At 66.6% G+C, this 52,978-nt stretch carries 54 protein-coding genes; 32 read left to right on the top strand and 22 right to left on the bottom strand.

The features are described from left to right. The 9 genes from Q0982_RS01175 to Q0982_RS01135 all read left to right on the top strand — a co-directional run. A partial coding sequence (locus Q0982_RS01175; protein WP_299391019.1) for an ABC transporter permease occupies positions 1 to 766 on the top strand: 766 nt, incomplete at its 5' end. 1 nt (position 767) lies between these two features. Further along, positions 768 to 1,160, top strand: a complete 393-nt coding sequence (locus Q0982_RS01170) for a cytidine deaminase (RefSeq protein ID WP_299391018.1) — start codon at positions 768 to 770, stop codon at positions 1,158 to 1,160. 47 nt (positions 1,161 to 1,207) lie between these two features. Further along, a complete protein-coding gene (locus Q0982_RS01165) occupies positions 1,208 to 2,020 on the top strand; it encodes a purine-nucleoside phosphorylase (RefSeq protein ID WP_299391016.1) in 813 nt (270 codons plus the stop codon). Continuing rightward, entirely contained in the window at positions 2,013 to 2,792 is a 780-nt protein-coding gene (deoC, locus tag Q0982_RS01160) for a deoxyribose-phosphate aldolase (protein WP_299391015.1), read from the top strand. Before Q0982_RS01165 ends, deoC begins: the two co-directional genes overlap by 8 nt. Next, positions 2,792 to 4,126, top strand: coding sequence for a thymidine phosphorylase (deoA, locus tag Q0982_RS01155; protein ID WP_299391013.1), 1,335 nt, complete (start codon positions 2,792 to 2,794; stop codon positions 4,124 to 4,126). Before deoC ends, deoA begins: the two co-directional genes overlap by 1 nt. A gap of 42 nt (positions 4,127 to 4,168) precedes the next feature. Beyond that, entirely contained in the window at positions 4,169 to 5,107 is a 939-nt protein-coding gene (locus Q0982_RS01150) for a phytanoyl-CoA dioxygenase family protein (protein WP_299391011.1), read from the top strand. Positions 5,108 to 5,188: 81 nt separating this feature from the next. Continuing rightward, positions 5,189 to 6,715, top strand: a complete 1,527-nt coding sequence (locus tag Q0982_RS01145; protein ID WP_299391010.1) for a bifunctional UDP-sugar hydrolase/5'-nucleotidase — start codon at positions 5,189 to 5,191, stop codon at positions 6,713 to 6,715. A 40-nt stretch (positions 6,716 to 6,755) separates the two neighbouring features. After that, a complete protein-coding gene (locus Q0982_RS01140) occupies positions 6,756 to 7,466 on the top strand; it encodes an HAD family hydrolase (RefSeq protein WP_299391008.1) in 711 nt (236 codons plus the stop codon). A 79-nt stretch (positions 7,467 to 7,545) separates the two neighbouring features. Next, a complete protein-coding gene (locus Q0982_RS01135) occupies positions 7,546 to 8,250 on the top strand; it encodes a 5'-methylthioadenosine/adenosylhomocysteine nucleosidase (protein WP_299391023.1) in 705 nt (234 codons plus the stop codon). Between the two features lie 4 nt (positions 8,251 to 8,254). Here Q0982_RS01135 and Q0982_RS01130 read toward each other — a convergent pair whose 3' ends face one another. Continuing rightward, entirely contained in the window at positions 8,255 to 9,118 is an 864-nt protein-coding gene (locus Q0982_RS01130; RefSeq protein ID WP_299391006.1) for a protein-L-isoaspartate O-methyltransferase, read from the bottom strand. Between the two features lie 106 nt (positions 9,119 to 9,224). On the opposite strand from Q0982_RS01130, the gene Q0982_RS01125 reads away from it, so the two are divergent. The 4 genes from Q0982_RS01125 (at position 9,225) to Q0982_RS01110 (ending at position 11,861) form a co-directional block, all read left to right on the top strand. Then, complete coding sequence (locus Q0982_RS01125) at positions 9,225 to 9,998, top strand: sulfite exporter TauE/SafE family protein (protein ID WP_299391005.1); 774 nt, start codon at positions 9,225 to 9,227, stop codon at positions 9,996 to 9,998. Between the two features lie 31 nt (positions 9,999 to 10,029). After that, entirely contained in the window at positions 10,030 to 10,452 is a 423-nt protein-coding gene (locus Q0982_RS01120; RefSeq protein WP_299391003.1) for a GFA family protein, read from the top strand. Positions 10,453 to 10,659: 207 nt separating this feature from the next. After that, on the top strand, positions 10,660 to 11,253 hold the full coding sequence (locus Q0982_RS01115) for a TetR/AcrR family transcriptional regulator (RefSeq protein WP_299391001.1): 594 nt from the start codon (positions 10,660 to 10,662) through the stop codon (positions 11,251 to 11,253). 83 nt (positions 11,254 to 11,336) lie between these two features. Then, positions 11,337 to 11,861, top strand: coding sequence for a peroxiredoxin-like family protein (locus Q0982_RS01110; RefSeq protein ID WP_299390999.1), 525 nt, complete (start codon positions 11,337 to 11,339; stop codon positions 11,859 to 11,861). A gap of 193 nt (positions 11,862 to 12,054) precedes the next feature. Here Q0982_RS01110 and Q0982_RS01105 read toward each other — a convergent pair whose 3' ends face one another. Continuing rightward, positions 12,055 to 13,161 carry a TRAP transporter substrate-binding protein gene (locus tag Q0982_RS01105; RefSeq protein ID WP_299390997.1) on the bottom strand — a complete coding sequence of 369 codons (1,107 nt, stop codon included), beginning with the start codon at positions 13,159 to 13,161 and terminating at the stop codon, positions 12,055 to 12,057. Positions 13,162 to 13,449: 288 nt separating this feature from the next. On the opposite strand from Q0982_RS01105, the gene maiA reads away from it, so the two are divergent. Together maiA and bfr are read left to right on the top strand one after the other, a co-directional pair. Then, positions 13,450 to 14,094 carry a maleylacetoacetate isomerase gene (gene maiA / locus Q0982_RS01100; RefSeq protein ID WP_299390996.1) on the top strand — a complete coding sequence of 215 codons (645 nt, stop codon included), beginning with the start codon at positions 13,450 to 13,452 and terminating at the stop codon, positions 14,092 to 14,094. 113 nt (positions 14,095 to 14,207) lie between these two features. Beyond that, a complete protein-coding gene (gene bfr / locus Q0982_RS01095) occupies positions 14,208 to 14,687 on the top strand; it encodes a bacterioferritin (protein ID WP_299390994.1) in 480 nt (159 codons plus the stop codon). A gap of 257 nt (positions 14,688 to 14,944) precedes the next feature. On the opposite strand, the gene Q0982_RS01090 is transcribed toward bfr, so the two are convergent. Continuing rightward, a complete protein-coding gene (locus Q0982_RS01090) occupies positions 14,945 to 15,145 on the bottom strand; it encodes a bacterioferritin-associated ferredoxin (RefSeq protein WP_299390992.1) in 201 nt (66 codons plus the stop codon). Positions 15,146 to 15,351: 206 nt separating this feature from the next. Here Q0982_RS01090 and Q0982_RS01085 point away from each other — a divergent pair, with 206 nt between their 5' ends. The 4 genes from Q0982_RS01085 (at position 15,352) to Q0982_RS01070 (ending at position 20,428) form a co-directional block, all read left to right on the top strand. Further along, positions 15,352 to 16,623, top strand: a complete 1,272-nt coding sequence (locus Q0982_RS01085; RefSeq protein WP_322096922.1) for an imelysin family protein — start codon at positions 15,352 to 15,354, stop codon at positions 16,621 to 16,623. A 71-nt stretch (positions 16,624 to 16,694) separates the two neighbouring features. After that, positions 16,695 to 18,203, top strand: coding sequence for a di-heme oxidoredictase family protein (locus Q0982_RS01080; RefSeq protein WP_299390990.1), 1,509 nt, complete (start codon positions 16,695 to 16,697; stop codon positions 18,201 to 18,203). 9 nt (positions 18,204 to 18,212) lie between these two features. Then, positions 18,213 to 19,313 carry an imelysin family protein gene (locus Q0982_RS01075; RefSeq protein WP_299390988.1) on the top strand — a complete coding sequence of 367 codons (1,101 nt, stop codon included), beginning with the start codon at positions 18,213 to 18,215 and terminating at the stop codon, positions 19,311 to 19,313. A 5-nt stretch (positions 19,314 to 19,318) separates the two neighbouring features. Next, complete coding sequence (locus Q0982_RS01070) at positions 19,319 to 20,428, top strand: DUF1513 domain-containing protein (protein ID WP_299390987.1); 1,110 nt, start codon at positions 19,319 to 19,321, stop codon at positions 20,426 to 20,428. A 73-nt stretch (positions 20,429 to 20,501) separates the two neighbouring features. Here Q0982_RS01070 and Q0982_RS01065 read toward each other — a convergent pair whose 3' ends face one another. Then, complete coding sequence (locus Q0982_RS01065) at positions 20,502 to 21,263, bottom strand: anti-sigma factor (protein WP_299390985.1); 762 nt, start codon at positions 21,261 to 21,263, stop codon at positions 20,502 to 20,504. After that, positions 21,260 to 21,826: a sigma-70 family RNA polymerase sigma factor gene (locus Q0982_RS01060; RefSeq protein WP_299390983.1), complete on the bottom strand. Its 567-nt coding sequence runs from the start codon at positions 21,824 to 21,826 to the stop codon at positions 21,260 to 21,262. Before Q0982_RS01060 ends, Q0982_RS01065 begins: the two co-directional genes overlap by 4 nt. A 587-nt stretch (positions 21,827 to 22,413) precedes the next feature. On the opposite strand from Q0982_RS01060, the gene Q0982_RS01055 reads away from it, so the two are divergent. The 9 genes from Q0982_RS01055 (at position 22,414) to Q0982_RS01015 (ending at position 32,125) form a co-directional block, all read left to right on the top strand. After that, a complete protein-coding gene (locus Q0982_RS01055; RefSeq protein ID WP_299390981.1) occupies positions 22,414 to 24,027 on the top strand; it encodes an ATP-binding protein in 1,614 nt (537 codons plus the stop codon). A 567-nt stretch (positions 24,028 to 24,594) separates the two neighbouring features. Continuing rightward, positions 24,595 to 25,047 carry a helix-turn-helix domain-containing protein gene (locus Q0982_RS01050; RefSeq protein WP_299390980.1) on the top strand — a complete coding sequence of 151 codons (453 nt, stop codon included), beginning with the start codon at positions 24,595 to 24,597 and terminating at the stop codon, positions 25,045 to 25,047. Between the two features lie 218 nt (positions 25,048 to 25,265). Continuing rightward, the gene (locus Q0982_RS01045) at positions 25,266 to 26,039 is read left to right on the top strand and encodes a LuxR family transcriptional regulator (RefSeq protein WP_299390978.1); all 774 of its coding nucleotides are present in this window, start codon (positions 25,266 to 25,268) and stop codon (positions 26,037 to 26,039) included. 188 nt (positions 26,040 to 26,227) lie between these two features. Further along, the gene (locus tag Q0982_RS01040) at positions 26,228 to 26,848 is read left to right on the top strand and encodes an acyl-homoserine-lactone synthase (protein ID WP_299390976.1); all 621 of its coding nucleotides are present in this window, start codon (positions 26,228 to 26,230) and stop codon (positions 26,846 to 26,848) included. A 60-nt stretch (positions 26,849 to 26,908) separates the two neighbouring features. Then, the gene (locus Q0982_RS01035; protein ID WP_299390975.1) at positions 26,909 to 27,169 is read left to right on the top strand and encodes a hypothetical protein; all 261 of its coding nucleotides are present in this window, start codon (positions 26,909 to 26,911) and stop codon (positions 27,167 to 27,169) included. 135 nt (positions 27,170 to 27,304) lie between these two features. Next, entirely contained in the window at positions 27,305 to 28,705 is a 1,401-nt protein-coding gene (locus Q0982_RS01030; RefSeq protein WP_299390973.1) for a cytochrome P450, read from the top strand. A 4-nt stretch (positions 28,706 to 28,709) separates the two neighbouring features. Then, positions 28,710 to 29,912: an MFS transporter gene (locus Q0982_RS01025; RefSeq protein ID WP_299390971.1), complete on the top strand. Its 1,203-nt coding sequence runs from the start codon at positions 28,710 to 28,712 to the stop codon at positions 29,910 to 29,912. 58 nt (positions 29,913 to 29,970) lie between these two features. Beyond that, on the top strand, positions 29,971 to 31,509 hold the full coding sequence (locus tag Q0982_RS01020; protein ID WP_299390969.1) for a class I adenylate-forming enzyme family protein: 1,539 nt from the start codon (positions 29,971 to 29,973) through the stop codon (positions 31,507 to 31,509). A gap of 265 nt (positions 31,510 to 31,774) precedes the next feature. Further along, positions 31,775 to 32,125 (top strand): hypothetical protein, encoded by a 351-nt coding sequence (locus Q0982_RS01015; RefSeq protein ID WP_299390968.1) that lies wholly within the window; start codon positions 31,775 to 31,777, stop codon positions 32,123 to 32,125. Between the two features lie 74 nt (positions 32,126 to 32,199). On the opposite strand, the gene Q0982_RS01010 is transcribed toward Q0982_RS01015, so the two are convergent. The 6 genes from Q0982_RS01010 to cysG all read right to left on the bottom strand — a co-directional run bounded on the left by Q0982_RS01010 (position 32,200) and on the right by cysG (position 38,437). After that, on the bottom strand, positions 32,200 to 32,997 hold the full coding sequence (locus Q0982_RS01010) for a cell wall hydrolase (protein ID WP_299390966.1): 798 nt from the start codon (positions 32,995 to 32,997) through the stop codon (positions 32,200 to 32,202). A gap of 607 nt (positions 32,998 to 33,604) precedes the next feature. After that, positions 33,605 to 34,372: a phosphoadenylyl-sulfate reductase gene (locus tag Q0982_RS01005; protein ID WP_299390964.1), complete on the bottom strand. Its 768-nt coding sequence runs from the start codon at positions 34,370 to 34,372 to the stop codon at positions 33,605 to 33,607. Between the two features lie 79 nt (positions 34,373 to 34,451). Beyond that, on the bottom strand, positions 34,452 to 35,006 hold the full coding sequence (locus Q0982_RS01000) for a DUF934 domain-containing protein (RefSeq protein WP_299390963.1): 555 nt from the start codon (positions 35,004 to 35,006) through the stop codon (positions 34,452 to 34,454). Continuing rightward, complete coding sequence (locus Q0982_RS00995) at positions 34,993 to 36,648, bottom strand: nitrite/sulfite reductase (protein ID WP_299390961.1); 1,656 nt, start codon at positions 36,646 to 36,648, stop codon at positions 34,993 to 34,995. Before Q0982_RS00995 ends, Q0982_RS01000 begins: the two co-directional genes overlap by 14 nt. A gap of 20 nt (positions 36,649 to 36,668) precedes the next feature. Next, on the bottom strand, positions 36,669 to 36,989 hold the full coding sequence (locus Q0982_RS00990; RefSeq protein WP_299390959.1) for a DUF2849 domain-containing protein: 321 nt from the start codon (positions 36,987 to 36,989) through the stop codon (positions 36,669 to 36,671). A gap of 14 nt (positions 36,990 to 37,003) precedes the next feature. Next, the gene (gene cysG, locus Q0982_RS00985) at positions 37,004 to 38,437 is read right to left on the bottom strand and encodes a siroheme synthase CysG (RefSeq protein WP_299390958.1); all 1,434 of its coding nucleotides are present in this window, start codon (positions 38,435 to 38,437) and stop codon (positions 37,004 to 37,006) included. Between the two features lie 358 nt (positions 38,438 to 38,795). On the opposite strand from cysG, the gene Q0982_RS00980 reads away from it, so the two are divergent. After that, complete coding sequence (locus Q0982_RS00980) at positions 38,796 to 39,173, top strand: hypothetical protein (protein ID WP_299390956.1); 378 nt, start codon at positions 38,796 to 38,798, stop codon at positions 39,171 to 39,173. A 39-nt stretch (positions 39,174 to 39,212) separates the two neighbouring features. On the opposite strand, the gene Q0982_RS00975 is transcribed toward Q0982_RS00980, so the two are convergent. From Q0982_RS00975 to Q0982_RS00935, 9 genes are all read right to left on the bottom strand, one after another. Further along, the gene (locus Q0982_RS00975; protein ID WP_299390955.1) at positions 39,213 to 39,767 is read right to left on the bottom strand and encodes an AAA family ATPase; all 555 of its coding nucleotides are present in this window, start codon (positions 39,765 to 39,767) and stop codon (positions 39,213 to 39,215) included. A gap of 15 nt (positions 39,768 to 39,782) precedes the next feature. Beyond that, positions 39,783 to 40,904, bottom strand: a complete 1,122-nt coding sequence (gene queG, locus Q0982_RS00970) for a tRNA epoxyqueuosine(34) reductase QueG (protein ID WP_299390953.1) — start codon at positions 40,902 to 40,904, stop codon at positions 39,783 to 39,785. 16 nt (positions 40,905 to 40,920) lie between these two features. Then, positions 40,921 to 42,078: a tRNA guanosine(34) transglycosylase Tgt gene (tgt, locus tag Q0982_RS00965; protein ID WP_299390951.1), complete on the bottom strand. Its 1,158-nt coding sequence runs from the start codon at positions 42,076 to 42,078 to the stop codon at positions 40,921 to 40,923. Beyond that, on the bottom strand, positions 42,075 to 43,124 hold the full coding sequence (queA, locus tag Q0982_RS00960; protein ID WP_299390950.1) for a tRNA preQ1(34) S-adenosylmethionine ribosyltransferase-isomerase QueA: 1,050 nt from the start codon (positions 43,122 to 43,124) through the stop codon (positions 42,075 to 42,077). The genes tgt and queA overlap by 4 nt, the downstream gene beginning before the upstream one ends. Before the next feature lie 134 nt (positions 43,125 to 43,258). Then, positions 43,259 to 43,891, bottom strand: a complete 633-nt coding sequence (locus tag Q0982_RS00955) for a hypothetical protein (protein ID WP_299390948.1) — start codon at positions 43,889 to 43,891, stop codon at positions 43,259 to 43,261. Next, on the bottom strand, positions 43,888 to 44,427 hold the full coding sequence (locus Q0982_RS00950) for a hypothetical protein (protein WP_299390946.1): 540 nt from the start codon (positions 44,425 to 44,427) through the stop codon (positions 43,888 to 43,890). Before Q0982_RS00950 ends, Q0982_RS00955 begins: the two co-directional genes overlap by 4 nt. A gap of 145 nt (positions 44,428 to 44,572) precedes the next feature. Next, positions 44,573 to 45,037, bottom strand: a complete 465-nt coding sequence (locus Q0982_RS00945) for a thermonuclease family protein (RefSeq protein WP_299390945.1) — start codon at positions 45,035 to 45,037, stop codon at positions 44,573 to 44,575. A 112-nt stretch (positions 45,038 to 45,149) separates the two neighbouring features. Then, a complete protein-coding gene (locus Q0982_RS00940) occupies positions 45,150 to 45,596 on the bottom strand; it encodes a helix-turn-helix transcriptional regulator (protein WP_299390943.1) in 447 nt (148 codons plus the stop codon). Between the two features lie 331 nt (positions 45,597 to 45,927). After that, positions 45,928 to 46,341: a metalloregulator ArsR/SmtB family transcription factor gene (locus tag Q0982_RS00935; RefSeq protein WP_322096921.1), complete on the bottom strand. Its 414-nt coding sequence runs from the start codon at positions 46,339 to 46,341 to the stop codon at positions 45,928 to 45,930. A 185-nt stretch (positions 46,342 to 46,526) separates the two neighbouring features. Between Q0982_RS00935 and Q0982_RS00930 the strand changes: the two genes are divergently transcribed. Continuing rightward, positions 46,527 to 46,763 (top strand): sulfurtransferase TusA family protein, encoded by a 237-nt coding sequence (locus Q0982_RS00930; protein ID WP_299390942.1) that lies wholly within the window; start codon positions 46,527 to 46,529, stop codon positions 46,761 to 46,763. Between the two features lie 26 nt (positions 46,764 to 46,789). Here the strand turns inward: Q0982_RS00930 and Q0982_RS00925 are convergent, their stop codons facing one another. Beyond that, complete coding sequence (locus tag Q0982_RS00925) at positions 46,790 to 50,092, bottom strand: efflux RND transporter permease subunit (protein WP_299390940.1); 3,303 nt, start codon at positions 50,090 to 50,092, stop codon at positions 46,790 to 46,792. Beyond that, the gene (locus Q0982_RS00920) at positions 50,092 to 51,225 is read right to left on the bottom strand and encodes an efflux RND transporter periplasmic adaptor subunit (RefSeq protein WP_299390938.1); all 1,134 of its coding nucleotides are present in this window, start codon (positions 51,223 to 51,225) and stop codon (positions 50,092 to 50,094) included. Before Q0982_RS00920 ends, Q0982_RS00925 begins: the two co-directional genes overlap by 1 nt. Before the next feature lie 270 nt (positions 51,226 to 51,495). Here Q0982_RS00920 and Q0982_RS00915 point away from each other — a divergent pair, with 270 nt between their 5' ends. Further along, the gene (locus Q0982_RS00915) at positions 51,496 to 52,425 is read left to right on the top strand and encodes a histone deacetylase family protein (RefSeq protein ID WP_299390936.1); all 930 of its coding nucleotides are present in this window, start codon (positions 51,496 to 51,498) and stop codon (positions 52,423 to 52,425) included. Between the two features lie 111 nt (positions 52,426 to 52,536). Next, positions 52,537 to 52,788, top strand: a complete 252-nt coding sequence (locus Q0982_RS00910; protein WP_299390934.1) for an exodeoxyribonuclease VII small subunit — start codon at positions 52,537 to 52,539, stop codon at positions 52,786 to 52,788. Positions 52,789 to 52,978 lie beyond the last annotated feature (190 nt).

Below are 52,978 nucleotides of genomic sequence, written 5' to 3'. Positions count from 1 at the left end.
TATCGTCGTCTCCGTGGCGCTGGCCCTGCTGCACGGTTTTGCCTGCATCACCCACCGCGGCAACCAGGTGGTCAGCGGCGTGGCCATCAACATCCTGGTCTCCGGCCTCACCGTGGTCCTCGGCATCGCGTGGTTCGCCCGCGGCGGGCAGACGCCCTCGGTCTCCAACGAAGCCCGCTTCACGCCGATCACCTGGCCCGGCGCCGAGACGCTGGCGGGCGTGCCGGTCCTCGGCCCGATCTACAGCGAGTTGCTCAGCGGCCACAACCTGCTGGTCTACGTCGCTTTCCTGATCGTGCCGCTCACCTGGTGGGTGGTCTACCGCACGCGATTCGGCCTGCGCCTGCGCGCCGTGGGCGAGAACCCCAATGCGGTCGACACGGCGGGGATCTCGGTCAGCGGCCTGCGCTACGCGGCGATGCTCTGCTGCGGCGCACTCTGCGGCATTGCCGGCACCTATCTCTCCATCGCCCAGAACGCCGCCTTCGTGCGCGATATGACGGCCGGGCAGGGCTACATCGCCCTGGCGGCGATGATCTTCGGCAAGTGGCGGCCGGTGCCGGCCATGCTGGCCTGCCTGATGTTCGGTTTCCTCGATGCCGTGGCGATCCGGCTGCAGGGCGTTGAGGTGCCGGTGATCGGGCCGATCCCCGTGCAGCTCATCCAGGCGCTGCCCTATGTGCTGACCGTCGTGCTGCTCGCCGGCTTCATCGGCCGCGCCATCGCCCCCAAGGCCAGCGGCATTCCTTACGTGAAAGAACGCTAGCATGGCCGAGGATCTGGTTACCCTGGCGATCGCTGCCATGCAGCGGGCCTACGCGCCCTATTCGAACTTCCCCGTGGGCGCCGCGCTGCGGGCGCAGAACGGCGCGGTGTTTTCGGGCTGCAATGTTGAGAACGCGGCCTACCCGCAGGGCTGGTGTGCCGAGACCAGTGCCATCGCCGCCATGATCATGGCCGGGGAGACGCGCATTGTGGAGATCGCGGTGGCGGGCGGCGGTGCGGGTCTGTGTACGCCCTGCGGCGGCTGCCGCCAGCGCCTGCGCGAGTTTGCTAGCGACGATCTCCTCATCCACGTCTGCGGGCCCGAGGGTTTGCGCCGCACGGTGACCCTGGGCGAGCTCTTGCCGCTCTCGTTCGGTCCGGACAATCTGCGCTGACCGATAAGCGCCGGTGGGTAAAAACGCGTCTCAGTGAGGTGTCTTTGATGTTCGAGGAAGCGGCTGAAACCGCCGCCATGATCCGCCGCCGGGCCGGCATCGCGCCGAAGGTGGCGCTGGTGCTGGGCTCCGGCCTCGGCGCTGTTGCCGAGGCAGTGGAGGAGCCGCTGAAGCTGTCCTACCAGGACGTGCCGGGCTTTCCCCGCCCCTCGGTCGCCGGGCACGGCGGCAGCCTGATCCTAGGGCACATTGCCGGCCGGCCGGTGGCGGTGCTGCAGGGGCGCGCGCACTACTATGAAAGCGGGCGCGCCGACGGCATGAACCTGGCCCTGGCGACGCTGAAGGAACTCGGCTGCGCGCGCCTCATCCTGACCAATGCCGCCGGCTCTCTGCGGGCCGACGTCGGGCCCGGGCGCCTGATGCTGATCCGCGACCACATCAACTTCGCCGGCGTCTCGCCGCTCTTCGGGCTCGCCGGCAACGAGCGCTTCGTCGATCTGGTCGACGCCTACGACCCGGCGGCCCGCGCCGCCATTGCCGAGATCGCCGGGCGTCTGGACCTGCCGCTGGCGGAAGGCGTCTACGTCTGGTTCTGCGGACCGCACTTCGAGACGCCGGCGGAGATCCACGCGGCGCAGGTCCTCGGCGGCGATGCCGTCGGCATGTCGACGGTGCCGGAGGTTATTGTCGCGCGGCTCCTGGGCCTGAAGGTCTCCGCGCTCTCGATGATCACCAACCTGGCTGCCGGGATGTCCGCGGAACCGCTCTCCCACGATCAGACGATGCGCCATGCGACAGCGGCCGCTGCCGACATGACGCGCCTGCTGACGGCTTACCTTGAGGAACTCGCCGATGACTGAGACTGACAGCGACCTGAAGGCGGTGGCGGCGCGGGCGCTTGGCCTTCTCGACCTCACCAGTCTCAATGACGACGACGACGCGCAGACCGTCACCGCACTCTGCGCCAAGGCCCGCACGGCCGTCGGGCCGGTGGCGGCTGTCTGCATCTGGCCGCGCTTCGTGGCGCAGGCGAAAGACCTGCTGCACGGCAGCGGCATCAAAGTGGCAGCGGTCGCGAACTTTCCTGCTGGCGGCGACGACATCGCAGCGGCGCTGAGCGACACGCGGGAGATCGTGGGGGCGGGCGGCGACGAGGTGGACTTGGTCATGCCCTACACGCAGTGGCTGGCCGGGGAGCGGGACCTGGCCAAGCGGATGATCGCCGACTGTAAGCAGGCCTGTGGCGACAAGGCCCGCCTCAAGGTCATCCTCGAAACCGGCCGGCTGGACAGTGCGGATACCATCTATGAAGCGAGCGGCGATGCCATCACCGCCGGCGCCGATATGATCAAGACCTCGACCGGTAAGGTCGAAGTGTCTGCCACCCTGGAAGCCGCCGAGGCCATGCTGCGGGCGATCAAGGACTCCGGCCGTGATGTCGGCTTCAAGGCTGCCGGCGGCATTCGCGACACCGCGGCGGCCGGCGAATACCTTGCTCTGGCCGACCGCCTCATGGGGCCGGACTGGGTCGATCCCTGGCGCTTCCGCTTCGGTGCCTCCGGCCTGTTGAACGATCTCTTGGCCGTGCTCGGAGACGAGGCGCCGGCGCCGGCCGCGGAAGAGGGCTACTGATGGCCCTGCTGCCCCAGGAGATCATCCGCCGCAAGCGCGACGGCGCGGCGCTTTCGGACGAGGAGATCGCCGCCTTCGTCGCCGGCATCGCCGATGACAGCATTGGCGAAGGCCAGGCCGCGGCCTTTGCGATGGCAGTTTTCCTGCGCGACATGGCGCGGGACGAGGCGGTGGCCCTGACCCGGGCCATGACCGAGTCGGGCCAGCGCCTGGACTGGCAGGGCCTGGACCTGCCGGGCCCTTGCGTCGACAAGCATTCCACCGGCGGTGTCGGCGACAAGGTCAGCCTGATTCTCGGGCCGCTGGTGGCCGCCTGCGGCGGCTACGTGCCGATGATTTCAGGCCGGGGTCTCGGCCACACCGGCGGCACCCTGGATAAGCTGGATTCGATTCCCGGCTACACCACCGCGCCGGATATCGGACGCTTCCGCCAGACCGTGAAAGACGCCGGCTGCGCCATCATCGGCCAGACCGCGGACCTGGCGCCAGCGGACAAGCGGCTCTATGCCATCCGCGACGTGACGGCCACGGTGGAGTCCATCCCGCTGATCACGGCCTCCATTCTTTCCAAGAAGCTGGCCGCGGGGCTTGAGGGTCTGGTGATGGATGTGAAGACCGGCAGCGGCGCCTTTGCCGCGACGGTGGAGGAGGCTCGGGCCCTCGCAGAGAGCATTGTCGCAGTGGCCGGCGGGGCGGGCCTGCCCACCACGGCGCTGATCACGGACATGAATCAGCCGCTCGGCAGCACCGCGGGCAACGCCCTGGAGGTCGCCGAGTCCGTGGCCATGCTGAAGACCGGTCGGGGCGATGCGCGCCTGCGCCAGCTCGTGATCGCGCTGGCCGCCGAGATGCTGGTTCTGGGCGGCCTGGCGCCGGAGGCCGGGGCAGCGACTGAGAGGGCCGAGGCCGCGCTCACCTCCGGCGCGGCGGCGGAGCGTTTCGGCGCCATGGTGGCTGCTCTCGGCGGGCCGGCGGATTTCGTCGAGCGTTCTGACGACTATCTTCCCAAGGCGCCGGTCCGGCGCCCGGTCGCGGCGCAGGCAGCAGGTCGGCTGACCGCCTGCGACACCCGTGCCGTCGGCCTGGCGGTGGTGGAACTGGGCGGCGGGCGCCGCCGGGTCGAAGACACGATTGATTACGCCGTCGGCTTCAGCGGCCTGCTGCCCCTGGGCAGCGCGGTGCAGCCCGGCGATCCCCTGGCCGTCGTCCATGCCGCCGACGAAGAGGCCGCAGAGGCGGCAAGCCGAGGCTTGCAGGAGGCCTTCACCATCGGTCAGACTGAGGAAAGCGGCGGACCCATTGTGCAGCAGCGCATCACCGCCGCGGACGTTTAGAGAAGAATCCGGTTAGAAGACACGAGAGGAAGCCCCCCGCGTATGTTTGAGGCGACGGCAGCCCAGCAGCGCACGGCGCCGCAATCCGAAGCGGCGCGCTTTGCCGCGCCTGTCGGCGGCCGGCTGACGGCAGAGATGGTGCAGGCCTTTGAGCGCGATGGTTTCCTGGTGCTGGAAGGCATGGTGCCTGGGGCCGATTGCGACGCGCTGATCGCCCGCGCGGAGGCCATGGTGGAGGATTTCCAGCCGGCCAGCGTCGCCTCGATCTTTTCGACCCAGGGCCAGGTCCATGGCCGCGACCGCTATTTCCAGGATTCCGGCGACAAGGTGCGCTTCTTCTTCGAGGAAGAGGCCTTCGACGCCGCCGGCGCGCTGCGCCAGGCCAAGCGATTGTCGATCAACAAGATCGGCCATGCCCAGCACGATCTCGATCCGGTTTTCGCCGCCTTCTCCCACCGCCGCGCCTTTGACAACGTGGCCCGGGCGCTCGGCTGCGTCTCTCCCTTGGCGCTGCAGTCGATGTACATCTTCAAGCAGCCGCGCATCGGCGGCGAGGTCGGCTGGCATCAGGATTCGACCTTTCTCTATACCGAGCCTTTGAGCGTGCTCGGCCTGTGGTTCGCCCTTGAGGACGCCACGCTGGAGAACGGCTGCCTCTGGGCGCTGCCCGGTGCCCACAAGGGCCCGCTGCGCCAGCGCTGGCGGCGCGTCGGCGAGGGCCTTGCGATGGAAACGCTCGACGGAACACCCTGGGAGGAGGAGACGGCGGTGCCGCTGGAGGTGCGCCGGGGCACCATGGTGGTGCTGCACGGCAAGCTGCCCCACGGCAGCCTGCCCAACCGCTCCGACCGCTCCCGCCACGCCTATACCCTGCACGTGATCGACGGGGCCTGCGAGTATCCGGCGGACAACTGGCTGCAGCGCGGCCCGGCGCTACCGCTGCGCGGTCTCACCGCCGGTGGTGTGCAGGTGCCGCAGTAGAGCTTAGACGACTGAGTTACGGGGCCGGCGTTTCCGTGCCGCCCTTCCGCGCCGCAGATTGCTTTTGGATTGGAGAAGAAGATGACTCTTTTTCGCAGCCTCCGGCAGTGTGCTTTCGCTGTGGCCCTTCCGGTCGCGGCACTTCTCGTTCCGGCCCTTCCCGTAGCGGCGGAGCCGGTCACGGTCAGCCTTCTGCACATCAACGATCTCGACCGCATCGAGGAGTCCAAGGGCAAGGGCGGTATCGCCCGGGTCATGGCCCTGGTGCAGCAGGAGCGCGCCCGTGCCGACACTGTGATCTTCACCCACGGCGGCGACACCATCTCGCCCTCGCTGCTGTCCAGCTTCGACCAGGGCGCCCACATGATCGACCTCTACAACGAGGCCGAACTGGACCTGCTGGTGCTGGGCAATCACGAGTTCGACTTCGGGGCGGAGGTGGCCAAGCAGCGCGTCGGCGAGGCCCGCTTCACGGTGCTGGCCAGCAACAGCCGCGACAGCGACGGCGAGCCGCTGGACGGCACCGCCGCCACCTGGATGACCGAGGCCGGGCCCTACAAGATCGGCTTCTTCGGCCTGACGACGCCGGAGACCACGGACATCTCCAGCCCCGGGACCGTCACCTTCGAGCCACTGCTGCAGTCGGCCCGCGACTACTCCCAGCAACTGCGCGATGAGGGCGCGGACCTGGTGGTGGCCGTGGCCCACACCGGCGTCGAGGAGGACCTCATGCTGATGCGGGCCGACAGCGGCATCGACATCCTGCTGTCCGGCCACGACCACCTGCTGGTGACCTACTACGACGGCCAGCGTGCCTTCATCGAGTCCGGGTCGCAGGGCGAGCAGCTCGTCGTGGTCGATGTAACCCTGAACACCGTGGAAAGCCGCGGGCAGCAACGTTTCGTCTGGGAGCCGGCCTTCCGCATTGTCGACAGCCGCAGCGTCGAGCCCGATGCGGCGATGGCGGCCAAGGTGCAGGTCTACCTCGACCGCTTGAGCGAGGAATTGGATGTGCCTATCGGCACCGCGCTGACGGCCCTCGACAGCCGTCGCGCTTCCGTGCGCGGCGGTGAGTCGGCCATCGGCAACCTCATCGCAGATGCCATGCGCCAGGGCGTCGAGGCCGACGTCGCCCTCACCAACGGCGGCGGCATCCGCGGCGACAAGACCTACGATGCCGGCATCACGCTGACGCGCCGTGACATCCAGACCGAGCTGCCCTTCGGCAACAAGACGGTGAAACTGGAACTGACCGGCGCGCAGCTGATGCAGGCGCTCGAGCACGGCTTCAGCAAGGTGGAGGAGGGGGCCGGGCGCTTCCCCAGCATCTCCGGCATGACCGTGACCTGGAGCCGTTCGGCCCCGGCCGGCCAGCGCGTGCGCTCCGTCACCGTCGGCGGCAAGCTCCTGGACCTGGAGGCGAGCTATACCCTGGCGACCAACGACTTCGTTGCCCGCGGTGGCGACGGCTATGCCGTCTTCACCGAGGCGGTGCCGCTGATCGACGGCATCTCCGCGCGCCTCATGGCGACCATGGTGATGGATTTCGTCGCCGCCACCGGCGAGGTCTCCCCCAAGGTGGAGGGCCGGGTGACGGCGGTGGATTAGGGAAGGCGGCGGACTGGCAAAGGCCCGCGGAATCCGAACGATGATCGAGACGCTTGCCTTCGATGCCGACGATACGCTCTGGCACAACGAGCACCTGTTTCAGGACACGCAGGAGAAGCTCGCGGAGATCGTCGGCCGCCACCGCCCGGGGGAGGATATCGCCGAAGCCCTCTATGCCGTCGAGATGCGCAACCTCGCGCTCTTCGGCTACGGCATCAAGGGTTTCACCCTCTCCATGGTGGAGGCGGCCATCGAGCTGACGCGCGGGCGCATCGCGGCGGAGGAGATCCACGAGATCGTGCAGCTCGGCAAGACCATGATGACGGCGCCCGTCGACCTGCTGGAGGGTGTGGAGGCCGTGCTGGACGCCGTCTCCGGCCGCTACCGCACGCTGCTCATCACCAAGGGCGACATGGTGGATCAGACCAGCAAGATCGAGCGCTCCGGCTTGGCCGGCCACTTCGATCAGGTGGAGATCGTGCCGCGCAAGGACGCCGCCACCTACCGCCGTGTCTTCGACCGTCATGGAGTCAATGCGGCGCAGACCCTGATGGTCGGCAATTCCATGCCCTCGGACGTGCTGCCGGTGCTGGAGCTCGGCGGCTTCGCCGTCCACGTGCCCTACGCCATCCTCTGGGCCCACGAGGCCCATGACGCCGACCCGGTGAACGAGCGCTTCCACCGCCTGGAACGGCTGGGGGACCTGCCCGTGCTTTTGCGGCGCCTGGGGGCCTCCCCACGCTCTTCATAATCAATTTAGCTAAATCGACTACAACCGGGGATCGGGCCGCCGGAGGGCGGCCGGTTCCAAAGACTGCGGGGATGTGACCATGCTTGCCGTGATGGGGGCCCTGGCCGAGGAGATCGACCTGCTGCGGGCCGGGATGACCGGGGTCAGCGAGGCCTGCCACGCCGACATTCCGGTCGTGACGGGCGATTTCAAGGGCACCGAGATCGCGCTGGCGCGCTGCGGCATCGGCAAGGTCAACGCCGCCATCTGCACCCAGATGCTGGTCAATCTCTACGAGCCCGACGCCCTGGTGTTCAGCGGCGTCGCCGGCGGCCTGCTGCCCAACATGCGGGTCGGCGACCTCGTGATTGCCAGCCACCTCATCCAGTTCGACATCGACCTGACCGCCTTCGGCCGGCGCCACGGCGAGCTGCCCGATGGGGACCGCATGATCCAGTCGGACCCGGATCTGATCGAAAAGACCGCCGATGCCTTCGACGGCGCCTTTAACGGCGCGGAGGCCGAGCCCAATCTGATGATCGGCACCGTCGTCTCCGGCGACCGCTTCGTCGAGGACTCGAAGACCCTGCGCTGGCTGCAGCGGGAGTTCGGCGCCCTGGCGACAGAGATGGAGGGGGCCGCGGTCGGCTACACCTGCCAGCTCAACAAGCTGCCCTTCGTCGTGGTGCGCGGCCTCTCCGACACCGCCAACGAGGCGGCGCCTGACGACTTCAAGGCCAACCTGGAGACCGTCTGCCGCAACTCCTACCAGCTCATGGACCGCCTGATCCCGGCGCTGGGATGAGGCGTCAGTGGAGGACCTCCTCCGCCGACAGCCAGTAATCCTCTCCGGCGAACCAGAGTCCGGCCGCATCTTTGGCAGGCGCCCCCAGGTGCAGGGCCTTTGCCGGCACGGTCTTGCCGTCCAGGGCCTCCAGAGCGTCGTCCAGGCGCCGGGCCTCCTCCGGACGCCGCGCGCCCACGCAGGGGAAGAAGCCGCAGCGGCCGAGGGACCGCGCCGCGAAGCCGCCGGCGGTTTTCGTCGCGAGCAGGAAGAAGCCCCAGCCGTTTCCGCCCGTCAGGGGCAGCAGCAGGCGGCCGCCGGGCGCCAGTCGGTCGAGCCAGGCCCGCGCCGGATGGGTGGCCCCGGCGAAGACAATGACCATATCGGCGGACGGTCCGCCGGTCATCTCGGCGCCGTTGCCCGGAACGACGGAAGCCTGCGGCCAGGGGGCGAGGGCCGCCTTGGCGCGGCCGGCTAGCTCGGGATCCAGCTCGACAGCCTCGACTCCTCCCGTGCCCCCGACGATCTCGGCCAGAACCGCGGTATAGTATCCGGTGCCCGCGCCCACCTGCAGGACCTGCTCGCCGGCCTCGAGGTCGAGCTGATCGAAGATGTAGGCCCAGAGCGAGGGCTGCCCGTTGTTCAGGTCCCGCGCCTCGTCGATGACCACCAGCACGTCGTGATAGAGCGCGCGGGGATCGGCGTCGGGCGTCTCGAAAGCCGGGGCGCCGCGGCGGCGCGGATAAACCTTCCAGGGTGCGGGGCCGCAGAACCTTTCGCGCGGAACCCGCGCAAAGGCCTCGACCACGCGGCCGTTGCGGACAATGGGCGCGGAGGCGCGCAGGTCTTCCGCAAACCACCGCCGCGCGGCTTCGATGTCATCCGTCATCCCTGTCTCCTGGTTGCGATCCGGCTCCGGACCGTGAAGCAGTCTCCCCTTCTGCCAGCCGGACAATAGCATTGGCGGGCATCGGCTGGCGTGCTATGCGGCGGTCATGCTTGCCAGCCTGCCTGATGTCTCCTCCCTTGCAATCCTTCTTCTCGGCGCCCTGACCGCGGGCTTCGTTACCGGCTTTGCCGGCTTCGGCACCGGGCTGGTGGCCTCGGGCTTCTGGTTTCATGTGCTGCCGGCGGCCACCGTGCCGCCTTTGGTGGTGATGGCCTCGGTGGCGGCGCAGCTCGTCAGCCTCATCGGTCTCAGGCCCCGCTTCGACTGGCCCCGGGCGGCGCCCTATCTGATCGGCGGGATCCTCGGTGTGCCGCTGGGCGTCATGGCCCTGGCGGCGGCTTCGCCGACGCTGCTGCGCACGGCGGTGGGTGTCTTTCTGGTGCTCTATGCCCTGGTGCAGTTCTCCGGTGTGCTGCGCCTGCAGATCGGCGGCTGGGGCGGGCGCTCCTCCGATGCCGCTGTCGGCATCGGCGGCGGTATCATGGGCGGTTTCGCCGGCCTCTCCGGGCCGCTGCCGCTGATCTGGCTGCAGCTGCGCGGCGGGCCGGCCACCGGCCAGCGCGCGGTCTACCAGCCTTTCAACCTCATCGTGCTGGCCGCCGCCTCCGCCGGCATGGCCCTCGGCGGCCAGGTCGACACCGCGGTGCTGACGGCGCTCCTGTTCTCGGTGCCGGCCACGGTGGTGGGCGCCTGGACGGGCGCGCGGCTCTATCACAAGGCCAGCGAAAGCCTGTTCCGCCGCGTCGTGCTTTCGCTGCTGCTGCTTTCCGGCGTCATGTTGGTGCTGCAGAGTCTTGGGCGCAACGGCGTCTTTGGCTAGGCTGGTTGGCTAGGCAGTCAGAGGGAGAGCCATGCGGCACAAGGGCGGATGTCACTGCGGGGCCATTGAGGTCACCTTCAAAAGCGCGATCGCGCCGGAGGCGATGGAGGTGCGGGCCTGCCAGTGCAGCTTCTGCCGCAAGCATGCCTCGCTGGCCGTCTCCGACCCTGCCGGCCATGTCCGCATCACGCTGCAGGAGCCCGCCGCCGTGCAGCGCTACCGCTTTGGGTTGTCCACTGCAGATTATTTCCTCTGCGGGCGCTGCGGGGTCTACGTCGCTGCCGTCCTGGAAGAGGCGGGGCAACACTATGCCATCGTCATCGTCAACGCGCTGGAGGAGGCCGGGCGCTTCAGCCAGCCGCCGCTTGCCGCCGACTACTCCCACGAAGACGAAGCGGCCCGCCGCCGGCGCCGGCGGGAGCGCTGGACCCCGGCCGTGATCGAGGCGCCCTGAGGCTCCCGAGCGCCGGCATACCGTTTCCGTCCTGGAGTCGATCCGCGACCTGCGGTGCAGAAACTTCCTGAAAGACGGCGCACAGCCATCGGGGCGCGTGGGGTCGCCAGCGCATCTGGGTGGCCCTCACCGCAACGTGATGGCTGCCGGCGGCCGTCCGGGCTTGACCTTTGCCGCTGTCTCCGATTATAGAACGATCGTTCAAAAATGGAGACTGCCGTGGCCCGGCCGCGCGAGTTCGACAAGGAAGAGGTGGTGGCGGCGGCCCTGGCCGTGTTCTGGCGCCAGGGCTATCAGGCCACCAGCGTACAGGACCTGGTGGAGGCCACCGGCGTCAACCGCGGCTCCCTCTACGATACCTTCGGCGACAAGCACGGCCTTTTCCTGGAAGCGGTGGAGCACTATCGCCGCCGCTTCAGCGGGCGCCGCCTGAAGCGCCTGGAACAACCGGGGCCGCTGCGCCCGAAGCTGGCTGCCTTCTTCGGCGATGTGGTCGAGTTCTCGGTCGGGGAAGGCCGTCTGCTCGGCTGCCTGATGACCAACGCCGCCATCGAGATGGCGCCCCACGACCGCGAGACGGCGCTCGCCGTCGCCGCCAACATGGGCAGCATGGAAAGCGCCTTTCGCCGCGCCCTCGCCGCTGCCCAGAAGAACGGCGAGCTTTCAGCCGACAAGTCGCCGCGCGATCTTGCGCGCTTCCTGACCGCAACCGCCAACGGCCTGCGGGTCATGGCCAAGGTGACGCCGGAACGGGCGGCTCTCAAGAGCGTCGTGCGCATCGCGCTGCAGGCCCTCGACTGATTTTTTGGATCTGTTATTGAACGAACGTTCCAGAATTCCCATAGAGTGAAGTTCACAAACCCCAATCAAGGAGACCCCTGAAGATGCTGAAGCCGCGTGAAACCGCCCCCGAGATGTCCTTTCCCACCGTCGACGGCGAAACCTGGACCCTGTCCGAGCGCCAGCCCGAGAGCCTCTCCATGGTCGTGGCGTACCGCGGCCTGCACTGCCCGGTCTGCCGCGGCTACCTGAAGGACCTGAACGACCGGGTCGGCGAGTTCGCGGAGCGCGGAGTCGAGGTGGTCGCCGTCAGCAGCGACGGCGAAGAGCGGGCCCGCGCCGCCAAGGCCGACTGGGAGTTGCCCAACCTCACCATCGGCTATGACCTCGGTATCGAAGACGCGCGCAAGATGGGGCTCTACATCTCCACCAGCCGCGGCAAGACCTCCATCGGCATCGAGGAGCCGGCCATGTTCAACGAGCCCGGCCTCTATCTGGTGAAGCCTGATGGTACGCTCTACTCGGCCTTCATCCAGACCACGCCCTTCGCCCGCCCGAAGCTGGAAGAGGTCCTGAAGGCCGTCGATTTCATCAACGCCAACGACTATCCGGCCCGCGGCGAAGCCTGAGGGCGCGCCTCCTCGTTTCACAGGCAGTGATCTGGAAGCCCCCCTCACCCCGGCCCTCTCCCGCGGAGGGGAGAGGGGGAACCAAAAAGCCCCGTTGATTCCCTCTCCCCTCCGCGGGAGAGGGAGGGGCCCGCGTCAGCGGGAGGGTGAGGGGGCATTCTTGCAGGCGCGGTCTGTCCCCGTTCCCCTCCGCCTATTCCGCCGCGTACTGGGCGACCAGGGCGCGGGCTTCGGCCAGCAGAGCCTCGCCGTCCTTGCCGGCCTCGGCCATGGATGCGAGCCAGGTGTCGACCACCGGGGCGGTCGCGGCCTGCCAGCGCGCCAGCTCTTCGCCCTCGATCACATGGAAGCTGTCGCCCAGCTTGGCGGCGGCATCGCGCCCCGGCGCCTCGGCCTCGTCCCAGAGACGGCCGATCTTCTTGGCCAGCGGAATGCCGCTGTTGGCGTCGATGACCTGACGCAGATCCTCCGGCAGAGCGTCGTAGCGCGCCTTGTTCATGGCGAAGAGGAAGACCGCGGTGTAGAGCCCGCGCTCGCCGCCCACTTCCGTGTGGCTCTGGGTCAGCTCGTGCACCTTCAGGGGCAGGGTGACCTCGTAGGGCAGCATGGTGCCCTCCACCACGCCCTTCGACAGCGCCTCCGGCACGGCGGGAACCGGCATGCCCACCGGCGTCGCCCCCAGCTCCTTCAGCGCGATGTTGGTCAGTCGCGTAGGTGCGCGCACCTTCAGCCCCTTCAGGTCCTCCAGGCTGCGCACCTCCGTGCCGCGGATGTGCAGGGTGCCCGGCGCATGGACGTGCACCATCAAGGGATGCACGTCGGCGAACTCGGCGCGGGCGTGCTTCTCGTAGAAAGCCTGAGCGGCCTGACTGGTGGCCTCCGCCGAGGCGGCCATGAAGGGCAGCTCGAAGACCTCGATGGTGGGGAAGCGCCCGGCGGTATAGCCCGGCAGTGTCCAGACGATGTCCACCACGCCGTCGCGCACCTGGTCGTAAAGCTGCGGCGGCTTGCCGCCGAGCTGCATGGCCGGATAGATCTCGATCTTGATGCGCCCGCCGGACTCGGCCTCCACTTTCTCCGCCCAGGGCGCGATGAAGTCCTTGTGGGTGGTGGAGGGCGGCGGCAGGAAGTGGTGCAGGCGCAAGGTCACCTCCTGCGCCACCGCCGGACCTGCGGCAAGCCCCAAGCCGGCAATCATCGCCCCGGCAATCATCGCCCCGGCAATCATCGCCCCGGCAATCATTGCCCTGGCAAGCCCTACAGCCAGCGCCCTGCGCCGGCCTCCTGTCGTCGTCAGCATCCCACGTCCTCCCTCTCTGGCCTTCAGGCCGGTTCTCTTCGCGCCACCGGCGCGCCCCGCAATGACTGCTGGCCCACGATAACTTCTGGCCCACGATAACTTCTGGCCCACGATAACTTCTGGCCGACAATGACTTCGGGCCCACAATGACTTCGGGCCCACAATGACTTCGGGCACGAATGACATAGAATGGGGCGCCGGGCAACGACGTCTGCGGCATCTTGAGAGCGGGCGCCGGTGCCACCGCGGGTTCCGGGTGAAGGGCGGATGAGAGGACAGGGAGAGGCGATGAAGCTGCATAACTACTTTCGAAGCTCCACCTCCTACCGGGTACGCATCGCTTTGGCGCTGAAGGGGCTGGCCTACGACTACCTCGCCTACCATCTGCGCAAGGGCGAGCAGCGCGGGGCGGCGTATCTGGCGCTCAACCCCCAGGGGTTGGTGCCGACCCTGGAGACCGACGGCGGCGACCTGCTGCCCCAGTCCCTGGCGATCATCGAGTACCTGGACGAGCTGCAGCCCGACCCTCCGCTGCTGCCGGTGACGCCCCTGGAGCGGGCGCGGGTGCGCAGCCTGGCCTACGCCGTCGCCTGCGATATCCATCCTGTCAACAACCTGCGCGTCCTGCAGTACCTGGTCGACCCGCTGGGGCATGATGCCGCCGTGCAGGGGGAATGGTTCAGGCACTGGGTGGCGGTGGAGTTCGCAGCCCTGGAGAAGCGCCTGACGGAGGAGCCCGAGACCGGGCGCTTCTGCCACGGCGACAGCCCGGGCCTTGCCGATATCTGCCTGGTGCCCCAGGTCGTGAACGGCCGGCGCTTTGACTGCGACATGACGCCCTATCCGACCATCCGGCGCATCCATGAGGCCTGTATGACCATTCCCGCTTTTGCCGAGGCGGCACCCGAGCGCCAGCCGGACGCGGAGACCTGACTCTCTCCTGCGCATGCATTGGGTTCGCGGCACAGAATCCTAGTCATGCCCGGTGCGGGCAGCTTAGAATGTGCGACCAATAACGAGACCCGGATCAATGGAGAGCGCCGCCCATGAAAGGTGACAAGCAGGTCATCGCGCACCTAAACAAGGTGCTGAAGAACGAACTGACTGCAATCAATCAGTACTTCCTGCACTCACGGATGCTGAAGGACTGGGGGGTCACCCGATTGGCCGAGCATGAGTACGAAGAATCCATCGACGAGATGAAGCATGCCGACAAGCTGATCGAGCGCATCCTGTTTCTCGAAGGGCTGCCGAACCTCCAGGATCTCGGCAAGCTGATGATCGGTGAGAATGTCAAAGAGATCCTGGAGTGCGATCTGAAGCTCGAGGAATACGCCATTCCGGATCTGCGCGAGGCGATCGCCCACTGCGAGAGCGTCAGCGACTATGTGTCGCGGGAGATCTTTGTCGATATCCTCGAATCCGAGGAAGAACACGTCGATTGGCTGGAGACCAACCTGGGGCTCATCGAGAAGATGGGACTGGAGAACTTCGTCCAGCACCAGAGCGGCCACGAGAGCTCCTAAGCCACGAAGTCCCGCTTCCTGAAATGCTGCTGGCTGGGATGTGACCTACTTTCGCGGGCCTCGTCCGGCACCGGCTTTGGCACTCTGCAGGGGATACACGCTGTTCACCCTGCGGGCTCTGCGGTCAGTCGGCGTCGGCGCTGCGTTGACGCGCTCTATTTCTTGAGCGCGCGGCCGGGTCCGCTGCCGGCTCGCAACCCACTCCAGGACGGCGGCCAACTGCCCCCTCGGCAGATTGCGCCAGATAAACATCCCGGCTACTCGGCCGCCACGAGGGTAGCGGCGTGCACATCATCGACGATTTCCTGGGCGCAGGGAATACAGGTGCCGCAGCAGGGGCCGTTGCCGAGCGCGGCATAGGCCTCGTGGGCGCAGCGGACGCCGCTTTCCGCGATCTCGCGGATTTCGGCCTCGCGATAGCCATTGCACATGCAGACGTACATAAGCTCCTCCGACACCCAAATATCGTGCGAATGATAATGATTGTCAATCGCGTTGATGAGGGTAAGATGCCTTTGTTAACAGGGGATTGAGGGGGAGCAGAGGCCAGCCGGCACGGCCGTAACACCTTGACTTTCCATCAGTCTTTGAGAATGCGAGTCAGTCGCGACCCTTGGCGGCGCGACGGTCTCTCGGGCAATCAAAGCAGAAAGGGTGAAGACAGATGAGACTCTCCGGAACACTGGCGGCCGCCGGCCTGGCGCTGATGCCGGCCGTGGCTCTGGCGGACGGCCATGGGAAGATGGCGGTCCTGGAGACCTATGCGGACATCGCGCACGCGGGCTACGAGGATTCGCTGATCACCGCGCGTGCCCTTCAGCAAGCGGTGGATGCGCTGGTCGCCGATCCCACCGAGGCCAGCCTGGCGGCGGCGCGGGAGTCCTGGATCGCCGCGCGGGTGCCCTACCAGCAGACCGAGGTTTTCCGCTTTGGCAATGCGGTCGTGGACGACTGGGAGGGCAAGGTGAACGCCTGGCCCCTCGACGAAGGCCTGATCGACTATGTGGACGGCGGTCTTTATGGCGCCGAGTCCGACGAGAACCCGATCTTCACGGCCAACGTGATCGCCAACAAGAGTCTGAAGGTGAACGGCGAGGCCGTCGATGCTTCGGTCATCACCAAGACCTTGATCGCCGATGTGCTGCACGAGGCCGAGGAGGTGGAGGCCAACGTGGCGACCGGCTACCACGCCATCGAGTTTCTGCTCTGGGGTCAGGATCTGAACGGCTCCGGCCCGGGCGCCGGCAACCGCCCGGCCAGCGACTTCAGCACCGCAGACTGCACCAATGGCAACTGCGACCGCCGCGCGGCCTACCTGAAGGTCGCCACCGACCTGCTGATCGACGACCTGGAGGAGATGGTGGCGCTCTGGGACCAGAACGGCCCGGCGCGCAAGGGCCTTTTGACCGGCAATCCGGAGGCGGGGATCACCACCATGCTGACCGGCATGGGCTCGCTCTCCTACGGCGAACTGGCGGGCGAGCGCATCAAGCTGGGCCTCATGCTGCACGACCCGGAAGAGGAGCACGACTGCTTCAGCGACAACACCCACTACTCCCACTTCTACAACCAGGTCGGCATCACCAACGTCTATCTCGGCACCTACAAGCGGATCGACGGCAGCGTGGTGAGCGGCCCCAGCCTGTCCGATCTGGTGGCGGGCAAGGACTCGGCCGTCGACACGGAGATGAAGGAGAAACTGGGCGCCGCCCGCACGGCCATGCAGGCCATGGTCGACCGCGCCAAGACCGTCGAGGCCTATGATCAGATGATTGGCGAGGGCAATGCGGAAGGCAACGCGGTGATCGAAACCGTGGTGCAGTCCCTGACCACCCAGACCAGGTCGATCGAGCGGGCGGTTGCCGCACTCGGCCTGGGGCAGATCGCCTTCGAGGGGTCTGACAGCCTCGACAACCCGCAGGCGGTGTTTCAGTAAGACACAGCCAAGACTCCAAACAAAAGCCGTCACAAGACTGGGACCGGGGCGGCGATCGGATAGCTCACATCATGATCAGACCTGCCCTCTCCCTTGTCGCCCTGGTGGTGACACTCGCCGGGCCGGCAAGCACCCTTGCCGGCCCGACGCCCGAGGAGGCCGCGCGCATCGCGGCGGCCATCCGCCCGACCACGGATTTCACGCGGGCGGAGCCCTTCGAGGCGCTGCCCGCCGGGGCGGCGACCTCAAAAAAGAGAACGCTGGACAGCAACGCTTTCTCGCAGCATTCGGGCAATATGGATTTCGAGCGCCAGCTCGACTTCAAGCTCGGCAACGCGCTCTTCAAGCGGCTCTGGGTTTCTTCGCCGGCATCCACGGACTCAGCCGACGGTCTGGGTCCGCTGTTCAACGCCCGCTCCTGCCAGCGCTGCCACCTGAAGGACGGGCGCGGGCACCCGCCGGTGGCGAACTGGCCGGACGACTCGGCGGTCTCCATGTTCCTGCGTCTCAGCATTCCGCCTGAGACCGATGAGCAGCGCGCGGCGCTGGCGGCGCATCGCCGCAACGTCATTCCCGAGCCGACCTACGGCGGACAGCTTCAGGATCTGGCTATCCAGGGGCATGCCGCCGAAGGCAAGATGCACATCGTCTATGAGGAAGAGACGGTGACCCTGGCCGATGGCGAAGTCGTCAGCCTGCGCAGGCCGACCTACAGCATCACGAATCTGGGTTACGGGCCGCTGCATCCGGAGACCCTGATGTCACCCCGGGTGGCCCCCCCGATGATCGGGCTCGGTCTTCTGGAGTCCCTGGCCGAAGAGGACATCCTCTCCTGGGCCGACCCGGACGACGCCGACGGCGATGGCATCTCGGGCCGCGCCAACCGTGTCTGGGACAAGGAAACCGGCACCGTCGCCCTGGGCCGTTTCGGCTGGAAGGCGGGCGAGCCGACGATGCTGCAGCAGAGCACCCACGCCATCAACGGCGACATCGGGATTTCCGCGCCATTGGCGCCGGCACCGGCCGGCGACTGCACTGCGGCGCAGCGCCTCTGTCTTGAAGCACCGCACGGCGCCTCCGCCCGGCACGAGGGCTTCGAAGCTTCCAGCGAGATGCTGCGCCTCATCACCTTCTACAGCCAGAACCTTGCAGTACCGGCTCGCCGCGATCCCGAAGATCCCCAGGTGCTTGCCGGCAAGAAGGTCTTCTACGAGAGCGGCTGCATCGACTGTCACCGCCCGAAGTACGTCACCCAGCGCGACGCGGTAGGCCCGGAGCAGTCGTTTCAGCTGATCTGGCCCTACACCGATCTGCTGCTGCACGATATGGGCGAGGGCCTGGCGGACAACCGGCCGGAGGGCCTTGCCGACGGGCGGGAGTGGCGCACGCCGCCGCTCTGGGGTATCGGGCTCACCGAAACGGTGAACGGTCATACCCAGTTCCTGCACGACGGCCGGGCACGCAACCTGCTGGAGGCGATTCTCTGGCACGGCGGCGAGGCGCAGGCCGCCCGCGACCGTGTGGTGACGCTCGGCACGGCGGAGCGCGAGGCGCTTCTGGCGTTCCTGAATTCGCTCTGAGGAGACGGAATGAACCTGCCAATGATGCCGTCTGTTCGCGGGCTTTCGGCTGTCGCAACGATGGGGCTTGCGGTCTTGTCTGCAGCCCCGGCGGCCGCCGACGACTTTGCCGTGCTGAACGGGGCGATTGTCGAAGACTATCTGCTGCCGCGGTACGAAACCCTGGCCGACGCGGGCAGTGCTCTGGACGCGGCCCTGCGGCAGGACTGTGGTGCGGGAACCCTTGCGACCGACCCCAGCATCGCCGCGTATCACCGGATGGCGGATGCCTGGATGGCGGTTCAGCATCTGCGCTTCGGGCCCAGCGAGCTGTTCCTGCGCGCCGACCGCATCCAGTTCTGGCCGGACAAGCGCGGGATTACCGGACGCCATCTTGGCAGACTGATAGCCGAGGCCGATCCGGCCGCACTGGAGCCGCAGCGCTTCGCCCAGGGCTCGGTCGCGGTGCAGGGCCTGCCGGCGCTCGAGCGCCTGTTCTTCGCGCCGCCGGAGGGTGCCGATCCTGCCTTCGCCTGTGACGTGGCAGTGGCCATCGGGGCCAACCTCAAGAGCATCGCCGGCGGAATGCTGGCCGACTGGCGTGAGGGACCAGCGCCCTATGCAGCCGTGATCAGGAGCGCGGCTGAGGGCAATGCCTCCTACATGGACGCCAAGGAGGCGAGCTTGCAGTTCGCCAAAGCGCTGCGCGCGGCTCTGGTGGCGACGACGGACCTCAAGCTCGACCGTCCGCTCGGCACAAGCGCCGAGGCCGTAAAGCCGCGGCGCGCCGAGTCCTGGCGCAGTGCGCGCTCGCTGCGCAACATCAGGATCAACATTGAAACTGCCGAAGCTCTTTACGAGGGTGAAGGGCGGGGCGGCTTCGCTGCGCTTCTGCGCCGGCAAGCCGCCGGCGAAACGGTCGACCAAGACATCAGGGCCGCCTTTGCGCAGGCCCGCAGCCGGCTTGACGCCTTGCCGGACTCGCTGCAGGCGGCGCTGGATCAACCCGATGGCTGGCAGCGTCTCGACGACCTGCGCGGCGATCTGCGCGGGCTGCTCGCGCTGCTGAGCGGACCCTTCTCGCAGACCCTGGACCTGCCCTTGGGGTTCAACAGCTTTGACGGCGATTGACCTCGATGACGATTGATCGGCGTAGCCTTCTGACCGGCGCCGTCGCTGCCCCGCTGGCGCTCGGTCTGAGTCCCGCCTGGGGCCTGGGCTCGCCGCGAGCCTTCGTCAGCGCCTGCGGCGACGCGGCCGGCCGCTTTTCGGTGAAGGCCGTTGCCGCCGACGGCCGCTTGCTCTCTGAGCTTACCCTGCCCGGGCGCGGCCACGCCGCGACGCGGCGCCCCGGGCACAATGAGGTTGTTGTCGTGGCGCGGCGCCCCGGCCGCTTCATGCTCGCCGTCGATCCCCTGGCCGGAGATGTGATCCGGCAGGTCGAAGCGGCCCCCGGGCGGCACTTCTACGGCCATGCCGCCTTCAGTCCGGACGGCCGATGGCTGTACGCCACCGAGAATGCTTACGAAGAGGGGCGCGGCGTCGTCGGACTGTACGATGCGGCCGCCGGCTATCTGCGGGTCCGCGAACTGCCGTCGCACGGCGTCGGCCCCCACGAGCTGGCGCTGCTGGCGGATGGGCGGCGCCTGGTGGTGGCTAACGGCGGAATCCGCACCCATCCGGAGAGCGGACGCCGGAAGCTGAACCTGGAGACCATGCGGCCCAATCTGGTCTACGTCGATGCCGACAGCGGCGCGCTGCTCCGGCGCTTGACGCTGCCTGGGGATCTGCAGCGGTTGTCGATCCGCCATATGGCCGTTACCGCCGATGACAACGTGTGCCTGGCGTTGCAGAACGAGGGGCCGCGCGACCGCCTGGTTCCGCTGGTCGGCCGGCAGCGCGGCGAAAAGCCCATCGTCCTGATGCCCGGGCCCGACGACGGGCTGCGCCGCATGCGGCACTACGCCGGTGGTGCGGCGCTGGATGACGGCGGCAGCGTTCTTGCGGTCTCTGCACCGCGTGGCGGCCTCGTCAGCTTCTGGTCGCCGCAGGAGGGCCGATGGCTGGGTAGCCTGGAGGTGCCCGATGGCTGCGGTCTTGCCGCGGCGGGTGGGGCCGGCCGCTTTGCCGTCTCCAGCGGTGCCGGGCGCCTGCTGATCCATGATGCCTTCAGCGGTCGAACCGAAACGTTGCGGGACGACGGTCGCAGCGGACTGGCCTGGGACAATCACTTGCTGGCGGTTTGAGGGCGTTTGCCGCTGAAGGGTGCCTGGCCGAGTGGCGGGCCGGCGCCGGTTTCAACAGCGCCAGCCGTATCCTTTATCCCGCGCTCGGCGCGCTGTCGTCCCAGAGAGCGATGCAGAGGCCGGAGAAGAGGACCGGGCCGCTGGGCGCCGTCGGAGCGGTGCCGCTGCTTTCAAGCGTCACCATCAGCGATTCCGATGTCTTCACCGCGTCCCAGGCGTCCTTGTCCAGGGGCCGGGCGGCCGCATCGTCGCCGGCCAGCTGAAGCAGCGGGCGGACGGTGCCGCTGCCACGCTCCACGGTCCAGATCTGAAAGACTTCGGCATTCTGCCGGTCCAGCGGACGCAGTGTCCTGACCGAAAGCCGCCAGGGTCCCTTGTAGGCGGTCACCACCAGGGCGGGCTGCTCGCCCGCATCCTCCAGCACGGCCACATAGCTCGGCAAAACCGGCTCCGGCGTCGTCGCTGCGATCTGCTGCTGGGGACCGGGTTGCGAGAGGATGAAGCCGGCATAGCCGCCGACCAGCACCACCAGCACGGCAGCCGCCGCGCCAAACGGGCGCCAGAAGGCCAGGCTGTCCCAAAAGCTCGAGCGTCCCGTCTCGGCCTGCGGATTGATCCTCTTGCGCAGGGCGCGGAACACCCGTTCCGGCGGCTGCCGGGACGGGGTTTCCTCGGCCAGGGGCGTCAGCCGGTCCTCCCAAGACTCGACCTTGCGGCGCAACGCCGGGCGTGTGCGCATCAGAGTCTCAAACCGCCGCCGCGCCGGGCCTTGCAGGGCGCCGACCACATACTGGCCGGCCAGCGCCTCCTGCAGCTCCGGGTCGTCGTACCTCATTGATCCAAACACTCCCTGACCTTGATCAGCCCCCGGCGGATCCAGGTTTTCACGGTGCCGACCGGGCGTCCAATCCGGCTCGCCACCTCGGTGGGCGTATAGCCCTGGTGGTACGACAGCAGGATGCAGTCCCGCTGTTCCTCTGTCAGGCCGGAGAGACAGCCCAGTACGCGCTGCATCTCCTGGCTTGTCTCGGCCTGGGCCGCTGGATTCTCGCCGCTCATTCGCTGGTCCTTTTCAGGACTCCATTCCTCTTCAGCGGCGCGGTAGTCAGCCTTGCGCAAGAGATCCAGCGATTGGTTGCGAACTACATTGATCATCCAGGTCATCGGCCGCCCCCGGCCTGGATTGTAGCTGTCGGCATACCGCCAGATCTTCATGTAGGCCTCCTGCAGAGCCTCCTCCGCCCAGGCCTCACGTTTCAATATACGAAAGGCAATGCCGAAGAGTTTCGCAGAAGTGGCATCATAGAGGTCCGCAAAGGCGGACTGGTCGCCCAAGCTGCAACGCGAGAGCAGGAGACCCAGTCGTTCCGAGGACTCGAAGCTCGCCTTCGGCTTCATGCATATACCCTAATTCAACGGTCCACTCTGGGCCGCGGCCTGGCCCCAGTTCGCTAAGTATGGCTGGCCGGACCGAAGAGATCGACCACCATATAGGCCGCATCCCGGGGAACTACAGTATCCCAGCGGATTCCGCGGCGGCGGTCTGCTGCAACCTACGTGTGGGGATCGTGATCGGCCAGAGTGTAACCATGACGCGGCGACGTCGACCGGCATCATACTGCCCGATTCGCTCTGTAAACCAACAACAATGCTGCAAAGCTGGGTTGCAGGGCACTGAGCCATGGCGCCGACACCTGTAGCACCAAGAATCTGCGCGCACTGCTAGAAAGACTTACGGCGTCACAATTCTAATCACATTAAGCAGACACTATGTTGAAACAAACTATCCGTAACGCAAAAGTTCTTATGCTGTTACAATCAGTTAAGGCTCGATCGATATTTTTTGGGTATTTTTTGGCGAATTTCATAGCGGTGGCTATACCCAAAGCCTAGAGACTTTGCCCTATAGTACGCTGCGATTCGTGAGGTTTACCTAAGCAGTCCGGCAGAGTTCGGTTTCGAGCAGTCTTGATCATGGGTGTGAATTGACAGGGCTTTCTTCCATCGCCCCCGAGGGGGCGTCACCGTCACGGCTGACCAGGACCCGCCGCCGCGCCGCGCGCCGCCGCCGCGGGCTGCTGTTGCCGATCCTGCTGCTGGTGGCGCTGACCCTGGTTGCGGTCGCCTTCGCTCTCTATTGGGGCGCGCGCGAGCTCAACGAAAGCCAGGCTCGGGCGCAGGAGTCGCTGGTCTCGGCGAGCCTGGATGCGCGGCGCGAGGCCTTTCGCGACCTGGTGGTGGACTATGCCTGGTGGGACGAGGTGATCTATGTGCTCGATGTCGGCCTGGACGAGCGCTGGGCGCGGGAAGAACTGGGCCATTACCTGCTGGAAGCCTTTGGAGTCACCGGCATCTGGGTGCTGGGCCCTGAAGACCAGACGAAAATCGCCTTTGTCGAGGGGGCACGCTCTGAGGTCGAGCTCTTCGAGCGTCTGCCCGGCACGGTGCGGTCCTTGCTGAATGCAGCGCGCCAGGGCCGAAGCATCGAGGCGGTGCCGCCGGTGGGCTTCGTTGCGGTCGAGGGACGCCTGCACATGGTGGGCGCCAGCATCATTTCACCCTTCGCCGAGGTGGGCGAGCCGCCGAGTGCAGAGTCAGCCTCCCTGCTTGTCTTCATGCGCCCGCTCGATGAGGACTTCTTCCAATCACCAAGCCTGGAGAGTTTCTTGGAGGATGCCGGCTTCGCCGAAGGGCCGGCTGCTGCGGGATACCTGGATCTGGAGATCATGGGGGTCGACGGGCAAGCGATCGGCTGTATCTTTTGGCGCAACCAACGCCCGGGCGATGACCTGCTTTGGAGCGTTGCGCCCTTGCTTTTTGGCGCCCTGCTGATTCTGGCATTCCTTCTGATTCTCGCCGTGCGGCGGGTCGAGGCGGTGGTTTCCCACGAAGGCCGTCTCTCGGTATCGCTGGATCACGAACGCCAGCGCCGTGAAGACAAGTCGCGCTTCGTCTCTATGGTCTCGCATGAACTGCGGACGCCGTTGCAGGCGGTCGGCGCCGCGGCCGATGCCCTGGACCGCTACGGGGAGCACATGGACCGGACCGAGATGCGCGAGGAAATCGAGACCATTCGCCGTGGTGTCGACGCCTTGGCGGGGCTGGTTGATGACGTCCTGCTGATCGGCAAGGTCGACGGCGAGGGCAAGGTTCAGTCCATCGACCTTGCCCACCTCTGTTCGGCGGTCTGGCGCGAGGTTGCGACCGCCCTCAAAGCGAACCAGGAGCTACGACTGTCGGACAGGATCGGGGCGCCGATCGAGAGCGGGGCTCAGGTGATGCTGCATACGGTCCTGTCCAACCTGCTGCAGAACGCCGTCAAGTATGCGCCGGAAGGGACGGCGGTCGAGGTCGACCTCGCCAAGGGCCAGGGTCGCTATGAGATATCGGTCCGCGATTTCGGGCCGGGCATCCGCCACGAGGACCGGGAGGCCGTGTTCGAACCCTATTGGCGGGCGGATTGCGTGCTGGGGACTTCCGGTGCCGGCCTGGGGCTCTCCGTCGCGCGGGCGGCGGCCCGTTCGATGGGCGGCGATCTGACCATCGAACCCGACGGGTTGGATCGCGGAACCCGCTTCGTGCTCCGCTGGCCGTTCTAAGGTTGTGTCGGCCTGCGCGCCGCTGGCGCGCCGGCGGTCCATGACCTTCTGCTCATTGTCCTAACCTTCACCGTTTCCCGCCCTCCAGCTCGTGGCCTGTATCGGTCTGCTGCCGGCAAGTCATGCTGAAGTAACGTCAAGTTAACTCTGATGGTAAATTTATTTTCCCGTATGTTCTACAGATAACACGTTATGGGTGCATGCGCGTTCAAAGTGTGCTGCCTCGTGATCGCGTTTACGAAGCCGCAGCCTACCAAAGCCGCACAATTCAGGCGTTTGTGGTAAAGATTGGTCCTCTGGAGGGAAGAATCTAGTCATTTAGACTAGGAATCTAGCGTCTTTGCTCACGTTTAGGTTGTCACAGCGAAGTGAGTTGACGCGGTAGTACAAATAATCGGAAATACTTAGGCTTTACAGCTGGCCCCTGGATTTGATCGTAGGTTGACGGATTGGCTGCGCGTTGGATCGAATTTTTACCATCTTTACGAGAGATTTTCCTTTGTCGTCTGCGGTGCCTATAGAATATAATCACTTTGGGGTCATGGAATCATCGAAATGTAGGGTGAAATGATGCTTGCTCACGAAACGACAGTCGGGAAGGCTAGGCAGGCGCATCCCGTCGACGTTCATGTCGGCGGCCGCGTGAGGCTTCGCCGGGTCTTCTTGGGGTATTCACAGGAAAAGCTGGCCAATGCGCTCGGCCTGACGTTCCAGCAGATTCAGAAGTACGAGCGCGGCGCCAACCGTATCTCCGCGAGCAAGCTCTATGAGCTGTCTCGCATCCTAAGCGTGCCGGTCACCTATTTCTTCGAGGGTGTGGAGTCGGACGGCGAGGTGGCGGCAAACGGTGCCGACGCCGCTGCCGGCGGCGCTGGTGCTATCCATTCCTCTGATCCGGACTTCACCAATCAGAGAGAAACTCTGCAGCTGATCAGCTCTTACTACCGCATTCCGGACTCCAAGGTGCGTGCCGAAGTGCTATCCTTGCTGAAGACCTTGGGCAGAACGTCCGAAGGCTGAGCGTTTTCGACAGATCCTAGGGAGGGCATGGGGGACCTCGGGCAAGCGGCAACGGATTGCCTCCTGCGACAGCAGGTCGCACGTCACCGCAAGGCGGCGGCCTCCGACCTTCCTTTTGCGCGCGCAACCGGGGGCATCGCTCCGGCCTGCCACGGCGGGCCACCTCCCGATTGCGGCTCACAGGGGCCGCGTCCCGCACCGACCCGGCGGGACCGGTCATGACAGGCTTGCCGATCGATCAGGTCGATGCCCTGAGCAGGGCGAAGACGACTGATGAGATCGGCTGCCTGCTTCAGAGTCTGATCGAGACGCTTGGTTTCGCCGCCTATTCCTACGTGCATGTGCGTCCGCCGCTGGGTAAGCGCATCCGCTCCTTTGTCCCTGCGGAGTCGCCAAACGGTCGTGTGGTCCACGAGTTCCTCGCGACCTTTCCGGATTCCTGGATCGGCCACTACCTGGCACGGGGCTATGGCGACATCGATCCGACCTTCCATGCCGCAACCGGCACCACACTGCCCTTTGACTGGCCGACCCTCAGCGGGCGCGGTGACCTGAGCAGCGGTCAGCGCAGACTGCTGGACGAGGCGGGGGACTTCGGCCTCGGCCCCGGTGCGACAGTGCCGATCCACGGGCCAGAAAGCGGGCTGTCCACCCTCAACATCACGGTGGCGGACCAGGGCGAGAGGGCCTTTGAGGCGACCTTCCGGCACGCCCGGCACGATCTCGTGTGGATTGCCGCCCAGGTCCATGAGGCCTTTCTCCGTCTCTCTCAGGACGGGCCGGAAGAGCAGCGCGTGCGCCTGACCGACCGCGAGCGCGACTGCCTTCTCTGGACGGCGCGGGGCAAAACCGCCTGGGAGGTCGGCCAGATCCTCTCAATCTCCGAAGAGACGGTGCTTTTCCACCTGAAGAACGGCACGCGCAAACTGGGTGTCTTCTCAAAGCACCACGCCGTCGTCAAAGCCGTGATGGGCGGCCATATCCTCCCCTAACTTGCTGATTTAAATCACAAAGTCTGCTTCCGGCGGGACCAATCTGTCCGCTTCGCCGGCATCCTCCCGCGCACCCCCCTCCCATTTCTGGGGGGCTGCGGATTGGCGCATGGCGCGCTGAAATCACGGCGCATTCGGGGCCTTGAGAGCAGGGCCCGCCGGGGACCGAAACTGGGGGGAACCGTGCCGTGATAGACGTTGTGACACCCGATCTCTATAGCGCCTATGCCAACGACCTGAGGGAGATGTTTCAACAGCGCTTCCGCGTGTTCAAGCAGCGGCTGGGCTGGGAAGTCTCCACTGATGACGGAGAGGAGCGCGACGACTTCGATGCGCTCTATCCGACCTATCTGCTGGCCAGAGACCAGAGCGGTGCACTGGTCGGAAGCTGGCGGTTTCTGCCGACCACCGGCCCGTACATGCTGCGCGACGTCTTCGCGCAGCTGCTGGAAGACGAGAGGGCGCCCTACCACCCGCTGGTCTGGGAGGGCAGCCGCTTTGCCGTGGAGGGGCGGAGCACCCGCGGGCGCACCAGCAGCGAACTGCTCTGTGCGGTCACCGAGACCTGCATGGCGATGGGCATCCGCCAACTCATCACCGTTTACGACGCGCGGATGGAGCGCCTTCTGCCGCGGCTCGGTTGCCCGCCGCGCCGGCAGTCGAAGGGCATGCGCATCGGCAAGGAGATCGCCTTCGCCGGCCGCTTCGACATGACCCACGCAACGCTGGCGAGCCTGCGTGCGGTCGCCGGCATTCGCGGCTCGGTCATCCGCAATGCCTTCGCCCTGGAACAGCCAGCTGTCGCCTGATCCCAGGCGGAGCCAACTGCAACGCGAGAAACACTGGTCAGAGACTTTCTGGAGTATGAAATGAAAAAGAGTGAAATGCCAATCGAACTCAGGCTCTGCGATCCTCTTCAGGATGCAGAGGCAATCAAACGCTGTCTGGAATACCTGCGGATCGAAGCCAGGCGCACTGGGCTCTCCTTTGCCGCGCACCTGATTGGGGTCGCTGCGGAAGCGGTTGAGGACTCCATTGCGCTGACCGAGAAGTCGGTCGCGCAGGTGGAGCGCAAGGACGCGCAGGAGGTGCCGGACGTTCCCGACGTGGCGTCCACGCAGCGCCACTAAGCGGCGCAGACCCTCTTTAAGTGCGTCGCGCTTGCGGCGCTTCCGGTCCGGCGTGTTCGACACGTCACGGAAACCCTAACGCTTGCCCAAAGCCGGCCCGATGACGCTGGTGCGGGCCCATCGGAGATCAGCATCATGAGTCTCGCCGTCGATAGTTGCGAAGGGTTTGGAAGCCTCGACCGTCAGACTTCCGTTCCGGCTTTGAAGGGCTTGCCGCTGCTCGGTCTCGCGCCGGCGTTGCGCCGCGACCCCTTGCGCTTCTTCACGCGGGTTGCGGCCGAGCACGGCGGGGCCGTCTGGCTGCACCTGGGGCCCGACCGGGTTTTGATGCTCAACGATCCGGCGATGATCCGCCATGTCCTCCAGGACAATCGGCCGAACTACGTCAAGAGCCGCTTCTACGACATGATGAGGCCGGTCTTGGGCGAAGGCATTTTCCTGGCCGAGGGTGACGATTGGCTGGGGCAGCGCAAGACGGCGCTGCGCAGTTTTCAGGGTTGCCAGCTGCGCCGCATGACGGCGGCCATGCAGGATGCCGTCGACGACATGGTCCGGCGCTGGCAGGTGCCGGCGGCCCGCGGCCGCGCGCTGGACGTGGTGCCCGAGATGATGCGGCTGACTCTGGACATCCTCATGCGCACCTTGTTCTCCGTCCGCCTGGACGGTGAACACGAAGAGGTCTTTCACGCCATGACCCTGGTGCTGCGCGATGCTGAGCGGCGCATCTGGTCGCCCCTCCAGATGCCGCGCTGGCTGCCGACGCGGCGCAACCGGGCGGTGGCGGAAGCGCTGGCCACGCTCGACCGCTTCGTCTACGGCATGATCGCCGAGCGCCGCGCCGCATCCGCCGATGCGAAGGACAGGGAGGATCGCGGCGAAGCCGACCTGCTGGACATGCTTCTGGCTGCGCAGGGCGAGAGCACGGACCGGCGGCTGCGTGACCAGATCCTCTCAATGATTCTTGCCGGCCACGAGACCACGGCCAACGCCCTGGCGTGGTGCTGGTACCTGCTGTCGCTTCACCCCGAATCGCTGCGTCGTGTCCAGGCCGAGGCAGAGAGCCTGCCCGCGGGGCGTCCGCCGGCCTTTGCGGAGCTCTCCGCGCTAACCTACACGCGCTGTGTCTTCGACGAGGCCCTGCGTCTTTATCCGCCGCTTTGGACCTTCTCGCGCACGGCCCTTGCCGGGGACGAGATCGCCGGGCTGCCGGTCGCGGCCGGTACGAATGTCATGCTGAACATGTTCGCTGTGCACCGTCGTCCGGAGCTGTGGGACAATCCGGAAGGCTTCGACCCGGCCCGCTTCGATCCCGAGACTGGCGACCCGCGCCGCCGTTTTGCCTATTTCCCCTTCAGCGATGGGCCGCGAAGCTGTCTCGGAGAGCGCTTTGCCGTTCTCGAATCGCTCATCGCCATCGCCACCGTGGCCCGCCGTTTCGACCTGCATCTCCTGCCGGGGCAGGCGGTCAAGCCGGAGCCGATGATCACTCTCAGGCCGCAAGGCCTCAAGATGCGGCTGGTGGCAAAGGCGGCGTAAGGCCATGCCTGCACCCATCGCGGTCACTCTGGTCTATCTGATCGGGCTTGGCATCGTCTATCCTGCTTTGCCCTTTCAGGCCCTGGCGCTCGGCGCCAGTCCGGTTCAGGTGTCGATGATCCTGGTCACCGACACCGCCATGATCCTGTTGCTGGCGCCTTTGCTCGGTCGCCTGAGCGACCGCTTCGGCCGGCGCGGCGTGATCTGTCTGGCGCTGGCGACCGCGCCCTTCGCCTATCTGATGATGGCCTATGCGGATTCGCTGCTGATGCTCTTTGCGGCGCGCGCGCTGGCCGGCGTCAGCAATGCCGCGGTGCCCGTGATCCAGGCCTTGATGGCGGACAGCACATCTTTGAAGCGGCGGGTAAACGGCATGGCCAACGTGAACTCGGCCTTTGCCGCTGCTTTCATCCTGGGCCCGCTGCTCAGCCGCGGCTGGCTGCTCGGCCCCGACGGTGACGACTATCAGGCCGGCGCCCTGGGTGCTGCCGGCTTTGCCGTTCTGGCCGTCGTTCTGGCCGTCGTCCTGCTGCGCGAGGTGCGTCTGCCGGCGCCTGGCCGGGCCGCTACCGGGGCAGCGGGACCGTCGGCTGGCTACCTCAAGATGCCGGTCCGCCTGTTTCTCGCGCCCCTGCTGCTTGGGCCCATCGTGATCATGGCGGTCCTGGCCTTCGCCTATGCGTCGATGGAAGCCACCCTCGGACTGTGGTCGGAGCGCGTTCTGGACTGGCGTGCATCCGATGTCGCCCTCGGCTTCATGTGCGCCGGCGGGGCGGCGCTGTTCAGCCTATGGGTGCTGATCCCGCTTCTCTGCCGCCGCGTTGGCGAAGAGGCGGTTGCCGCTGCATCCTCTGTCGCCATGGTCGCGGGCATGCTGCTCTTTGTCTTCTGGCCCGGCGACACTGCGGTGGCCGTTGCGATGATGCTGCTGGGCGCCGGCATCGCGACGGGCCTCTCCTGCCTCCAGGCCCTTCTGTCCAAGGCGGCGCCGGCCTCTGTTCAGGGGACGGTGATGGGCGTCAACCACGCGGTCCTGAGCATGGCGCGCATCGTCGGCCCGATCTGGGGCGGCTTCGCCCTCGGCAGTCTTGGAACCCATTGGCCTCACCTCTCCGGCGCCGCGCTTTGTCTCGTTGCGCTGACAGCCCTTGTCCTGCTCTACCGGCCGCGCGTGCGGGCCCGGCAGAGACAGACGTCGCTGTCATAGGAGAACCCCGCCTCGAGAGAACCCCGCCTCAACAGTGATCTGTCTTGGGAGAGAGCCCATGTTGAACGTTGCCGCCTTTCTCGATGCCTCCGCCCGCCGGACACCCTCGGCGTGCGCCGTGGTCCACGACGGCAGGCGCTACAGCTATGCGCAGATCCTCAAGGAGGCCAACCGGGTTGCCAACGGTCTGCGGGCCCAGGGCCTGGGGCGCGGCAGCCGCATTGCCCTTGCCTGCAACAACAGGCCCGGCTTCCTGGCCGCCTATTACGGCATCCTCAAGATCGGCGCGGTCGCCGTCGTCCTCAGCACGACCCTCCGGCAGCGCGACATCCTGTTCCAGCTTGAGGACTCCGGAGCAGAGGCCCTGCTCTGCTTCGACGGCTGCGGCGACCGCGCCTATGCCGACGAAGCTCTCCCGGCCGCCGAAGCGGCACCGCTCTGTACCAAGGTCTGGATCATTCCGGCCCGGACCGATGGGGCCTCGGCGGTGCCAGGCTATCCGACGCTCGCCGATCTGATGGCGGGGCAGCCTGACCGCTGTGCAACGCAGAGCTATGCGGCCGACGAGACGGCCGTGATCCTCTATACCTCCGGCTCGACCGGCCGTCCCAAAGGCGTTGAACTTACGCAGTCCAGTCTCACGGCCATGGTGCGGATCAACCGTGGCCTGGCGGGGCCGTCGGCAACGGCAGTCCGTCTGGTGTCGACGCCATTGTTTCATGTCATGGGCCAGATCTGCGGCCTGAACCTCGCGGTGCTCAACGGCGAGACAATGGTGCTGGTGGAGCGCTTCGACCCCGGTGTCATCTGGCGCCTCATCGTCGAGGAGGCAGTGACCTACTTCGTGCACATGCCGATCTACTACCGTTATCTTCTGGACCGCGCCGATGCGGTAAACACAGCGGCGGTGCGCAGGACACTGCGTCTCTGTGCGACCGGCGGTGCCCCGCTGCAGGACGATCTCCTGGCGGCCTTCCGCGCCCGCTTCGGCCTTGCCCTGGTGCCGGGCTACGGTCTTACCGAGGCAACCTCGATCGTGGCCTGGGGCGGCGACATGGCCCTGCCGCGGGCAACCACCGTCGGCAAGGTCGTGCCCGGCGTCGAAGCCATCGTAGCGGATGCGGCAGGCAGGACGCTTGCACCCGAAGAGCATGGTGAGATCCTGGTGCGCGGCCCCGGCGTGATGAAGGGCTATCTCAACCTGCCGGACACGACCCGCGCGCGGCTGAAAGGCGGCTGGCTGCGCACCGGGGATATCGGCCGCTTCGACGGTTTCGGCCGGCTCGACGTCCTGGGGCGCGTCGACGATAAGATCCTGCGCGGCGAGGAGCACATCTACCCGGCCGAGGTGGAAACGGTGCTGAAGAACCATCCGGCGGTCTGTGAGGCCGCTGTCATCGGAGTTCCCGACGCGGTTCTGGGCCAGGAAGCGAAGACCTTCGTCGTGCTGAAGGAAGGTTGCCACCTGAGTGACGGTGATCTGCTCGGGTGGCTGGCCCGGGCTCTGCCCGACGGCAAGTGCCCCGGCCTGGTGCAGTTTCAGGCAAGTCTGCCGTTGACCCCGACCGGCAAGGTCGCCCGCCACCTGCTCCGCTAGAGCGGATCATGTTCAGACGGAAACACTTTGGTGTTTGCGTCTGAACATGTGAATCCGCTCTACACCTAGGATTTAGAGCAGATTCACCGGGTTGGATGGATCGCCCCTGGAAAGACATGGGGCGATCCCATCAAACCCGGATCTGCTCTAGCCGCCTGTTGCGCTGGCGGTTTGGGCGCTGCGGCGATGGTAACGGATTCTATACCATCGCTGGCTAGCCTTCGGAGCCCGTGCCCAGTCCGTACCCGCCATCCAGGCAAAAACCATGGTGAATCGCAGCTTTACCGTCAAACCGAAGGAGCGCCGCCGCGACCGGCGCCGCCAGCTTCAGCTTTCCGCCGAGATCGACGGCCATGCGGTCACTCTGGTGGACATCTCGGTTGCCGGATTCGGTGCTGCGATCGATGCGACGGGCCGGGCGCCGTTGAAGCTGCCGCTCGGCCACCGCAGCCGGCTGGATGTCTGGCTGTCGGACGGCCGGCGGATCAGCCTGGACATCATGATCGAACGCGAGGTCGGCCCTGACGGCCTGTTCGGTGGCAGCTTCATCGGCATTTCCGATGAGAACTTCCGGCTCATCGAAGCGATCCTGATGGGCCGCGAGCACCGCGCCTGACGCGACGCCGTCTCCTCCTCACCCTGCAGACCTGCCCGGCGGACCGCATCGGCCGATGGGCCCGGCGCGCTTGCTCAGTCGGTTTGGGCGACCTGGGTCGGGGTCGGCGCAGGCTTGCGCGAATAGAAGATGTGGAGGCCGATCTTGGGGCCCCGCACGAAGGCCTTGCGCCACGACGGGCTCACATAGTCGGCGTGATACCAGAGCGCGCCGCCAGTGTTGTCGCTGACACGGCCCCAGTAGACCTTGCTGGCCAGGCGCTCACTCTCGGCCCAGGCGGGCATGTCGGTGACGAGATCCTGCTTGCCGTCGCAATACCAGGAGAACTGGCACTTGTGCAGCACCTCGGCCGTGCCGTCGCGCACGACGCCGCAGACCGTCTCCGGGAAATTGCGTGAGGCGACGCGGTTCATCACCACATGGGCGACGGCCAGCTGGCCTTCCAGCGGCTCGCTGCGGGCCTCGAAGTAGATGTTCTGCGCCAGGCAGGTCAGCTCCTCGCGCAGCTTGCCCGGGTTGGGCGTGTAGACGCTGGCGAGCTGCTCTTCCAGGTCCAGCTGGCGGAGACCGACCTGGCGGATATAGAAGAAGTCGGGATCGATATCCTTCACGTCGACCGGAATGAAGCTCTGGGCGGTCACCCGGGTCCAGGCGCTTTCGGTCGTGTCGCTCGTGGCCACATGGGCAAGCGCCGCGCCGGCGATGACGCAGGCAATGGGCGCCGAGATCGCAGAGCAGGCCGCTCCGGCGGAAAGACCGCGCAGGTTGAGGCCCAGCTTTGCCCCGGCTTTCACCCAGCCGCGGCGCGCACGGGCAAGCCAGCGCTTCCGGTTGGGCCACCGAGGGGCCGATATGGCTTCACTGCGACTCATTGTCTGTCCTGTACCCTGTGAACACGGCGCGGTCTGCGCTCTGTCGTGGCGGGACGGTCGATGGTTTACCGAGGGCCGGTGCTGTGGCCTCTCCCTTCCCTTGTACGCTTAACCGCTGGTAAAGGTTTACACAATCTTAATATGGCTTATCAAGAACTTTCGCCAAAAATTTGAGCTAAATTTGCCACATTTTCCAGTAAAATTAACTATTAATCCCGAATATCTTCGAAAAGAGCTCTGTATTTATCGGCAATAAAATTGCTAGGAGGCGTTATTTATTTGTATTTGAAAACTTATTCTCGAATTTATCGGCCGATAGTTTGGAAACATCGAAGAGACAATTAAACAAACGGGTAGCGATTACATCGCTCTTCGCCGGCGCAAAAGAGGACTCGGCGGGGAATCTACTGGCCGGCAGCCTGTCGGATCTTTCGGTCGGAGCTGGCGTTAACCATTGAATATTGGAGTCGGGATCGACCGCTCCGGCGTCGGGTCGCGCAGAGACCTGCTGTGTCAACTGTAGGGCGGTCGGGGAGGGGGCTTTTGCGCTGCGCCCTTTGGTTGACGAGCGTGGTTAAGCCCCTGGGCGCGTGCCAGAGACGGGGTGTCAGGCGCGGGGGGTCTGGTGCCGGGCCCAGGGCGCCTTGTGGATGCCGCACTCGGTCTTTCCGCTGCCCTGCCAGCGCCCGCTGCGGGCATCGGCTTCAGCGCCCTCCACAGGGCTTCCGGAGGGGGCTGTACAGGGGGCGCAGCCGATAGAGGCATAGCCCTGGTCTGCCAGCGGGTGGGCCGGCAGGCCCCGATTCTCGAAGGCCTCGCGCAGTTGCGCGGCGTCCCAGTGGGCCAGGGGGTTAACCTTGATGCGGCCGGTCTCGGCCTCAAAGACCGGGATCCCGCCGCGCAGGCCGCCCTGGAAGCGCTTGCGGCCGTTGATCCAGGCGCTGAAACCGCTGAGGGCCCGCTGCAGCGGCAGGACCTTGCGCAGGTGGCAGCAGAGGTCCGGGTTGCGCTGCCACAACTTGCCGTCCGCATCGGCCCGGGCAAGGTCCTCCGCCGCCGGCGTCACCGAGCGCAGGTCGGTCAGCCCCAGCCGCTCTGCCAGCCGGTCGCGGTAGGCAAGGGTCTCGTCAAAGTGCTTGCCGGTCTCCAGGAAGATCACCGGGGTTGCCGGGTCGATCCGGGCAACGAGGTCCAGCAGCACCGCCGACTCCGCACCGAAGGACGACACCACCGCGATGCGTCCCGGGAAGACGTGTTTGATCGCCGCCTCCAGCACCGTCTCGCTGTCGGCGGCGCCGTAGCGCAGTTCCAGAAGGCGGGCGCGCTCCCGCAGTCTCAGGGCCCGGTCCTGGTTGGCCGCCGGGCGAACCGTCACCGGCGATCTGCTCGTCCTTGAAGCCAGCACTTCTGCGACTCCCCGGTCCAGGTGTGTTGTCCGGTGGCTGTGGGCGGGGCTACTCGGCGGCTACAGCGCGCGAAGACCGGAAGCCGGCGCCGAGCGCGCCACTGGGTGCGCGGCCGTCTGCGGTCGGCTGGTACCAGACCTGGATTTCCTCAATGGCGTCTTTCCAGGCCGCCGCTGTCTTCTCGTCCGCCACCGCAAAGCTGTCGAAACCGCAGCGCAGCATGAAGAAGAGCTGGTCGCGCAGCACGTTGCCCACCGCGCGCAGTTCGCCCCTGAAGCCATGACGCTCGCGCAGCAGGCGCGCATAGGAGTACGCGCGTCCGTCGTTGAACTTCGGGAACTCCAGGGCGATGAGGTCGAAGTGCTCGAGGTCGCCGGCGATCTCTTCCGGCGGCTGGTCGCTGGCCAGGCGCAGGCCGAGGCGGCCATTGTGGCGCAGCAGCGTTTCGCGCTGGTCGCGCCACTGGTCCAGGGTGACGATCAGGTCCACGTCCAGCGACGGGACATCCGGCGCCCCTGTTTCGGCGTCGTTGGCGGGCTCCGGCGTCTCAGGCAGATCTGACCAGGGATCATCGGCGATACGGCCGTCTTTAAGCAGCGGCATAGAGCTTCTCCTTGAACGGCGCGAGGCCGACACGGGCATAGGTATCGTTGAACTTCTCGTTGTCCTGGCGCAGGTCCAGATAGGTCTCGACGATGTTGTCGACGGCATCGACGACCGCGTCGTAGGAGAAGGCAGGGCCGACGATCTTGCCGACGGCGGCGTTCTCGTCGGCGCTGCCGCCCAGCGTGATCTGGTAGAACTCCTCGCCCTTCTTGTCGACGCCCAGGATGCCGATGTGGCCGGCGTGATGGTGGCCGCAGGCGTTGATGCAGCCGGAGATCTTGATCTTCAGATCGCCGATCTCGTGCTGGCGGTTCAGGTCGCTGAAGCGCTGGGTGATGCGCTGGGCGACGGGGATGGAGCGGGCGTTGGCGAGGTTGCAGTAGTCGAGCCCGGGGCAGGCGATGATGTCGGAGACAAGGCCGATGTTGGGCGTGCCCAGGCCGTGCTGCACCAGCGTTTCCCAGACCTTCGACAGGTCGCTGAGCTTCACGTGCGGCAGCACCAGGTTCTGTTCGTGGGTGACACGGATCTCATCGAAGCTGAAAGTCTCGGCAAGATCGGCCACGGCGTCCATCTGCTCGGCGCTGGCATCGCCCGGCGCTTCGCCCTCGGGCTTCAGGGAGATGGAGACGATGGCATAGCCGGGGATCTTGTGGGCGGAGACGTTGCTGCGCAGCCAGCGGGCGAAGTTCCGGTCCTCGAAGCGCCGTGCCTCGAAGCCGCGGTCGCTCTCCGGAAGGTCTTCAAAGGCCGGTGGCGCAAAGTAGCTCTCGATGCGGGCGATCTCCTCGGCCGGCAGGGTGAGCGCGCCGTCCTTCAGATGCGCCCATTCCTCTTCGACAAGGCGGGTGAACTCCTCGGCGCCGGTCTGCTGCACCAGGATCTTGATGCGGGCCTTGTAGAGGTTGTCGCGCCGGCCGAGCTGGTTGTAGACCCGCAGGATGGCCTCCAGGTAGCTCAGCAGGTGCGCCTTGGGCAGGAACTCGCGGATGGTGGTGCCGATGACCGGGGTGCGGCCCTGGCCGCCGCCGACGATCACCTCGAAGCCGACTTCGCCCGCTGCGCTGCGGCGGACCTGCAGCCCGATGTCGTGGAAGCGCACGGCGGCGCGGTCGTTCGGCGCGCCGGTGATGGCGATCTTGAACTTGCGCGGCAGGAACGAGAACTCCGGGTGCAGGGTCGACCACTGGCGGATGATCTCGCCGTAGATCCGCGGATCCTCGATCTCGTCGGCGCTGGCGCCGGCGAAGTGATCGGCGGTGACGTTGCGGATGCAGTTGCCGCTGGTCTGAATGGCGTGCATCTCGACCTCGGCCAGATCCTCCAGGATCGCCGGCACGTCTTCCAGCTGCGGCCAGTTGTACTGGATGTTCTGGCGCGTGGTGAAGTGTCCGTAGCCGCGGTCGTAATCGCGCGCGATGCTGGCCAGCCTGCGCATCTGGCGCGAGGACAGCGTGCCGTAGGGCACGGCGACGCGCAGCATGTAGGCGTGAAGCTGCAGATAGAGCCCGTTCATCAGGCGCAGGGGCCGGAACTCCTCTTCGCTTAGCTCGCCGGAGAGGCGACGCTCCACCTGTCCGCGGAATTGGGCGGTGCGCTGCCGGACAAAGGCCAGATCGAATTCATCGTAGCGGTACATCGTCGTTGGTTCCTCTCGCCCTAGGCGTCCGCCACCAGGGGGGCCTTGCGATAGTCGGCGCGCACGGTGGGGCCCGCGGCGCGGATGGTTTCACGGGTGGACAGCGGCTGAAGGATGCCGTCCACCTCGGTCACCTCGACCAGGTAGGGGCCGACGATCTTGCGCGCGGCCACGTCCGCTTCGGCGCGCTTCAGCATCTCGTCCTGAGCCGCGGCGTCGTTGCTGGTGGCGGCCTGATTCAGCCAGGCGGTCCACAGGCCGCTCTCGGTCAGATAGACCACATCGCCTTCGCGCAGGCGGTTGGCGGTGACAGCCTTCAGAGGCACAGGTTTGTTGGGCATCGCTGTGATCTCCGTCAGACAGCCAAGGCTTCGGGCAGGCGTCGGGGGAGGGCGGTCAGCTCGGCCTCCAGGGCACGGTCCTCGCCGGTCATGGCCTTGCGCGCGACTTCGCCGACGATGATGAGCGCAGGGCCCGTGACCGCGGCTTGGCGCAGGCGCTGATCCAGGTTGTCCAGCCGTCCGGTGACGATACGCTGGTCGTCGCGGGTGCCGTTCTCGATCACCGCGACCGGCGTGCCGGCGGCAAGCCCGTGTTCGATCAGACGCTGCGCGACCACGCCGGCCGTGGAGACGCCCATGTAGACCGCCAGCGTCTGCTTGCCGCTGGCCAGGCTCGTCCAGTCGAGATCCGGCTCGCCGTCCCGGGCATGGCCGGTGATGAAGGTGACGGCCAGGGCCGTGCCGCGCAGGGTGAGGGGAATGCCCGCGGCGGCGGCGCAGCCGGCCGCCGCCGTCACGCCCGGCACCACCTCCACGGCGACGCCGCGCGCTTCGAGATAGTCCATCTCCTCGCCGCCGCGCCCGAAGATGAAGGGGTCGCCGCCCTTAAGGCGCACCACGCGGCGCCCGGCCAGGGCGTGCTCGGCCATCAGGGCGTTGATCTCGTCCTGGCTCTTGCTGTGGTTGGCCTTGGCCTTGCCGACATAAACCCGCTCCGCATCGCGGCGCGCATAGTCGACGATCTCCGGGCCGACCAGTTTGTCGTAGAGCACGACGTCGGCCTCCTGCAGGCGGCGCAGAGCCTTGAAGGTCATCAGGTCCGGGTCGCCCGGGCCGGCGCCGACAATGGCAACCGAACCGGTCGGCGCGGCCTGCGACGCAGGACCGTTGATCAGGCCCAGCATCGCCTCGCGGGCTGCGGTCTCGCGCCCGGCCAGTACCTCTTCGGCCACCGGGCCGGTAAAGAAGCGCTCCCAGAAGCGCCGGCGGCCTGCCGGGGGTATGGTCGCCCCGACCGCGGCGCGAAAGGTGCCGGCAAAGCGGGCCAGGGCGCCCAGACGGGCCGGCAGCATGGCCTCGATCCGCGCCCGGAGCTGACGCGCCAGGATCGGTGCGTCGCCGCCGCTGGAGATGCCGATCACCAGGGGATCGCGGTCGATCACGGCCGGCATGATGAAGCTGGAAAGGTCGGGCCGGTCGACCACGTTGACAGCGATGCCGGCCTCGACCGCCGCTGCGGCCACCGCTTCGTCGACGGAAGGCTTGCCGCTGGCGGAGATCACCAGCGCGCGTCCCCGGACGTCCTCGGCCATGAAGGGGCGGCACATCCATAGAACCCGGTCGTCGCGAGCCTCCTCGGCCATCTCGGCGCACAGGCGTGGCGCCACCAGGGTGACCTTGGCGTGCGCCTTCAGCAGCAGGCGCAGCTTGCGCAGCGCCAGTTCGCCACCCCCCACCAAAAGGGCGGAGCGGCTGGAAAGATCGTGGAAGGCCGGAAAATACCGCATGGTCCTGCTTTCGTGCCGGTCAGGTCCTCGTCGCCGCGGCGGCGTGCCGCGAAACGAAAATCTGATATAAACCAGTGTTTTAGAGGGCTGTACCCAGTTTGCAATCGACCGAAGGCGTCCGGTCCTGTGAGTGCCGCGGCCAATTTCACAAAAAACGTAGGGTGATCATTTTGAATTGTCCATAGGAAAATGTAGAAATCCAATATTATACACTATAATAGTGAAAATTATGAGGCCCGCCGCTTCCCGGATGACAGGACGCTTCCGCCTGCGTATCAATGCCCGACAGGGGGGCCGTCACTGCGGCCGCAGAACTGGGCCGCAGAACTGGACTGGGCCGTCTCGAGGGAGCGTTTGAATGATCCGTGGGTTGTCTGCCAGGCGTTTGGCGGCGCCGTTGGTTTGCGGCGCAGCGATGGGCCTTCTGGGTGCCTGCAGCGCCATGCCGTTTCAGGTCGATGGGTCGGACGAAGCGGTGGAGGCGGCCGAGGCGGAAAGCGCAAACCTGCTGCCGCGTCTGCGGCCTTACGCCTTTGGCCTCTGCTACAGCCCGGCCGTCAACGAAGACTCGGAGGTCGATGACGAGGCGGCCTATGTCTGTGACGGCGGCCGTCTGGAGCGCAAGAACGAGGACATCTTCTGGAACGGCTGCTCGCTGACCCAGCCCAATCGGGTCAACTTCGTCTGTTTCCCGCCCGACAAGGCCAAGCGGCCCACCGCCGCCCAGCCCCAGTAGCGCCTTCGATCGGTGTCGGCGCTGCACTGCGACGGCGCGTCACACCGGCAAACCATGCTTTGCGATGGCCGCTAGACTGTCGGCCCGTTGGATGTCGACCGGTCGGTCGCCGTCCAGGCGCAGAACCGGGCAGGGGAGCATCTTCAGCCAGGCTTCGTGCAGGTCCCGGCTGCGGCCTTGGGAGAGCCCGGTTTCGTAGTTCGCCGCCCACTCCAGGAAAGCTGCGCTGGCTTCGTGGCGGTCGCCGCCGGGTTCGATCCGGCTGCCGTAACGCTCGGTCTCGCGCCGGCGCAGGCGTTCCAGGCGGGTCGCGGTCGGCACCGAGAGAAAGATCACCAGATCGAACTGCGGGATCAGCGGCGCCCCCCAGAGGCCGATGGAGCCGGAGAGGATCCAGGAGCCGGCTTCCGCGAAGGCCGTGTTCAACAGGCGCAGCCGTTCGCCGATGGGCTGCTTTTCGGTGTAGGGCGGTTCGCTCGGCTGCCAGTAGAAATCGTCGGTATCGAAGCGGGCGATCCCTAGATGCTCCGAGAGCGCCTGCCCGAGTGTCGAGGTGCCGCTGCCGGAAGCGCCGGTGATGTGCAATCGGATCATGGATCAGGTGGTCCGCTAGGCCCACTCGGCGAGAACATCGGGGTCGTCTTCGGCAACGGCATACCTGGCGCGCAGCTTGGCCAACTCCTCCTTGGGCAGTAGACGGGAGAGCGCCCAGACCGCCGCGCCGCGCACCAGCGGAGAAGGATCGGCCAGCAGGGTTTCTATGGCTTCTGCTGGTGCCTCGGTGCCGGCGTTGCCGAGGGCGATCAGGACATTGCGCAGGAAGCGGTCGCGCCCGATGCGTTTGATGGGCGAGCCGGCAAAGAGTTTGCGAAAGCCGGCATCGTCGAGGTCGAGGAAGTCGGCCAGCCGTGGCGCGGTCAGTTCGGCGCGCGGCAGAAAGGCGGCCTCGCGGGTTGGCTGTGCGAACTTGTTCCAGGGGCAGACGGCCAGGCAGTCGTCGCAGCCGTAGATGCGGTTGCCCATGGCCTGACGGAACTCTGCCGGGATCGGCCCCTTGTGCTCGATGGTGAGGTAGGAGATGCAGCGCCGCGCGTCGAGCTGGTAGGGCGCGGGAAAGGCATCGGTGGGGCAGACGTCGAGACAGTTGCGGCAGCTTCCGCAGTGGTCGCTTTCGGCGTCATCCGCTTCGATCTCCAGATCGGTATAGACCTCGCCGAGAAACAGCCAGGACCCCAGCGCGCGCGACACCAGGTTACTGTGTTTGCCCTGCCAGCCGATGCCGCCGGCCTGGGCCAGGTGTTTCTCCATCACCGGCGCGGTATCGACAAAGACCTTTACCTCGGCGGCCAGGTCATCGTGCATCCAGCGCGCCAGTGCTTTCAGGCGCTTTTTCATCAGGTCGTGATAGTCGGCGTTGCGGGCGTAGACGGAGATTGCCGCGCGCTGCGGTTCATCCAGCAGCGTCAGAGGGTCCTCGGCAGGCCCGTAGTTCTGGCCCAACACGACCACAGTACGCGCTTCCGGCCAGAGCACCTTGGGGTCGGCGCGGCGCTCGGCATTGTGGGCCAGCCAGTCCATCTCGCCGTGATAGCCCGCGGCCAGGAAAGCCTTCAGCGCCGCGCGCGCATCGGGCGCGACCGCGGCTCCGGCAAAGCCCACGGCATCGAACCCCAGCGCCAGCGCCCGCTCGCGGATCGCTGCCTTCGGCCCCGACTGCCCGGAAGCCGCCACCCCAAAGGCTGCATCCTCAGAGCGGGGGGAGATCTCCCGCGTCCTGTTGCCGGCTGAAGTCCGCGATGAAGTCGTCAAGCCGCTGATCCTCGATTGCCTGGCGCAGCCCGGCCATGAGTTCCTGATAATAGGTCAGATTGTGGCGGGTCAGCAGGATCGGGCCAAGCATCTCCTTCGCCTTGAAGAGATGGTGCAGGTAAGCGCGGGAGTAGTTGGCGCAGGTCGGGCAGGGGCAGTCCGGATCCAGCGGGCGGTGATCGTCCTGATGGCGGGCGTTGCGGAGGTTGATGCTGCCGCGGCGGGTGAAGGCCTGACCGGTGCGCCCCGATCGGGTCGGCAGCACGCAGTCGAACATGTCGATGCCGCGGGCCACTGCGCCGACGATATCCGCCGGTTTGCCGACGCCCATAAGGTAGCGTGGATGGGTTGCCGGCAGGTGGGGCACGGTGGCGTCCAGGACGTCGAACATCACGCCCTGTCCTTCGCCGACGGCCAGACCGCCGACCGCATAGCCGTCGAAGCCGATCTCGATCAGCGCCTCGGCAGAGGCCTGCCGCAGCGCCGGATAAACGCCGCCCTGGACGATGCCGAAAAGGCCGTAGCCCGGCCGCTTGGTAAAGGCCTCGCGGCAGCGCGCCGCCCAGCGCATGGAGCGCTCCATGGACTCGCCCGCTTCTTTCTCCGTCGCCGGATAAGGCGTGCATTCGTCCAGCACCATGGTGATGTTGGCGTCCAGCAGTTCCTGGATCTCCACCGCCCGCTCCGGCGTCAATGCGTGACGCTCGCCATCCAGATGGGAGCGGAAGGTGACCCCCTCCTCGGTGATCTTGCGCAGCTCCTGCAGCGACATCACCTGGTAGCCGCCGGAGTCCGTCAGGATCGGCCCCGCCCAATTCATGAAACGATGCAGACCGCCCAGGCGCGCCACCCGCTCCGCCCCCGGGCGCAGCATCAGGTGGTAGGTGTTGGCGAGCAGGATCTCGGCGCCGCTCGCGCGCACCTGGTCCGGGGTCAGTCCCTTCACGGTGGCGGCGGTGCCGACGGTCATAAAGGCGGGCGTGTTGATCGTTCCGTGGGCCGTTTCAAGCTGCCCGCGGCGCGCCTTGCCGTCGACGGCGCCGACCGCAAAGCGGAGACCATGGGCGCCGGCAGCGGTTTCTTCGGCCCTGTTCACTGGGCACTCTCCGGCTCCAGCAGGCAGGCATCGCCGTAGGAGTAGAAGCGGTACTGCTCTGCGACGGCATGGGCGTAGGCGGCTTCCATGCGCGCCTTGCCGGCAAAGGCGCAGACCAGCATGAACAGGGTGGACCGCGGCAGATGAAAATTGGTCAGCAACAGGTCCACAGCCTTGAAGCGGTGACCCGGCAGGATGAAGAGATCGGTGTCGCCGACGAAGGGCGTGATCGTTCCGTCGTCTGCGGCAACACTCTCAAGCAGCCGCAGCGCGGTGGTTCCGACCGCGACGATGCGTCCTCCGGCGGCGCGGGCGGCGTTGATCCTGTCCGCAGCGTCGCGGGTGATTTCGCCGGTCTCGCTATGCATGCGGTGGGCAGCGGGGTCGTCGACTTTCACGGGCAGGAAAGTGCCGGCGCCGACGTGCAGGGTGACCGCGACCCGCCCGATTCCGGCCTGCTCCAGCGCGTTCAGCAGGGTCTCGGTGAAATGCAGCCCCGCCGTGGGCGCGGCGACGGCGCCGGCCCGCTCGGCAAAGACGGTCTGGTAATCCTCCCGGTCCTGCGGGTCGCCCCCTGAGTCGCGCTTGATGTAGGGCGGCAGCGGCATGACTCCGTGGCGGTCCAAAGCGGCGAGCAGGTCGCTGCCCGCTTCGTCGAAAACCAGGGTGACTTCGCCGCCCTCGCCCTTTTCGGCGACCGCAGCGCCGAAGTCCTCGGCGAAGACGATCCGGTCGCCTTCGGAGAGCTTGCGCGCCGGCCGGGCGAAGGCTTTCCAAGTCCTCGCCCAGGTCTTGGCGTCCACGGCCTTGTGCAGGGTGACTTCGATGCTGGCGCTGCCCTTTGTGCCGGTCAGCCGCGCCGGGATCACCTTGGTGTCGTTGATGACCAGCAGGTCGCCCTCTCGCAGCAGGTGGGGCAGATCGGCGATGGTACGGTCAGCCAGCGCCGGGCCCACGTGCAGCAGGCGCGCGGCCTCGCGGGGCTCGATCGGATGCTGGGCAATCAGCCCGCGGGGCAGGTCGAAGTCGAAGTCGTCGGTGCGCATGGCTGTTTCTGGGAAAACGCCTACCAAGAGAGTGCCGGCGCGGCTGTCCTAACACCCGCGCCGGGTCAGGCCAAGCACTCCGGTGCCACGGTCCTGGGGCCTGGAGGTCCTGGCGTTTCGACGCTGCCGAGCGGTCACGACACCAGCCGGCGGTCGTAGCGGAGGCCGACGCTGATCCGCGGGGTTTCGAAGCGGTCGACGAAGTGAAAGGGGCGGTCCGTCCGGCCGTAGAGCCCCGGCCCGCGCATCAGCACCAGCCAGCCCGGCGGTGCCGCCACGGCCCGGGCGTCGCTGCCGCTGCGGTCGCGGCAGACCGCGAAGCGGCAACGCCCGGCCAGGGTGATGACGGAGACCAGGCCGCGATAGGCGATGTGGTCGCGGTGCGGGGTAATCCCGCCGGAGCCCTTGGGGTAGCGCTGAACGATGAGGTCGTTGACGGCAAAGCCTTCGCTGAGAGCGGCCGGGCCGAGCAGTCCCAGGGCGTCGGCAAAAGCGCCTTCGAGCGCCGCGCCGCAGGTGGCCAGGGCGCCGTCGTTGGGAACCGCACAGCTCACTTCGCAGTCCTGCCAGACCTGTTTGTCGCCGCTGCCGATCACGGGTTGGGCCGGCCGGTAACGCAGGCGCGCCGCCTCCGTGAGCAAGGCGTCGACGGCCTCGGATCCCAGCAGCGGAAGGGAAACGGCATCGGCCTCCGGCAGGGCGGCGATCGCCGCCGCCAGCGCCGCACGGTCGCTCTGCAGGCGCCCGAAAACCGCGCTCGGGGTCACCGGTTGCCTAGGGACCCGTCCGGGGTCTTGGCTTCAGGCGGCGGAGTGAGAAGGATGGGCGTGACCGCTGGGGGCGCGGCTTGGGGACCGCCGGCCGTTTCCAGCGGCGGCTGCAGATAGAGATTGTCGGCAACGGTGGGAACCTGCGCCGTGGCGCCGGCGATCAACTTCGCTTCCGGCACAGGCGGCAGCGGGCCGCGGGCGATGGCCGCGCCTTGGCCGTCGCCGTAGTCGTCCGCGCGATAGGTGGCGAGGCCCTTGCTGTCGATCACGAAGACGAAGTCCTCCACAGGCTTGCTGGGGACAAGCGTGGCGGCGGTCTCCTGGGGGTCCGGGGGTGGCGGCGCGGCGGACCCGAAGGTCCGGGAATAGACCTCCCGGTAGGGCGAGCCCTGCGCAGAAGCGGCATAGGTCGGCGAAAAGTAGCCGTCGCTCTGCAGGCTTCGATTCTGGGCCACGGCAGGGACGGCCCAGAGCGCTGCAGAACCAGCGCTGCCGAGGGCAATGGTAACCGTCAGAAGCCGCAACACCGCCATCGTTCCTTCCCCCGAAGGCAACGCCAGAATCACATCCCAGAAACAGGGAGCATAGTGGCGCCGTCGGGCCCCCGGCGTCCAGCGACAAAGGGACCGCGTCCGCTCTTTGCGGCCATTGGGACTCCGCGGCAGCCGGGCGCCTGTTTTACCGGCTTGCCCCGTCCGCCAGAGGCTCGCCGGCCAGGCGCTGTCCCCGGCGCCAGGCCCAGGGTTCGACGAAGGCGCCCTTCCAAAGGCCGCGCCGGCGCTCTCTGGCACCCTGCTGGACCGGACCGAAGGCGGCCTGGTATTGGTCCGCGGCATCGCCGCCCGGCGGGATCAGCGCCCAGCCGGTGTAGACCATGCCCTCCGAGAGGTCGTAACCCCCCGCCGTGCAGCGCGCCAGAGGAACGCCGCCGGATGCCGGCAGCTGCGCAAGCCTGCGGCACTCCACCTGGACGCCGGCCGTCAGGTCCATGAGGGCGGCCTGCGCGAGCAGGCCACAGTCGTAAAGGCGTTCCCCGCGGCTGCAGCGCTGCGCCAGCTCCGGCGCGTCGACCCCGGCAAGGTCGTAGGTCTGACCCGCAACCGCAAGGCTGTCGCCATCGACGATCTGCGCAACGCCGCGCACCGGTGAAGCAGTGTCGCCCCAGGCCTGCGACGATGCTGCCGCCAAAGCGGTGAGGGCGAGAAGCCAGGCGCCGGCGGCCAGGAGGGCCCGCGAAGGGGCCGGCGCCTGCCCGTCAGCAGGTCGGATCGCAGCAATGCTCGCCGATGGTCTTGACCAGTGCGTAGATCTGCCGCCGGACCGTGGCATCGTCTATCCTGCTGTAGGCCTGAACGAGGCGCAGCATATCACGCTGGGTCATCAGGTCCGACACACGTTCCGGTGACTCGACATCGGACTGGCCGTTTGCGAGAGAGTGCTCCGGAGCTTCTCTCGCCGAGAGGTCCTGGAAGAAGTACTGGACCGGGACCTGAAGGACCTGGGACAGGCGGTACAAACGGCTGGCGACAATGCGATTGGTGCCGCGTTCGTACTTTTGGATCTGCTGGAATGTGATGCCTAGGGCGTTTGCCAGGCTGCTTTGGCTGAGGCCAAGGGCCAAGCGGCGGAGCCGCAACCGGGAACCTATGGAGACGTCGACGGGGTCGGGCTTTGCGGGAGTGATCGTGGGAGTCTCAGACACGCTGTCATTTCTCTCATTCTGAATGACCCCGCGGCGATGGGTTGGTGATTCGGAGTTTCGTCCAAACAAAAGTGATGGCGCAGACTTACTGCGCAAACTTCTCAAGGATCAAGTGATCGATTTGTTCATGCAAACGTATTCATTTGTTCATGAACAACAATGAGGGGAATCTTTCCTCGGTGAGCCGCGACGCGGAACCGGAGAAATCCATGATTGAAGGACCTGATTTCCTCTCAAACCAATGCGCGCAGGGGGTTGCACGAAGGCTCAGAGCGCGATTGCACCCAGGGCTTGAGTCCGGTCCGGAGAAGGAATTCCTCTTGAGGGTGCTTCAGGTGCTGGGTTTGCGCAAGGCCGCGCCTTCGGCCGCGGTCTCCGCAGCGCCCGGTCGGCTGACCGGTGTGTCAAGGGAAGCCCCGTTTTCGGCCGGCGCCGGCTGGCGCGCTGCACAGCAATTCACATAGAGATCGCTGAGGGCGCTCAGCATCTTTCCGACCTCTGGGCTCGAGACCGAATAGAGCACGGTTTGCGCGTTGCGGCGTGTCTTCACCAGATTGTCCCGGCGCAGCTTTGCGAGATGCTGAGACAAGGCGGATTGACTAAGCCCAACCAGACGGCAAAGCTCGGTCACTGAATGCTCGCGCTCGGAAAGGTGGCAGAGAATCACCAAGCGCCGCTCGTTGCCCATGGCTTTGAGCAGGCGGCTGGCCCGTCCGGCGGTCAGAAGGAGTGGTCCGTATGGCATATTAGGAAACGTTGTTCGGGGCCGGGGCAGGTCAAGCGCTGGCATGAACTTTTTTTGCTGCAAATTCTCCGGCTGAGCGCCGTGGTTTCCCAGGACCTGCCGGAAGCCGCTAAATTCCGGGTGTTTAACGTCTTTTTGCCGTGTCGGCTCTGGATTTTATCAAGGCAAGGTGTAAAAAGCGGATTATGTCTGATGCTTCGAAAACCGTTCTCGATGCAACGGGGCTGCGTTGCCCCCTTCCGGTTCTGCGGGCGCGCAAGGCCATGAAATCGGTGGAGCCTGGGGCGGTGCTGGAGGTGCTCGCCACCGATCCCGGGGCGGTGGCGGACTTCCAGGCCTTTTGCCAGACCACCGGCGACGAGTTGCTGTCGTGGGACGAGGCGGACGGCCGCTTCACCTTCCAGATCAGGAAGGCCGGCTAACCAATCGATCTTGCCCGTGGCTGGCCTTACTCGCCTGCTGCGGGCTGGGCCGGCCCGGCCACTTTCGGCCCGGCGGCGGCTTGACGGCCTTCCAGCGTCGCGACCAACAGCGCCATCATCGGTGGAATGATGAGCAGCGTGAGCATGGCGGAGAGGGCGAGGCCGCCGACCACCACGGAACCCAAGCCGCGGTAGAGTTCCGAACCGGCGCCCGGGAAGAAGACCAGCGGCAGCATCCCGAAGACCGAGGTCAGCGTCGACATGAAGATCGGCCGGATGCGGTTGCGGGTCGCCTCGACGATGGCCGCGCCGGCGGCCAGCCCCTCCTCGCGCAGGTGATAGAGGGTCTGGTGCACCAGCAGAATCGCGTTGTTCACCACGATACCGATCAGGATTACGAAGCCCAGCAGCGTCAGCATGTCGAGCGGCTGATAGACGGAGGTGTTGAGGATCGCCAGCCCCGCCACGCCCCCGGCTGCCGCCAGCGGCACCGACAGCAGGATGATCAAGGGGTAGATGAAGCTCTCGAACAGCACGGCCATCACCAGGTAGACGATGGCCAGCGCCAGCAGCAGGTCCAGAACCATGGCCTCCCAGGTCTGGGTCAGCTTGTCGGCGGTGCCGGAGATGTTGAACGTGACGCCGGGCGGCAGGCCCTCGGCCTCCATCGGCTCCATGACTTCGCTGCGCAGGGTATCGAGCGCAGCCTCCAGCGGAATGCCCGGGGCCGGGCGGATTTCCAGGGTTACGGTGCGGAAGCGCTCGCGGTGGCGGATTTCGGTCGGGCCGGAGGTCAGCACCACCTCGGCCAGGGAGGAGGCCGGGATGATATCGCCGTTGGGCGTGACCACCGGCAGGCTTGCGATGCCCTGGGTCTGGACGACGTTGTACTCCGGGCCCTTCAGCATCAGGTCGAGACGATCGGAACCGACGGTGACCTCAGCGACCCGAAGGCCGTCGTTGAAGGTGTCGATCGCCTCGCCCAGCTCGCGTGCGGTCACGTCGTTGTCGGCAAGACGCAGGCGGTCGGGGAAGAGACGCACCTCCGGTGCGCCGAGCTCCAGGCCGGGGTTCGGCCGCAACTGATGCCCCTCGCTACGGGGCATGATCTGCGAAACGCGGCCGACCGCCTGTTGGGCGACGCCAAGAATGACTTCCAATTCCTGTCCGGAGATATCGAGGTCGATCTTGCGTCCCGAACCGATGCCGCGCCCGAAGATCGACGGCTGATTGATGAAACCGAAGGTGCCGGGCTCGCGGAACACCGGCCCCTGGAGAACGGGGATCAGCTCTGCAGCGCGCTGCGGATCGACGGCGGTGGCGCCCAGGAAAGTGGTCGCCCTGGTGGCGACGAAAAAGAAGCGTTCGATCTGTGGATCGGCAGACTCCGCTCCGCCCGGCCAGAGAGATCGAAGAGCGCCGGTAATCCGCGTGCCGATGCCGTCCAGGGAGAAGCCCTCTTCTGCCTTTGCCTCGTAGCTGTCCGCGTCCATGCCGCTTTCGGTGATCCAGAGCGGCCGGGTCGCGGCCTCGATGCCCTTGGCGATATCGGTCGTGGTGCCCAGGTTGTAGCCCGGCGGCGGAATGATGATGCCGAAGACGAGGTTGCGGTTGCCCTCCGGCAGGTACTCGAGCTTGGGCAGGAACTGCCAGGCGCCCAGCGAGGCCGCCGTCGTGACCGAGGCCACGACCACGAAGGCCACCAGACGGCTGCGGACCACCAGGCGCACAAAGCCCATGATGAGGGCGATAAAGAAGTCGGCCAGCCGGTCGACCAGCGGCAGGCGCAGCCGTGTGATGCTCTTCTCGTCCAGCTTCTTGCTGCCGCCGCTGAGCAGCCAGCTTGACAGTGCCGGCAACACGGTGACCGAGACCAGCAGTGAGAGCATGACGGAGACCGAGATGGCCACCGCGATGTCGCGGAAGAGCTGACCCACTTCAAGCTGCATCACCAGAATGGGGATGAACACCATGACGGTGGTCAGCGCCGAAACGAGCACCGCGCCCCAGACCTGCTTGGCGCCCAGATAGGCGGCCTCGCGTGCCGGCCGGCCCTGTTCGCGCAGGCGATAGATGTTCTCCAGCACGACGATGGCGGCATCCACCACCATGCCCACCGCAAAGGCGATGCCGGCCAGTGAGATCACGTTGATCGACCGCCCCATGGCGGCCATCGCCACGAAGGCACCGATCACCGAAACCGGAATGGCGATGGAGACCACCAGGGTGGCGCGGACGGACCGCAGGAAGACCAGCAGAATGATGGCAGCCAGCGTGCCGCCGACCCAGATGTTCTGCTGCACGAGATCGATGGCGGAATTGATGTAGACTGTTTCGTCGTAAACCTGCCGCAGCCTCAGGCCGGCGGCCGGGATCGGCCCTTCGCGCAGTTCCTCCACCGCCGCCTTGATGCCTTCCATGGTCTCGATGACATTGGCGCCGGTCTCGCGCAGGGCGTTCATCGCCATGGCGCCCTGGGCGAGCATGCGGATCGAAGCGCCGGCTTCCTTGTAGCCATAGGACACTTCGGCGATGTCGCCGATCCGCACGCGGGCGACGCGGCCGCTGTCGTCGTCGGAGTCGCTGCGAACGACCACGTCGCGGATGGCCTCCAGGGTGTTGAGCTCGCCCTCGGTGCGCACAACATAGCGCCGTTTGCCCTCGTCCACGTCACCGGCGCTGAGCGAAGCATTGGCGCGCCTGAGGGCGTCCACGACCTCGGTCACCGTCATGCGGTAGCGTGCCAGCACCTTGGGCTCGACGGTGACCTGGATTTCCCGCTCCGTACCGCCGAAGACGTTGACGCGGCTGACGCCCGGCACCCGTTCGATGCGCTCGCGCAGGATGTCTTCGGCAAAGTCTCCGTACTCGTGGATCGGCCGCTCGTTGCCGTCCTCGCGGGTGATGATGAACCAGGCGATGGGGCTGTCTTCACTGCCGGCGGTGTCCAGCGTCGGCTCGTCGGCTTCGTCGGGATAGCCGTTCACCCGGTCAAGCCGGTTGGAGACCAGCAGCAGCGCCCGGTCCATGTTGGTGCCGACGGCGAACTCCAGGGTGATGCGGGCGCGGCCCTGCTCCGAGCGCGAGGTGATGGTCTCCAGGCCCTCGATGCCTTTGAGCTCTTCTTCCTGGCGGTTGGTGATCTCGCGTTCGATCTCCGCCGGCGCGGCGCCGCCCCAGCTGGTGGAAACGGTGATGACCGGCCGGTTGACGTCAGGGGCCAGCTGAATGGGGATGGTCTGCAGCGCAACGATCCCGAACATCACCACCATCAGAACCGCGGCAATCACCGCGATGGGACGTTCGATAGCGAGCTTGATGAGGTTCATCAGGTCTCCCCGTCAATCTGTACCTCTGCACCCGGACGCAGGCGCTCGTTGCCGCGGACCACGGTCTGCTCGCCCTCCGTAAGGCCTTGGACAACCTCGTAGCGGTTGCCGACCGGCTCCCCGAGAACGATGGGGCGCGGCTGCGCCTGACCCTCGGAGACGACGAAGACGATGGTGCCGTTGGGACGCTTGATGATGGCGTCTTTGTGCACGGAAACCACATCCCGCGGCGCGCCGACCGGCACCATCACGGTGACCGACTGCTCGTTGGCAAGCGGGCTGCTGATCTCCCCGAAACGCGGCACGAAGCGCACGGCCCGGGTCCGCGTCAGCGGGTTCTCGTCGGGGATGACGGCTCTGACAGTCGCGCCGATCAGTGTGCCGTCGTCCAGCACCACCTCGACCGCAGCACCCGCGGTGAGTCCGAGCAGCCGGTTGGCCGGCACGTCGGCCTCCACCTCCAGGCTCTGGTCGGCGACCATGCGCACCACGTCGGCCCCGTCCTGGGCGTAGGCCCCGACCTCGCTCAGGCGCTGGGTGATGACCCCGTCGTAGGGTGCGCGCACCGTGGTGTCGTCCAGGTCGATCTCGGCCAGGCGCAGGGTGGCGCGTGCGCTGGTTACCGACGCCTCGGCTTCGGCGGCGGCGGCTTCGGCGATGGCAACCTCCTGGCGGGCGTCGTCGAAACGGGCCTGGCTGAAGGCGGCGGACTGCTTGAGCCCCTCAAGGCGCTGCAATTCCTGCCGCGCCAGGGTCACTTCGGCCTGCTTGGTCCTCAGCTCCGCCCGGGCCACGGCGAGGCCTGCGGCTGCCAGGTCGCGCTCGGCCTCCATCGAGGCGGCGTCGAGCACGGCTATGACGTCGCCGGCGGACACCCGGTCGCCGACCTCGACGCTGAATTGCTGGATGGGGCCGCTGATCCGCGCTGCGACGGATCCGGCCTGGCGGGCGACAAGGCGCCCCACAACCGGCACTGTCTGACTCAGCGGTTCGCTGCGCACGGCATCGACGCGGACAAGGGAGGCGCCCTGCTGCCCTTCTGCAGTCTGCGGCAGCATCGTGCCGCCGAGGCTCGCTCCGACAAGACAGACCACCGCAATCGCCAAAAACCGGCGCGCTGTCTTCAACCCCATGTTCCGCCTGTCTCCAAAAGCCCTGCCGATGGCGCGACTCTGGCGCAAGCTGGCGGGGACTAAAAAAACTAAATAGATCATTGAATTGGCGTCTGGCCGCTGGGGAGTCAATGGCCCAGGGCGACATCAGCGGCAGCATAGGCCCAGTCAGCGCCCCTGTCTCCTGACAATTCATTTACTCCATGAAACCGCATTTCGGTTGAAAATGCGGGGATGACGCCGGCCGGTCACCGGCTATGATGGGCCGACCCCCCACTGTCAGGGCCGCTTATGAGTACGCTTCTTTTTAGCCATCCCGCCTGCGAGCAACACGATCCCGGGCCGCTGCACCCGGAGAACCCCGGACGCCTCAAGGCCGTCATGAAGGCGCTCGACAGCCCGGAGTTTTCCGGCCTGCTGCGCCGTGAAGCGCCGCATGCCGAGCACAGCCAGATCGCGCGGGTCCATCCGGAGAGCTTCGTGCACGAGGTCCTGGCTGCCATTCCGGAGCACGGGGACCGCATGCTGGATGCCGATACCATCGTGTCGCCCGGTTCGGGGGAAGCGGCGCTGCGGGCCGCAGGAGCGGTGGTCGCGGCCGTCGATGCGGTGATGGCGGGAGAGGCCGACAACGCATTCTGCGCGGTGCGCCCGCCGGGCCATCACGCCGAACCGCGCCAGGCCATGGGGTTCTGCCTGTTCAACAACGTCGCCGTCGGCGCCTTGCATGCGCGCGAAGTGCACCGCTGCCACCGGGTTGCGGTGGTCGATTTCGATGTCCACCACGGCAACGGAACCCAGGCCATGTTCTGGGACGACCCGGATCTGTTCTATGCCTCGACGCACCAGTTTCCCTTCTATCCCGGTACCGGGCGGGCGCAGGAGCGCGGTGTGGGCAACAACATCATCAACGTGCCGCTGCCGCCGCCGGCCGGGTCGTCGGACTTCCGCCAGGCGATGCGCGACTGCGTGATTCCGGCGCTGACCCGCTTCGAGCCGGACTTCGTCTTCATCTCGGCTGGATTCGATGCCCACGCCGACGATCCCCTGGCCAGCCTGAACTTCGTCGAGGAGGACTATGCCTGGGCGACGCAGCAGTTGATGGAGCTCGCCCGCAGCGCCTGCGGCGGGCGTTTGGTCTCGGTCCTGGAGGGCGGCTACGATCACGCGGCCCTGGCGCGTTGCGTAGCGGCCCATGTCCGCACGCTGATGCGGTTTTGACCTCAGGCGCCGACTGCGTTAAAGGGCGGGGCTGTTGAACGGGGAACGCCGCCGCCCGCGCGCAAGGGCCGAGGCGGCGCAAGAAGGCCAGGAAGACCCGGGGGAAGACTGATGTCCAAGAACGAGGTTCCCGAAGACATTCAAGCCATGAGCTTCGAGGAGGCGCTCGATGCGCTGAAGGCGATCGTGGCCAAGCTCGAGCAGGGCCAGGGCGCCCTCGACTCGGCAATCGAGGACTACGAGCGCGGCGCAGCCTTGAAGCGTCACTGCGATCAGAAACTGCGCGAGGCGCAGGCCAAGATCGAGAAGATCAGCCTTTCGGCCGACGGCACGGCCGACACCGCCGCGCTGGATGTCGATTGAACAGCGGGGCCCGGGTCGCAAGCCATGAAACTTCAGGATGCCTTGGCCAGCCAGGGCGAAACAATTTCGGCCCTGCTCGATCGGCTGCTGCCGATGACCGAAGGGCCCCGCGGACGGGTTATCGAGGCGATGCGCTATGCCGCGCTTTCCGGCGGCAAGCGGCTGCGGCCGTTTCTTGTGCGCGAATCGG

The sequence above is a fragment of the Pelagibius sp. genome (assembly GCF_028281305.1).
Lineage (GTDB): Bacteria > Pseudomonadota > Alphaproteobacteria > Kiloniellales > Kiloniellaceae > Pelagibius.
The sequence above is the reverse complement of the archived record's forward strand: the minus strand, read 5'-3'. Positions and strand labels throughout refer to the sequence as shown.

Bases quoted from the DNA above. Each gene is read 5' to 3' on its own strand.
- Q0982_RS01170 (WP_299391018.1), top strand. From the start codon at position 768: ATGGCCGAGGATCTGGTTACCCTGGCGATCGCTGCCATGCAGCGGGCC.
- Q0982_RS01165 (WP_299391016.1), top strand. From the start codon at position 1,208: ATGTTCGAGGAAGCGGCTGAAACCGCCGCCATGATCCGCCGCCGGGCC.
- deoC (WP_299391015.1), top strand. From the start codon at position 2,013: ATGACTGAGACTGACAGCGACCTGAAGGCGGTGGCGGCGCGGGCGCTT.
- deoA (WP_299391013.1), top strand. From the start codon at position 2,792: ATGGCCCTGCTGCCCCAGGAGATCATCCGCCGCAAGCGCGACGGCGCG.
- Q0982_RS01150 (WP_299391011.1), top strand. From the start codon at position 4,169: ATGTTTGAGGCGACGGCAGCCCAGCAGCGCACGGCGCCGCAATCCGAA.
- Q0982_RS01145 (WP_299391010.1), top strand. From the start codon at position 5,189: ATGACTCTTTTTCGCAGCCTCCGGCAGTGTGCTTTCGCTGTGGCCCTT.
- Q0982_RS01140 (WP_299391008.1), top strand. From the start codon at position 6,756: ATGATCGAGACGCTTGCCTTCGATGCCGACGATACGCTCTGGCACAAC.
- Q0982_RS01135 (WP_299391023.1), top strand. From the start codon at position 7,546: ATGCTTGCCGTGATGGGGGCCCTGGCCGAGGAGATCGACCTGCTGCGG.
- Q0982_RS01130 (WP_299391006.1), bottom strand. From the start codon at position 9,118: ATGACGGATGACATCGAAGCCGCGCGGCGGTGGTTTGCGGAAGACCTG.
- Q0982_RS01125 (WP_299391005.1), top strand. From the start codon at position 9,225: ATGCTTGCCAGCCTGCCTGATGTCTCCTCCCTTGCAATCCTTCTTCTC.
- Q0982_RS01120 (WP_299391003.1), top strand. From the start codon at position 10,030: ATGCGGCACAAGGGCGGATGTCACTGCGGGGCCATTGAGGTCACCTTC.
- Q0982_RS01115 (WP_299391001.1), top strand. From the start codon at position 10,660: ATGGAGACTGCCGTGGCCCGGCCGCGCGAGTTCGACAAGGAAGAGGTG.
- Q0982_RS01110 (WP_299390999.1), top strand. From the start codon at position 11,337: ATGCTGAAGCCGCGTGAAACCGCCCCCGAGATGTCCTTTCCCACCGTC.
- Q0982_RS01105 (WP_299390997.1), bottom strand. From the start codon at position 13,161: ATGCTGACGACGACAGGAGGCCGGCGCAGGGCGCTGGCTGTAGGGCTT.
- maiA (WP_299390996.1), top strand. From the start codon at position 13,450: ATGAAGCTGCATAACTACTTTCGAAGCTCCACCTCCTACCGGGTACGC.
- bfr (WP_299390994.1), top strand. From the start codon at position 14,208: ATGAAAGGTGACAAGCAGGTCATCGCGCACCTAAACAAGGTGCTGAAG.
- Q0982_RS01085 (WP_322096922.1), top strand. From the start codon at position 15,352: ATGAGACTCTCCGGAACACTGGCGGCCGCCGGCCTGGCGCTGATGCCG.
- Q0982_RS01080 (WP_299390990.1), top strand. From the start codon at position 16,695: ATGATCAGACCTGCCCTCTCCCTTGTCGCCCTGGTGGTGACACTCGCC.
- Q0982_RS01075 (WP_299390988.1), top strand. From the start codon at position 18,213: ATGAACCTGCCAATGATGCCGTCTGTTCGCGGGCTTTCGGCTGTCGCA.
- Q0982_RS01070 (WP_299390987.1), top strand. From the start codon at position 19,319: ATGACGATTGATCGGCGTAGCCTTCTGACCGGCGCCGTCGCTGCCCCG.
- Q0982_RS01065 (WP_299390985.1), bottom strand. From the start codon at position 21,263: ATGAGGTACGACGACCCGGAGCTGCAGGAGGCGCTGGCCGGCCAGTAT.
- Q0982_RS01060 (WP_299390983.1), bottom strand. From the start codon at position 21,826: ATGAAGCCGAAGGCGAGCTTCGAGTCCTCGGAACGACTGGGTCTCCTG.
- Q0982_RS01050 (WP_299390980.1), top strand. From the start codon at position 24,595: ATGATGCTTGCTCACGAAACGACAGTCGGGAAGGCTAGGCAGGCGCAT.
- Q0982_RS01045 (WP_299390978.1), top strand. From the start codon at position 25,266: ATGACAGGCTTGCCGATCGATCAGGTCGATGCCCTGAGCAGGGCGAAG.
- Q0982_RS01035 (WP_299390975.1), top strand. From the start codon at position 26,909: ATGAAAAAGAGTGAAATGCCAATCGAACTCAGGCTCTGCGATCCTCTT.
- Q0982_RS01030 (WP_299390973.1), top strand. From the start codon at position 27,305: ATGAGTCTCGCCGTCGATAGTTGCGAAGGGTTTGGAAGCCTCGACCGT.
- Q0982_RS01025 (WP_299390971.1), top strand. From the start codon at position 28,710: ATGCCTGCACCCATCGCGGTCACTCTGGTCTATCTGATCGGGCTTGGC.
- Q0982_RS01020 (WP_299390969.1), top strand. From the start codon at position 29,971: ATGTTGAACGTTGCCGCCTTTCTCGATGCCTCCGCCCGCCGGACACCC.
- Q0982_RS01015 (WP_299390968.1), top strand. From the start codon at position 31,775: ATGGTGAATCGCAGCTTTACCGTCAAACCGAAGGAGCGCCGCCGCGAC.
- Q0982_RS01010 (WP_299390966.1), bottom strand. From the start codon at position 32,997: ATGAGTCGCAGTGAAGCCATATCGGCCCCTCGGTGGCCCAACCGGAAG.
- Q0982_RS01000 (WP_299390963.1), bottom strand. From the start codon at position 35,006: ATGCCGCTGCTTAAAGACGGCCGTATCGCCGATGATCCCTGGTCAGAT.
- Q0982_RS00995 (WP_299390961.1), bottom strand. From the start codon at position 36,648: ATGTACCGCTACGATGAATTCGATCTGGCCTTTGTCCGGCAGCGCACC.
- Q0982_RS00990 (WP_299390959.1), bottom strand. From the start codon at position 36,989: ATGCCCAACAAACCTGTGCCTCTGAAGGCTGTCACCGCCAACCGCCTG.
- cysG (WP_299390958.1), bottom strand. From the start codon at position 38,437: ATGCGGTATTTTCCGGCCTTCCACGATCTTTCCAGCCGCTCCGCCCTT.
- Q0982_RS00980 (WP_299390956.1), top strand. From the start codon at position 38,796: ATGATCCGTGGGTTGTCTGCCAGGCGTTTGGCGGCGCCGTTGGTTTGC.
- Q0982_RS00975 (WP_299390955.1), bottom strand. From the start codon at position 39,767: ATGATCCGATTGCACATCACCGGCGCTTCCGGCAGCGGCACCTCGACA.
- queA (WP_299390950.1), bottom strand. From the start codon at position 43,124: ATGCGCACCGACGACTTCGACTTCGACCTGCCCCGCGGGCTGATTGCC.
- Q0982_RS00950 (WP_299390946.1), bottom strand. From the start codon at position 44,427: ATGGCGGTGTTGCGGCTTCTGACGGTTACCATTGCCCTCGGCAGCGCT.
- Q0982_RS00935 (WP_322096921.1), bottom strand. From the start codon at position 46,341: ATGCCATACGGACCACTCCTTCTGACCGCCGGACGGGCCAGCCGCCTG.
- Q0982_RS00930 (WP_299390942.1), top strand. From the start codon at position 46,527: ATGTCTGATGCTTCGAAAACCGTTCTCGATGCAACGGGGCTGCGTTGC.
- Q0982_RS00925 (WP_299390940.1), bottom strand. From the start codon at position 50,092: ATGAACCTCATCAAGCTCGCTATCGAACGTCCCATCGCGGTGATTGCC.
- Q0982_RS00920 (WP_299390938.1), bottom strand. From the start codon at position 51,225: ATGGGGTTGAAGACAGCGCGCCGGTTTTTGGCGATTGCGGTGGTCTGT.
- Q0982_RS00915 (WP_299390936.1), top strand. From the start codon at position 51,496: ATGAGTACGCTTCTTTTTAGCCATCCCGCCTGCGAGCAACACGATCCC.
- Q0982_RS00910 (WP_299390934.1), top strand. From the start codon at position 52,537: ATGTCCAAGAACGAGGTTCCCGAAGACATTCAAGCCATGAGCTTCGAG.